Origin of the sequence: Paenibacillus sp. VMFN-D1, from assembly GCF_003386155.1 — a bacterium.
GTDB classification, from domain to species: Bacteria; Bacillota; Bacilli; order Paenibacillales; family Paenibacillaceae; genus Paenibacillus_AQ; species Paenibacillus_AQ favisporus.
In genome coordinates this window covers 1-48,571 of the sequence record NZ_QRDU01000012.1, presented here as the reverse complement: position 1 = coordinate 48,571, position 48,571 = coordinate 1, and the positions used below count along the sequence as shown (strand labels likewise).

Genomic DNA, 48,571 nt, shown 5'->3' with positions numbered 1-48,571 from the left:
AATCAGTATTTCCTGACGCTGGACGCTGACGGGGTATCGGTCTCATCGGACTTTTACCTGCGGCTGGCCGGCGACATCAACCGGTTGTTTAAAGGCCAGCTTCCACTGACGGCCGAGCATCCGACAAGCCATCGGTAACCGCTCACTCAGATTCAATACAGCACTTGTATGCCTGTGCAAAGCATCGCTTTCGAGCGATCATGCGCAGGCTTTTTTTACGTCTGGGGTGATTGTGGCGATTCCCGCATCCAACAATTTCGGGGCCAGCCGTACTCTAAACGCAGACACGTTAAAAATGGACTGCAAACATTAATTCCGCCTCATTTTGGCCCTGTGATGAATGCACTACCATTAGAGAAGAAACGGCAGTTAGATAGCGTGAGGTGAGAACGGTGGGAAGCATCACATTTAATCATGTATTCAAACGGTACAAGGGCGAATCCCGCCCCGCCGTGAACGACTTCCATTTGTCCATTGAAGAAGGGGAGTTTCTTGTTCTGGTCGGCCCATCCGGCTGCGGCAAATCGACGACGCTGCGCATGCTTGCGGGGCTTGAGGAGATCAGCAGCGGCGAGCTGTATTTGGACGGCAGATTCATCAATTATGTCTCCCCCAAGGATCGCGACATCGCGATGGTTTTTCAGAATTATGCCCTGTATCCCAATCTGTCCGTTTATGAAAATATTGCCCTTGGCCTAAAGCTCCGCAAGACGGCGAAGCATGAGATCGATGTGCGCGTGAAGCGGGTGGCGTCCATCCTGGAAATTGCCCATCTGCTGGACCGCAAGCCGAGTCAGCTGTCCGGCGGCCAGAAGCAGCGGGTCGCGCTCGGCAGGGCGATCGCCCGCGAGCCTCAGGTGTTTCTGATGGACGAACCGCTGTCCAATCTCGATGCCAAGCTGCGCGCGCAGACCCGGGCCGAGCTGATCAAGCTGCAGAGCGACCTGAAGCGGACGACAGTGTATGTCACCCACGACCAGGTCGAAGCGATGACGATGGGCACCCGCATCGTGGTGATGAAGGACGGGGTCATTCAGCAGGTAGCCGCCCCGCGCACATTGTACGACGAACCGGCCAATGTGTTTGTCGCCGGATTCATCGGTTCGCCTCAGATGAACTTTTTGAACGGTACCATCGAGAAAAACGACGGAGACTACTATTTTTCCAACAAACGGATGAGGCTGCTCTTGCCTGAAGCCACTGGCAGAAATTTTGAGCGGGCCCCGAAAACCGTCCGCAGCGTCATCTTGGGCGTGAGGCCGGAACACGTCATCCTGAAGCGCGGCAGCACGGAGGAAGCCGGCTTCGTTACCGGGCTTGTGCAAATGACGGAAGCCACCGGCGCGGATTCCTATGTTTACGTGCAAATCGGTTCTTATCAAATGATCGCCCGTACCGATCCTGAACAGACGTACGCCGCCGGGGACGTGGTCTCTGTAGGCTTGCAGATGCACAAAATCCACTTTTTTGATGAGAGTACGGAGGAATTGGTGGGGAGAGGTGAGGTATGAAAAAACGCACCTTGCCCCGTTTCGCGCGCATTTCCCTGAGACTGCTGATCGTTGCCGCACTTCTGTTCGGACTCGTCCGCTGGCTGTCGGCCGATGAGCCTGCGGTTTACTCTACCAGCGTCACCGCCGCTGACCTGCTTGATTTGGCAAGTAGCGGAGGCGAGCTCCCTTACGCCCAGCTCATGAAGGGGCCGGAAGGCGAATATGCCGCTACGGAAGAGAGGTCCATTCGGCTCGATCCGGTCAATTACAAGGCGGCATCCACCGATGCGGACCTGGCCAAGGAGGCCGAGAGCGGTCGAAGCATGCTGAGCTGGAGCAACGAATCCGGCTGGGTAGAGTGGACCTTTACGGTCCCCGAGGCTGGCTGGTATGAGCTTCATTTGGACTATAAGGCGCTGCCGGGCAGCGGAAGCTCCGTGATCCGTGGAGCCATGATCGACGGAAAATACCCCTTCGCGGAATCGGAGCGCATCGAGCTGGAACGGATGTGGAAGGACGCGAAATATCCGTACGAAGTCAACGAAATCGGGATGCAGGTCCGTCCCCAGCAGACCGAGCTCCCCGAGTGGACGGACAAGGCGGCAAGCGATTATTCGGCTTCTTCCCGGCCGCTTCTGTACCGGCTTGAGCCCGGGCAGCACACGCTCCGGTTGACCGGAGAGAGGGGGGCGGTCGCGATCCGGGACATCTATTTCCGGACCCAGCAGCCGATCCCGGCCTATGCGGAATACGTCAAGCAGCAGCCAGCCATGAAGGACCAAGAGAGCTGGTTCAAGCAGACGGAAGCCGAGCAGTTCCAGCGCAAGTCGAGCCTGTCCATTCAGACGGACCGCTGGTCGGAGCCGTACATTTCACCGGATCCCAAGGGCCGCATCACCTATAACGTGCTCGGAGGGAACCGTTGGAAGCAGCCGGGCGAGTGGGTGGAGTGGAGCTTTGAGGTTCCGGCCGACGGCTGGTATGTCATCGATCTGAAAAACTTTCAAAACTACAGATCGGGATTCAAAGCGTATCGGACGATCGAAATCGACGGAAAAGTCCCGTTCGAAGAACTGCTTCATTACGGACTGGCGTATCACAAGGAATTTGAAATCTCGGCGATATCGGATGCGGAAGGCAGGCCCTATCAGTTTTACCTGAACAAAGGGACTCACACGATGCGAATGACGGCCGATTCAAGCACGATGCAGCCGATTCTGATCGCACTGAAGGATACCCTGGCGCAAATATCGGATTTTGACCGCCATATCCGGCTCATCACCGGCAATTACAGCAAAAGCGCCTCGGATGCCAACCTGGATGCCAGCCGCACCTGGGACATGAATAAATACGATCCCAATGCAGGCAAAACGCTTCAATCCTTGATCGACCGCCTGAAGCTGATCCGGGATTACATCAACCGCGTCAATGAAGGCAGCTCCGACCTGTCGCAAGCGATTGCTTCAGCGGTGAGCATGCTGGAAGAGATGGCGGCCGACGTCAACAACGTTCCGAACAAGGTGAACGATTTCTCCACGATCCAGGCCAACATCGGCACATGGATGTCCACACTGACCCAGCAGCCGCTGATGCTCGATTATTTCGTGGTACGGACGCCGGACGCTAAAACTGGCCTTAAAGAGCCTACGGCGCTCTCCCGGATTCCGTATTCCATCGCCGACTTCGCCCGTTCCTTTACGATGGATTACGACCTGGATGGGGAGAAGAAGGACGGGGCGCTAGAGATCTGGGTCGGCCGCGGCCGCGATTACGTTGATGAGCTGCGGGAGCTGGTGAGCCAGGATTTTACGCCGAAAACGGGGATTCAGGTCAACATCAATCTCATGCCGAATCCCAACATGCTGATTCTGGGTAATGCCGCCGGCGACGTGCCCGACGTGGCGCTCGGGCTGGCTGAGGCCACGCCGGCCGATTATGCGATGCGGGACGCTGTTCAGGACCTGTCCTCATATCCGGGCTTCGCCGATGTCATGAAACGGTTCATCCCGGGCGCGATGAGGGCCCTGACCTATAACGGAGGCACTTACGGCCTGCCGGAGGTGCAGAACTTCCAGCTGCTGTTTTACCGCTCGGATATTTTCGAGAGCCTGGGCTTGAAGGCGCCGGACACTTGGGACGACGTGTTTGACATCCTGCCGACGCTGCAGGAGAACGGCATGACGATGAATGTTCCGAAGGCGGATTTCGCCACCCTCTTTCTCGAAAACGGCGCATCGCCGTATACGCCCGACGGGCTGAAGTCCAGCCTGTTCAGCGATTCGGGGCAAAAAGCATTCAAGCAGTGGACGCAGCTGTACACCAAATTCAACCTGCCGATCGACATACCGGCTTTCTTCCAGCATTTCCGCGACGGGGATATCCCGATCGGCATATCCGACTTCAACACGTACGTGCAGCTGCAGGTCGCTGCGCCTGAGATCACGGGGCACTGGAAAGTCGCGCCCCTGCCGGGGATCAAGCAACCGGACGGTCAAGTGGCCCGCTGGTCGCCGCAAGGACTGTCCACGGCCATGATCATGAAGAAGAGCGACAAAAAGGATGCCGCCTGGCAGTTTCTGAAATGGTGGACTTCCGCGGATGTCCAGTCGAGGTATGCCGGGGACATGGAGTCGTACTACGGTATCGAGTACCGCTGGAATACGGCCAATGTCGAGGCGATGAAATCGCTGAGCTGGCCGTCTGAAGACCTGAAGGCGATTCGGGAACAGGCCCGCTGGGCGGCGAATCTGCCCAATGTTCCAGGATACTACTTCCTGGCCCGTGAAATGGACTTCGCCTGGAACAAGACGGTATTTGACGGCGTGCCGGCGAGCGAAGCGCTGGAAGAGGCCAGCCTGTCGCTGCAGCGGGAGATGGACCGCAGGCAGCGGAACTTCGGCATTGCGGGAGGAAACTTGCGTGTGCCGCAGATTACCGAACCTTTTAACTGGGAGGAGGCTAAGCCGTGAAACCAGAAGTTACGCCTGCTTTGCCCGCCGCGAAGCCGCCATCCCCGGCAGCGGTCAAGCTGAAACGGTTTGTGCTGGATTTGAAGAGGGATGCCTTCTGCTACGCGTTCCTGGCTCCTTTTCTCATCTGCTTTCTCGTCTTTATCGTCATTCCGGTCGTGATGGCTGCGACGCTCAGCTTCACGTCCTACGACGGATTCAGCAAGCTGCATTTTATCGGGTTTGACAACTTTATCGCGCTGTTTACGCAGGACATTATTTTTCTGACCAAGGCGCTTCCGAACACGTTCGTGTTCGCGCTGATCGTCGGGCCGGGCGGGTATCTGCTGTCTTTCCTGTTTGCCTGGCTCATTCATCAGCTGCCGATGAAGGTACGCGATTATTACACGCTGGTGTTCTATGCGCCGTCGATGGCGGGCGGCGTGGCGCTGACGGTCGTCTGGATTGCCGCTTTCAGCGGCGACCGCGTCGGCTATTTGAACAACTTCCTGCTGAATATGGGCTGGATCGCTTCCCCGGTAACTTGGCTGCAGGATCCGAAGTACCTGCTGAACATTATGATTCTGGTATCCCTCTGGATGAGCTTCAGCGTAGGATTCCTGGCGATGCTGGCGGGTCTGCAGACGGTCAACCGGGAGCTGTATGAAGCTGGGCGGATCGACGGGATATCGAACCGGCTGCAGGAAGTGTTCTACATTACCGTGCCGTCCATGAAACCGCAAATGCTGTTCAGCGCCGTCATGACGATCGTTTCGACCCTGAAGGCCGGCAGCATTTCAACCCAGCTGACCGGGATGGCGATTACGCCGCAGTATGCGGGGCACCTCATCATCAACCATGTCGACGATTACGCGTTCATCCGGTTCGAACTGGGCTATGCTTCAGCGGTTTCAGTCATTTTGCTGCTCCTCAGTTACTTCGTGATGAGGTTTGCCTACCGGATGTTTAACTCGAAGGAGGAACTGTAAGCCCATGATGCCCAAATTGCGCCGGCTCCGCACGGCGTCGCCCTTTCAGGTCATGTTGATCACGCTTTTCACCGCCTTGGCCTTGTTCATGTCGCTGCCGATCATCTTCATCTTCAATCATGCGTTTAAGCCGCAAAACGAGCTGTTCCTGTTTCCGCCGCGGTTTTTCGTCCGGCATCCGACCCTGCACAATTTCGAAACGCTCTTTCTGCATGCGTCCAATGCGACGGTGCCGTTCACGCGTTATTTGTTCAACAGCCTGGTCGTCGTTTCGCTGACCCTTGTCAGCGTTGTGGTGGTCAGTACGATGGCGGCTTATGTTCTGGCCAAATACCAATTCCATTTCAAACAGCTCATCATGTCGCTGATTACCCTGTCCTTGATGTTCGCGCCCGAAACGGTATCCATTCCGAGATATCTCGTCATCAACGGCATCGGGCTGAACAATACGTATCTCGGGCATATCCTGCCGTCGCTGGCATCGCCCGTCGCGGTGTTTATGCTCGTCGGCTTCATCTCGCAAATTCCGAGCGATCTGATGGAGGCAGCCCGGATCGACGGCGCGGGGCATGTCGGCATCTTCGTGCGCATGATTCTGCCCTTGTCCGTCCCGGCGATCGCGACCATCTCGATTTTGACGTTCCAGGGCGTATGGGGAGACGTGGAGACTTCAACCCTGTTCATGCAAAAGGAGACGATGCGGACGCTCGCTTTCTACGTCAACAGCCTGCTGAGCGGTTTGCAGAACAACGTGGCGGGGCAGAACATGGCGGCGGCGGCCGGGCTGCTTATTTTCATTCCGAATCTGATCATTTTCCTGCTCTTTCAGCGCAGAGTGCTTGAGACGATGGTCCATTCCGGTATCAAGTAATGTCATCAGCAAAGGAAGTCGGAACGATGAAAAAATGGTTTCCATTACTGCTAATCTTTATGGCCGTCTTGACGTCCCTGCCGGGTACCGCCATGGCCAAACCTCCATATATGACATCCTACTATGACTCGAACCAGTCGTCCTGGTTCCGCATCCAGCCGATATACCGTCCGGCCGGGGCCATCTCCGCCGATTTCGGTGAACCGGCTGATCTCGATATCGCCGCCGACGACCGGGTCTATATCGCCGACAAGAAGAAAGACCGCATTGCGGTGCTGAATCCGGACGGCACGCTGCTCCGGACGATCGGCGACGCCGAGGGCCAAGGTCAGCTCTCGGGACCGGAAGGTGTATACGTTACTCCGGATAACGAGGTGTACGTGGCGGACTCCGGAAATCAGCGGATTGCCGTGTTTGACGGGAGCGGACGGTTTCAGAGGGAGTACAAGAAGCCGGAGACCCCGCTGCTCGGCTCGGAGCATTTTGTCCCTGTCAAGCTTGTCGTAGACCGGCGCGGCGTGATGTACATCCAGCTGAACTCCTCGTACCAGGGACTGGTCCGGCTGAATCCGAAAGGCGAATTCATGGGCTATTTCGGTGCGAACAAGGCGGATCAGTCGATGCTGAACTGGCTGAAGAAGCTGGTGCTGAACAAGGAGCAGCTGTCCAAGGAAAAGGGCGCGCTTCCCAAGCCGATTACGAATGTGGCGATCGATCCGGACGGATTTGTGTACACGGCCACCGCCGGCGGGGAAGGGAAGGGAGCGATCCGCAAGCTGAATGCAGGCGGGGTGGATGCTTTTAAAAACAAGACGCTGGTGAACGGACACGGCATCGTCGACGTTGCCGTTGATCCGGAAGGCTTTCTGTACAATATCGACCTCGACTCCATGAGCATCAATCTTTATGACCGCAGCGGCGAGGCCATGTTCGAGTTCGGCGACATCGATAAGGAGACGCAGCAGTACGGCTTGCTCGGTTATCCGACCGGGATCGGCATCGACTCGGATCATGCGATCTGGATATCCGACAGCGGTACCAATACGGTCCACAAATACGTCCGTACCGCTTTCGGCAGCAGCGCGCTTCAGGCGCTCGCACTGTATGCCGACGGGAAATACGAAGAGAGCAAGCCGTACTGGGAGGCGGTCTATGCCCGCAACGATATGTACAACGGGACCTTTCAAGGCTTGGGCAAAGTGTTTTTGCACGAGGACCGCAATGACGAAGCCTTGAGCTACATGAAAGCCGCTTTTGATACCGACGGCTATTCGAAGGCCTTTTGGCAGATCCGGATGGAATGGCTTCAGCGCCATTTTGTCGCCCTGGTGGGCGGACTGGCCGCAGTGATGCTTGCCGTGTACTTCGGCTATCGCCTCATCCGCTGGTCCTTGCGCAGGCGTCCGCTGCCGGCATCCTGGAAGGAACCGCTGGCGTACATCCGTAATTTGGGCTATGTCCTGATTCATCCTTACGAGGGGTTCTACAAAATCAAGGAGGCGAGGATTCCCGCCTGGATCACGATTTCCCTGCTCCTCCTGGTCATTGGCGTCAAGCTGTGCAGAGTTTATTTCACCGGGTTTTTGTTCCATCCCGTCGACCTCTCGGAAATCAATCTGATGAAGGAACTCGGCCTGTTTGCCCTGCCATGGGTCACCTGGATTATCGCCAACTACCTGGTCTGCAGCATCAAGGACGGGGAGGGCCGGTTCCGGGAAGTCATTCAGGGCAGCGTCTATGCGCTGTCGCCTTATGTGTTCTTTTCGGTCCCGACGATCCTGCTGTCCAACATCGCATCGCTGGATGAGGCGGTCATCATTCATGTATTGAACACGATCATGACCGTATGGCTGCTCGTCATGTTCATCGTGATGACGCAGGTGATCCACAACTTCGATTTCCTGGAGACGCTGAAAAACTCGGCTATCTCGGTGTTTGCAATTCTGACGATCTGGATGTTCGGCTTCATCATTTTCGGATTGTCCTATAACCTGTATGACTTTTTCTATGAGCTTTACAAAGAGGTGAACATCTATCATTAACGCTGCCAAACGACGATTCCGCCAAGCAAAATGGCCTGCCGCCATCATACTGGCTCTTCTGATCGTGCTTCTGCTGCTGGTGTTCAAGCCTTGGGAGCAAACGACAGCCGAACGGTTCTCCCAAACGGGCATCGCCGCGAACCTTCCGACTCCGGACGCCCTGTATGAGGGCGATCCCTGGAAACCGGCCGCAGGGGCTGACGGTTATGCGCTGGCGCTGGAGAACGAGCATTATGCGCTGTACGTCCGCCCGGATAACACCCAGATCGCCGTGCTGGATAAGGCATCCGGCTACCGCTGGACCAGCAATCCGACCAAGGAGGAGCTGGCCGGTGAAACGGTAAAAGGACAGCTGCTGGCCAACCTGCAATCCCCTTTTCTTCTGACCCATGTCCGGACGCAGGGAGCCGATCAGACGGTCAGGGAGACGCTGAGCAACCAGACGGCCGGCATGCAAATCGCCATGATCCGCAAGCCTGAGGGGCTGCAAATCGAATACTCGTTTCCCGCCAAACAGCTGGGGTTTGTCATGCAGTATGAGCTGACGGACAGCGGCCTCAAGGTCAAGGTACCTGCGGCCGGCATTCGGGAGGAAGGAGCGTCTGCGCTGTTCTCGCTCGACGTGCTGCCTTATTTTGGAGCCGCACCCGCCAAAGAGAATGGTTATGTGTTCGTTCCCGACGGCCCTGGAGGACTCATTCGCTTCGATCAGGAGCATGCGAGCCTTACCCGAGGCTACTCGCATCAGGTTTACGGCAGCGAGGTGACCAATGAGGAGAATGGGACGCGCACCGGAGAACGGAGGGAAGACATCGCTTACCCTGTGTTCGGATTGAAGAAGGGCGACCATGCCTTTCTGGCCGTCATGACCAAGGGGGAAGATTCCGCCAACGTATCCGCCATGGCGCCCGGACTCAAGTCGTCATTCTACCAGGTATTTTCCAGTCAAATCTATCGCGAAGAATATCTCTACCGGATGAGCCGGCTGGCCGCGCCGAGCAAGGCCGTTCAGAAGGAACGGCTGAACCGGGACCGAGAGGTCGAATACCGGTTCCTGAACGGCGCGGACGCCGATTATGTCGGTATGGCGGGAGCTTACCGGAGCTATCTGCAGGAGACCGGCCGTCTTACCGAGGCGCTGAAACCGGTGGAGCATGTGCCGCTGTACCTGAAAATCATGGGCGGCAATTACGAAAAGGCCTTTGGCCGAATCCGGTATGTGGCCGCCACGACTTTCGAGCAGGCGGGCGATATCGTCAGTACCTTGCAGAGCAAAGGCGTCGCTTCGTTACGCACCATTTTCTACGGCTGGCAGAATGAAGGCGACTACAACATGGAGAAGCGGTTTCCGATCGATCCGGCGCTTGGCGGCGAAGCGGCCGCGAAGACGTTCATTTCCGGGATGAAGGAGCGGGGCGTCCCTGTCAGCTTCAGCGAGGACTTCCTCTGGGTCGACAGCCATTCCTCTTTTTCCGGCAAAACGGACGCCATCCGGGGGATCGACGGGACCGCCTATGTCGACGATGGCTGGTATATCGCCAAGCCCGCCTATACGGCGGTAACGGCGGCAGATACGGTAAACAGGCTGAAGAAGCTTGGCGTGGACGGCATCCATTTCAGCGGAATCGGCGAGATGCTGCTGAACGATTACGAGCCTTCCGGCATCCAAACCCGGGAATATGCAAAAACCGTCTACGACGGGCTGCTGAAATATACCCGGGAGGCACTGGGAAGCGCGTCGGTCAACCAGGGGGATGCTTATGCGCTCGGCCAAACGGATTACATTGACGGGCTGCCGTCCGAATCGAGCTACGATTTTATGATCGACGAGACGGTTCCCTTTTACCCGATCGTGTTGCATGGCTTCGTTCCTTATACGTTCGGGGACGGCAACCTTCGCGACGATGAGGATGCCGAATTTTTGCGGGCGATCGAATACGGGGCGCTGCCCTCGTTCTTTGTGACCCATGACGATTCCCGCAAGCTGAAGGACACTCCCTCGAACTTTTTGTACAGCAGCCGTTTCGATAAATGGGAACGACGGATCGAGGAGGAATACGCGAAGTTTGATTCACTGAGCCAGCTGTATTCCATGAAGATCATTGGCCATGAAAAGCTGTCCGGCCAGAAATATGCCACCACTTATGAGGACGGCACGAGGGTTATCGTAGATTACGAAGTCAAGGACTTTACCGTGGAGAAAGGAGCGGGGAAATGAGCAGCGTTCCGGATTTGAAACGAAAAGCGGCCCAATATCATCTGAAGCGATACGGCGTCGGACTGCTGTTTATGCTCCCCTGGATCATCGGGTTCTGCGTGTTTGTGGCGATTCCGATCGGCTGGTCCATGTTCATGTCCCTGCACAAGGTCGCGGTGGTGCCGGGGGGATTCAAATATACGTGGCTTGGTCTGCAAAATTATCGCGATGCCTTTCTCAAGGACAATGTGTTTCCGATCGAGCTGATCACCTACTTTCAGGAAATGATCCTGATGGTGCCGATTATCGTCATCTTTGCCCTGCTGATTTCCCTGCTGCTGAACCAGCAGTTCCCCGGCCGGTTCGTGTACAGGGCGCTGTTCTTCCTCCCGGTCATCTTTGCGACGGGGCAGGTGCTGTCCGAGCTGTTTACGCAGGGCGCGGGCGATATACCGTTTCTGGACCAGTACAATTTGGAGCCCGTCGTCCGGCAGTATGTCGGGGGAGAATTGGCCAAGACGGTCATGGAAGTGCTTGGGCGCGTTGTTCTTATCCTCTGGTACTCGGGCGTGCAGATTCTGATCTTCATCGCGGGCTTCCAAACGATTTCCCCGTCGATTTACGAAGCGGTACGCATCGACGGCGCTTCCCCATGGGAGAGCTTCTGGAAGATTACGCTTCCGGCCAGCGTTCCGTTTATCAGCCTGAATGTGCTCTATACCATCATCGACCTGTTCACTTTCCCGCTGAATCCGGTCCTGAAGCACATTAAGGACAACATGTTCAAAGTCGACACCGGATATGGTTACGCCAGTGCGCTCGCTTGGATTTATTTCGGCTTTATTTTCGTCCTGCTCGCGCTCGTGACGGGACTATTCAGCCGCAGCATGCGGCTCAAGGGAGGAAGACCATGAATACGGAACCATGGGTTCAAAGGGCCAGAAATTACGCCGCGGGCTTCTTGTGGAGCCGTAAGGCGCAGAAGTACAAGATGGTCATGCTGGGCAGGAATCTGTCGGATGGTCTCCTGGCGAAAATGGTCATTTATGTGCTGCTGTCCATCGTGGCCTATCTGTACTTGCAGCCGCTGCTCTATATGATCAGCACGATGCTGAAGACAGTCAGCGATTTGCTGGATCCCAGCGTCAAATGGATTCCCCGGGTCGTCACCTGGGAGAATCTGTCCAAAGCCTACAAAGGGCTGCAGTATCCGGAAGCCCTCCGGAACACCGCTCTCATCGCCCTGAGCTGCTCGATTGTTCAGGTGCTGATATGCTCGATGACCGGCTATGCGCTCGCCCGGCTGGCCGTTCCGTTTAAAGGGCTGATCACGGCGCTGGTGCTGCTGACGTTTCTGATTCCGCCGCAGGTGATCATTATTCCGCTGTATGTGATTTTCAGCAAGCTGGGCCTGCTCAACACGCTGTTTGTCTTCCTCGTGCCGGCGATTTTCGGGCAGGGGCTGAAGGGAGCGTTGTTTATCCTTATTTTCCGCCAGTTCTTCAGGGCGCAGCCGCCCAGCCTGGAGGAGGCCGCCAAACTGGACGGCGCTTCCGCGGCCCGGCTGTATTTCCGGATCATGCTGCCGCTTGCCCAATCGGCCTGTCTGGTCGTCTTTCTGTTCTCGTTCATCTGGTATTGGAACATGTACTACGAGCCTTCGATGTTCCTGGCCAAGGGTTTTACGCCGCTCTCCATCCGGCTGGACCAGCTGGAGGATGTGCTGAACCCGTCGCTGCTCGGCAGCAAAGACCTGGTCAGCAATCCGGTGACCGAAGGCACCAAAATGGGCGCCGCCTTCTTGATCATCCTTCCGCCGCTCGTAATCTTTATGTTTCTGCAGCGCTGGTTCATTACCGGCATCGAACGGACGGGGATCGTGGAATAAGCCTTGGCATGCCGATCTGCCGGAAGCATTGAAAGGGGGAATGCCGAACTAGCAGGTATAGCTTGGGAACAAAGGGGTATCGTCAGCATCCGATGAAATCAAATTGGGGAGGAATAAGGATTGAAAAGAAAACGTATCGCGTCATCCATTTTATCGATGGTCATGCTCATGACCTTCACTCTTGCCGGGTGCAGCAATAATGACAGCGCTTCACCGTCCGGAACAGGCAATGAACCTGCACCCACGCCTGCGCCAAACCAGCCGGCAGCAGAGGAAAAGCACGACCCGGTTACGCTCAAATTCATTTCCTGGAAAAACGGAACCTATGACGAGCTGTACGGCTTGTTTCATCAGAAATACCCCTGGATCACCATTGAGCAGGTACCGGTGACCAATTCGCAGCCGATCATGGAAATCATCGCATCGCTGGAAGCAGCGGGCACGCCTGCCGACGTGACTGAAATCGACAGCGATCTGATCACCTTCGAGCAGAACAATCTCATCGAAGATTTGACGCCTTACATCGAGAAAAGCGATATTTTCAAGAACGCCAAATTCCCCGACGGCTTCTTCGAAACGATGATGTTCAACAACAAGAAGCTTGCCGTGCCGATGGTTGACGTCCCGATGTGGGTGCTGGTGAACAAGGATCTGCTGGCCAAACACGGCGTGGATATGCCGGCAAACGACTGGAGTTACGACGACTTCCGTAACATCGCCAAGCAGGTGACCGATCCGAGCGCCGGCGAATATGGCATTACGACACAGCCTGAAATTCAAATGCGCCTGCTGTCCTCCAAAGCGATTGCCGACGGCCATGCGGCGAATCATCAATACATGAACGAGGACCTGACCCAGAGCATGCTCAGCACGCCGGACGTCATGAACGACGTGAAATGGTTCCAGGAGCTGGTCACGAAGGACGGGTCGATGCAAAGCAACGCAGCCGCGGAAGAAGGCGGCAATGTGACAAAGGATTTCATCAACGGAAAAACGGCTTTTGCTATCGGTGGCGACTGGGTCCTGCCGACCTTGAAGGAAAAAGCGACATTCGACTGGGACGTTCTTCCGTTCCCGAAAGGCAAGGTCAGCCAGCCGGGATATTCGATTTACGGACCGCTGGCGCTTCTGTCCGGTTCGAAGCATAAGGAGGAAGCTTTCCTGTGGCTCAGCTTCCAATTCACGCCGGAAGCCCAGAAGTGGAAAATTGACCAGGGAGCCAATGCTTCCGTCATCGATCCCGAGCTGACGAGCTACTACGATCAGGCTCCGATCTGGCAGGGCAAAAATATCGAAGCCGTCAAGATCGCCCAAAAGAACGCGAAAATCCAATCCGGCCTGACCGTGCCGGGGTGGAACGACTACAACTATAACAACATCTTGAATGACATTATTTTCGGCGACCGGGATATCAACGACATTATTCCGGAAACGGAGACATGGAACAAGAAGACGCAGGAAGTGAGAGCCACCTTAAAGCAATAAGAGAGTGGGAAGCTGCCGGGCAGACATCAGTCCGGCAGCTTCCTTTTTGAAAATATAAGAGAGAGCCTTCGCTCCACTTTGTGGGGCTGTTTGCCGTGGGCGGACATATCGGCCAATATATGACGGGATTGTTTAATATCGTCCCATTGTCCATTGGCAGCACTTCGTTTATATTAATCTTTGTAGATCTGAGGGAGAGCCACGCAATATATTTGGACTCTTTTGTGAAAACGTTTACAAAATAGATGCGGAAAGGAAGAGCAGCCATGTCCTTTTGCCGAACTCTGGGATGGTTCGTCGCCTGTCTGCTGTGCATCACACTGGCATCCGGACTGGCGGGCTGCGCAGCCGGCGGCGATGTCCGCATGGACGGTCCCTCTCTTTTCGGCGATGCGGCCGCCACGTCCGGCGAGCCGGAAGCGACGCTGAAGTTTTATTTCGGCGGCGAGAAAAAGGCGGCGACGGATGAAGTTTGGGCGGCCGTGAGCGATTACGTCAAAACCAAAGGATTAAACGTCAAATTTTCCGTCAATTTCATTCCCTGGCCGGAATATTCGGGGAAGCTGCTGGTCATGGCGGCGGCAGGAGACCGGTGGGACCTGAATTTCGATTCGGAAGGCTCGTTCAAGCAAATGGCGTCCCGGGGTTCCTATATGAGATTAAACGATCTTCTTCCCGTGTACGCACCCCACTTATATGACCGCTACCGGCAGCAGCATAACCTGCCCTCTGCCACGATTGGCGGGGATATCGTCGGCTTGCCCTGGTCGATCAAGATGAATCAGCGGCCCTATGCCGGATGGCGGGTGGACCTGGCGGAGAAGGCGGGGATTTACCGCGAACCTGAATCGGTAAGAACTGCTGAGGATGTCGATTCGCTTCTCCACGACCTGAAGAAAGCCTATCCCAATCAGAAGCTGAGCCGGATTCCGGCGCTCCCCCTGTATGTGGTCCGGGACGAATGGGTGGACTTGGGCTTTCACGGCCTCGGTTTTTATCTGAATGATCCTCATTACAAAGTGCAGGCGATCGAAGATCAGCCTTTTTACGCGGATGCTGCCTTCATGAGCAAGGCATGGTACGAGGGAGGGATTCTAAATCCCGATTCAAAGATCGATACCGAAGACGCTGCGGATCAATGGCGCAACGGAAAAATGCTGTTCACGCTTACTTCCCACGAGTGGGCCTATGCAGCCGATCCGGGTTTTGCCGATGCAAGCTACCGGCAGCAGATGTCGCTGTTGTACCCCGACAAAAAGACGGTCAACCGCAGCCCGATCGCAAATGTCGTGGCCATCAACCGGAATGCTGAGCATCCGGAGCTGGTGCTGCGGTTTCTTGATATGCTGGAGACGGACGAGAGGTTGTTTGATCTTGTCGTGTATGGGATTCAGGGGAAAACCTATGAGCTGGACGGAGGGAAGGTCAAGTACCCGGATAACCTGAACTTTTCCACCAGCAACTACATGGATTGGGGAGGACAGTGGGCGCTGTGGAAACCGCAATTTTTGCGCCCCACCGAAACGTACCCGGGGGACTTCTGGAAGGAGGAAGCCCGTTTTGCGGAGCTGCCCGTGAATGTGGATTCTCCCGTGGAGGGACTGCTGCTGAACGATCAGTCGATCAGTCCGCTGCTTGAAGAGCGCGACCAGATCTATGAGGACTACGGCAAATCGATCGAGTACGGCATGATGCCGGATGTCGCCAAGGCGCTGTCGGATTACCGTATGCTGCAACAAGATAATGGGCTGGATACGATTATCCGGGAAGTGCAGCGTCAGGTCGACCAATTCCTGGCGGCACAGCATCAACATTCATGACAAGGGGAGGATGCCTTTATGATCAGCGTATTAATCGTGGACGATGAATTTGAAATTCGCGAGGGGCTCCGCAAGCGGGTCCCCTGGAATGAATACGGCGTTAACGCCGTCATGGCCGCTTCGGATGGGGATGAGGCCCTGCAAATGGCCCGTCGCCACCAGCCGAATCTGATCGTGACGGACATCAAGATGAACCGGATGTCGGGACTTGAGTTTCTGGCGGAGCTGCATACTTTACCGGATTACCTGTGGAAAGCGGTGCTGATCAGCGGTTACGACGATTTCAGCCTGGTCAAACAGGCGATCCAGCTTGGAGCGATGGACTATATCCTGAAGCCGATCAAACTGGATGAGCTGGAGCGGATCGTCCGTAAAGCGGTGGATGCGATCGAACGGGAACGGCTGCAGCAGCAAACGCATGACCGCCTCACGTACCAGGTGCTGTTTGCAGAGCCGAAGCTTCAGGAGGAGCTGCTGCGTGAAATGGCGGAGAACGAATACGATCCGTACCGCGAGACCCGGATATCCCACCGCCTGCAGTCGTTGAGACTGGACTGGATGAGCCGGATGCCGCTGCTGCTGATGGCCATTGAAGGGGACGACCTGAGAGCACTGCCCGCCCGGCCGGGCATGCCGGATGAGAAGGAGCTTGTCCTGTTCGGCATCGGCAATGTCGTCAGCCATACGCTTGCCGAGCAATTGAACATGCCTTCGGCCCTGTTCAAGGACACGCACGAGCGGTGGGTGGCCGTCATCGGCTGCCCCGATCCCGGGATGCTTGATTCATGCCGCACCATCGCTGAGACCTGCCTGCTTCGCATCAACCAATTCGTGAAGGTCAAGGCCAGCATCGGGATCAGCCCCGCACCCAAAGAGCTGAACAAGCTGCATCAGCTTTATGTGGATTGCACCGAGTCCCTGGAGCAAAAGGTGGTCTGCGGGGGCAACCGGGTCTTCACAGGCAGCGTAGAGGACGGAGCCGCAGAGGTCGGCAGACTGACGATCCGGGAGCCGGGGGCGGTGCTTGACCTGGTGAAGTACGGAACGGACGCCGACATTTCGGAATCCATGGCTGACTTTGAGGATATGGTCAAATCGTGGGAGCTGCCCAATCTAAAAGATATCCAGCAGCAGTTGTTCAAATGGCTGATGGGAATTTACCGTACGGCCGCGTCGGCCGGGTGGCCCGACCGTTCCTGGGAGCAGGACCCGATCGGTCTGTGGGAGCAATTGGAGCAGTACGACACGCTGCAGTCGCTTCAGGATCAGGTGGAGAGCCGGCTGCTGTCCCTGGCCGGTGACTTCCGCAAAATGGCGACCTCCTCCAGCCAGATCGTCCAGGAGGCCGAGAAGATGATCCGTACCCGGTACGCCGAAAACCTGTCGCTGCAGTCGGTGGCCGCGGCCGTTCATGTGACGCCGATCTGGCTCAGCAAGCTATACAAAAAAGAAAAGGGCCGCACCTTCATCGAGGAGCTGACCAACGTTCGTATTGCCAGGGCCAAAGAGATGCTGGGCGATACGAAATATAAAATTTATCAGGTTTCCCATCAGGTGGGGTACAAGGATCCGGTCCATTTTACGAAACTGTTCAAAAAGCTGGTCGGCGTTACGCCCAAAGAATTCCGCCGTCTGCAGGGGATTCTGGATGATTAGGTCTTTTCTCCGGCTGGCCTCCTCGCTGCGGAACCGGATGATACTGATCTTTCTCGCGATTACGATCGTTCCGTTCATTTTGTTCTCGGCCTACGCGCATACCAAGTCGGTGGAAGGAATCCAGCAGGCCAATGCTACCTTCTCCATGAGCTATCTGGAGCAGTCCAAGATTAACCTGGAGGCGTACTTGGCCAAACTGAACGACCAGATGAACGAGCTGATCGGAGATAAGCAGCTGCAAGATTTGCTCGAGCAGCCGCCGGCCAGCAGCCAGGATGAAGTATCGGCCTCGGTGGACCTCCTGAACATCGTGTACCAGAAGAAAAAGCAGATGGATGCGCTGCAGCTGCGCGTCTATCCGCTGAATTCCGAGGCCTATCCCACATACTTGAGGGCGCTCGAAGTTACGACATCGACCCGCAATGAAGACTGGTTTCAGAACGCGGCGAACAGTACGCTCCCGATCTGGCATCTGTCGGTGGATGGAGGGCCGAACCGCGGTCCGCTGCTCTCCTATGTCAAAACGTTCACCAGCCTGCATAATCGAACGCCGAGGGGGCTGGTGGTGGCCGATCTGGCGGATAACCATTTCAGCCGCTTCTTCTCGCCGACCAAACGGCTGCAGGGGCAGAAATTCCTGATCGTCGACGAAACGGGGAAAATTGTATACGATTCAGCGGGAAGCGAGTGGACCGGAGAGCAGCTGCCGTCCCCCAAATTACTGGCGATGCGGAATGTCCGCAAGGAGGGCGTTGAGACGTTGTCCATTTATGACGAGAAAAATTTGATCGCCTTCGTCCGCATGGACAGCCTGCCCTGGACGATCGTCAGTCTGACGCCGATGCACGCTTTGACGGAGCCTATTACGGCGATGCAGAGACTGCTGATTTTTTTTCTTATCGCTTATATGCTCTGTGCCGTTGGGGTGGTCATCTATCTCACACGGAATTTTACCCAGCCCGTCTTCCAACTGGTCCGGCTGATGCGCAAGCTGGAGGAAGGGGATTTCAGCATGTTTATTCCGCATCAGAACCGTAAGGACGAGATCGGCTGGCTGTACCGCGGCTTTGGCAGCATCGTCCGGAAAATTGAAGATCTCATCCTGCAGTCCACGCGCGCCGAGCGAACGAAAAGGGAGCTGGAATTTCAGGTGCTCAGCCACCAGATCAACCCGCATTTTCTCTATAACACGCTGGAATCGATCCGCTGGAAAGCGGAAAACCACGGGCGCAACGACATCGGGGAGATGGTATCGGCGCTCGGGAATTTGCTGCGGCTCAGCTTGAACCAGGGCAAAGACATTACGACCGTCGGACGCGAGGTCGAGCAGGTGAAGGCCTACGTGCAGATCGAGCAGGCCCGCATCGGCATGCCGCTGCGCGTGCTGTATTTTTTTGACGAAGAGATGCTGGATATGACATTCATGCGCCTGCTGCTGCAGCCTTTGGTCGAGAATGCCATCCAGCACAGCATCCGCGGCAATTTCGAGAAGGGCAAGGTCATCCTCTCCGGCCGCGTGGAAGAGGGGGATCTGGTCATCGATATTAGCGATAACGGCAAGGGAATTCCGGAAGAGGTGCTGAAGGAGTTGAACGATACGGCCGGCAATCGAAAAATGGCGGGAAGATCCGGCGTCGGACTGCGCAATGTGAACGAACGGCTGAAAATATATTTTGGCCCTGATTACCAGCTTCGGATCGAAACCCAGAAAGGCAAGGGAACCAAAATTACGATCCGTCATCCGATTCTTCCGCCCGGCGGGGAAGAAATGACGACAACTAAACGGGATGCGGATCAGGAAGTCAGCTGAGCGATAAATCCGGTATTGCGGCATGGGGAGGCGCCGTGTACAATGTGGTTAGATATATATCAAATAACCAAGTATGATATATCATACAAATGAGGGGAGAACATACCATGACCACTCAGGGAATTCCAAAAGCCTTTATCAAACCGGCCGGCCATAATCCGGTCATCACCAGCATTTATACGGCGGACCCTTCTGCCCATGTGTGGGAGGACGGAAGAATATACATATACGCCTCCCATGATATCGATCCGCCGCGGGGATGCGATCTGATGGACGCTTACCACGTATTTTCCTCAGATGACCTGGTGAATTGGGTCGACGAAGGCGAGATTCTCCATTCACGGGACGTGGCCTGGGGGCGCCCGGAAGGCGGATTCATGTGGGCTCCTGACTGCGCTTACAAGAACGGCACGTATTATTTCTATTATCCGCATCCGAGCGGATCGGACTGGAACGATACGTGGAAAATCGGCGTGGCAACCAGCGATAAGCCGGCCAGCGGATTTGTCGACCAAGGCTATATCGAAGGGCTCGGCGGCTTCGCCATGATCGACCCGTGCGTCTTCGTCGATGACGACAGCAGGGCGTATATGTATTACGGCGGCGGCAGCAAATGCCAGGGCGGGGAACTGGGCGAGGACATGATGTCCATCAAAGGTTCGATGCAGGATATGACGGGGCTGGAGGATTTTCATGAAGCCGCCTGGGTGTTCAAGCGGGGCGGGCTGTACTACCTCACCTACGCCGACAATCTGGAGGACAACAACCGGATGAGATACGCGACAAGCCGGCATCCGCTTGGTCCGTGGACCTATCAGGGCATTTTCCTGGAACCGACCGGCTGCTCGACGACGCATGGCTCGGTGGTGGAGTACAAAGGACAGTGGTACCTGTTCTATCATAACCAGGACATTTCAGGACACGGGAACCTGCGCAGCGTGTGCATCGACAGCCTGCATTTTAACGAAGACGGGACCATTCAAACGGTGGTTCAGACCAAGAGCAGCGTCAAGTCTGTCGGTGAAGCGCCGGAAGCCGAAGTTTCGGCCTACTATGCGGCGTCAGTAAGCACTACGGGAGGAGGTGCTGAAGTTACGGGCGGATCTGGAGCAGAAGCAGTCGTCCGCGGACTGGACGCCGGGGGCGCTTACTGCGAATTCGGCGGCGTCGACGGCGGCAGCGGCGGACGGGCCGCACTGTACATCCATTACAGCACGGACGAAGCCCTGGCCAAGCTGAACTTAACGGTCAACGGCCATGATTACACGCTGATCAACGCCCCCGGAACAGGAAGCGGCGAGGAAGCGGAGGGCACCGCATCGTTCACGGTCCGGCTGCAGCCTGGAACGCAGAATACAATCCGGTTGACGGGCGGGCACGGCCGCATTGCTGTAGGCGGACTGTCGGTCAGCCGATTCGAAGAATAAGAGATTTGGGCTTAGCTTAACCAAGCGGCCCCTGTACACCGGCCAGCTGTTAAGCTTACCGGCGGCAGGGGCCGTTTATGGTTGTGCCAGGGATTAGGAAACCGCGTCTCCTGGACGCTGCCTTCCTTCCGTTAATCCGCCGTTGCAGGCCCGGTCGAGGCCCTGGGAACAAGGCTTACGGGGACGGTCGTGATAACGGGGCGACGGTCTCCGTTCAGAATGAGGTCGGCGATCGTTTCGCCGATGACGCTGAAATTCTGATCGATGGTGGTGATTTGCGCGCTGCCGGTCACCGCCCACTCGATATTGTCGAAGCCGGTAATGCTCATCTGCTCGGGTACCCGGATCGACAAACCGAGACAGCACATGTATACGTTAAAGGCGACCTCGTCGTTCTCGCACTCGATAGCGGTGACGCCCGACCGGTAAAACCCGTTAATGATATGCTTCAGCATATGGTAATCGGGCGTGACATTAAATTTGACGTACTCGGAGACCACTTCGAGCCCGTGATCGTTCATGCATTTCGTAAACCCGCTGAAGCGTGCGGACAAGCTGGACATGTCACGGGGCGAGAAGCGGGAGACGTAGGCGATCCGGCGGTGCCCGTAATCGACCAGATGCCGGGTCAGCTGGTAGCTGCCCCCGAAATTGTCGCAGACCACGCTGCTTAAATAAGGAATATCATGCGGCTTATCCAGGATGATGACCTGCTTGCCCTGCTCGGTAAACTTCCTGAGCACGTCCAAATGCAGCTCGTTGCCCGCCGGATACAGAATGAGGGTGTCCACGTCTTGAGCAAAGAGCCGGAGCAGCAGGCTTCTCATCTTATCCGGATCCGGCTCGCAAATATGGATTGCCAAATGAACATTGGCGCCGTCCAGCCGCGCGGTAGCCGCCTCAACGATCCGGAAGAAACCGCCCTGGTTGACGGCGAAAGGCAGGATGACCGGTATGGTCCTCCCCGGTGGCAGCCCGTCCGGAAGGGAAGAGACAGAGCTTTCCGGCTGAGCGGATAGAGGAATACGCCTCACGAAGCTCCCCACCCCGCGTTTGCGGTACAGGATGCCGGCCTGCTCCAAATCCTCGATAGCCCGTTTGGAGGTAATGCGGCTGACGCCGTACTGCTCGGACAGGCTTTTCTCCGTACAAATCGGCTTATCGTATTCGAACTGATGATTTTCAATTCTCGCGAGGATGTCGTCCTTAATCATTTGATATAACAATTTTGCTGGGTCTTTCGGCATTATTATTCTCCGATTCTCGTTAACGTTCCTTGAAATGTGCACACAAGTCGTGTATAGCTTTTATTTAGTATATCAAACCAAGCCAATATTTCAATCCACCCGGAACACCTGATACCGTTTCCTGTACTCCCCGGGAGTGAACGAGGTTTGGCGTTTAAACAGACGCGTAAAATAGTTGTTGTCCCGAAATCCGCATTGTTCGGCGACTTTGACCAGGGGCAGCTCCGAATGCGCCAGCAGCCGCTTGGCCCGCTCCATCTGCAGATGATGCCGGTATTGCAGCGGACTCATCCCCGAATATTGTTTCAGGCAGCGCGCCAAGTAGTCGAAATGGTAATGCAGGTCGCGCTCCATGCCTGCGGAGTCGAAGGGAACTTCAAGGTTGTCCGCCAAATAGGCTGCGACCTGCTCTCCAAGGAAAAACGAGCGGGCATGCGGACCGCCTTTTCTCATGCTTCCCTGCAGTTCGACCAGGAACCTGCCGAATAACATGTGCAGTTCGTAGACTCCGTAGGGCGTAAGCATGCCGTGCACTTTCAGCATGTCCTGCAGGATCGGCACCATCGTTCGCAAATCGATTTCGGCAAATTTGGGGATGTCCACCAGGCCCGGCTGGGCCTGGGTATCCTGATCCGACCGGTTCAGCAGCGGCAGATGCCAGTGGCTTTTCTCGGTCAGAACCGGCTGCTCATCCGCCGGGTATTCGAAATGGATCCAATACACTTCGGTTTCACGATCGGTCGGACGGCAGCCGCGGTGCGTTTTGCCAGGCTCCAGGACGAGCATCGTTCCTTCCCGGATATCATATGCAATCCCGTTCTCCTCCATATATAGCGTGCCCTTGGCGCAAACGATCAGGTCAAAGGCTTCGAATTGCCGCTCGGCATGCATCACGCCTGCCTGCCACACCGTATGGCCGACCGCGGCCAGCAGCGGAAACGGCGGCACCTTGAGTTCAAGTACGAGCATACCGCTAAAGCTCCTTTTCGATAAAAAACGAATGTAGAGATTGTACTATAAGAAGTCGTCATTGTCAGCTGTGTCAAGGAAGATGATCCTGTAGAGTGGTAGATATTATATGATTTAAGTGAAGTCAGGGAGGCAGTGAGTTATGGATCAACAGGCACTCATCCAAAGGCAGCAGTGGTTTGTGAATCAGCGGTTCGGGATGTTTATTCACTTCAACAGCGCAACGTTTCAGTTTGCCGATTCGGACATTATCGATTGGGAATACGATCACGAGAACGGGGATGAGCCCCGCCGGTTCCCTTTCGACCCGAAGGACTGGAATCCGGAGCAGCTGGACTGCTCGCAATGGGCGAAGGCCGCCAAATCGGCGGGGATGAGCTTTGCGGCATTGACCGCGAAGCATCATGAAGGCTTCAGCTTGTGGCCGACGAAGTACACAGAGCATTGCGTTCGCAACGCAGCGAGTCAGCGGGATGTCGTCAAGGAATACCTGGACGCGTTCCGGGCGGAAGGGATCGAGGCGGGGCTGTATTTTTCCATGCTGGACCTGCATCACCAAATCGGTCGGAGAAAATGCACGCCGGAGGATAAGCAGTTCATTAAAAACCAGCTTGAGGAGCTGCTGACGAACTACGGCGAGCTTCCGTTCCTCATTATCGACGGCTGGAACGCCCATTGGGGCGGCCCTTCGTACGAGAACCTTCCGTTCGAGGAAATCGACGCCTGGGTCAAGTCGCTGCAGCCTCAGTGCTTGCTGATGAACATCAGCTGCGAGACCAACCTGAATCATACGGACGTCGTGTTTTATGAAAATGCGGCAGGGCAGGAAGTGGAAGACGGCTTTGTGGGGCCGGGGGCCAGCTGCAACGTATTAACGAAAACCTGGTTCTGGAGAACGACGGATACGGCCAGAGAGCTGAAATCAGTGGATTGGGCACTGGACATGGTTCAGGACTGCAACCGCCAGAACGTGACCTTTCTGTTGAATGGGGCTCCCAACCGGCAGGGACTGCTGGACGCGAACGTGCTGGAGCGCTTCCGGGAGATCGGACAGCGGTACCGGAAACCCGGCGATCTGACCGTCATTCCCGAAGGGTGGCTGACCCGGGGGTAAGCTGCTGCAAGCCCTTGAGGCGATTTAATGGAGCAGCATGGGATGTCGTTTGGCGGACGGAGCGCAGCCCAGCACCTTTTTATACGCACGGAAAAAAGAAGAATAATCATGGAAGCCGACGGCGGCGGCCGCCGAACTCGCGGTATGGCCCTGAAGCATCAAATTTTGCGCCATCACGACCCGTTTATGGATGATATAATTGCCGATGGTTGTGCCTGTCGCTCTGCGGAACATTTTGTTCAAATGATGCTTGCTGATATAAAAGGCGGCGGACAGATCGTCGAGCGAGACCGATTCGGTGATATGGTCGTTGACGTAAGCGATGATTCGCTGGATCGACGGAGCGGAAGATGAGGTCTCCGATGTGCCTTTCAGCGCATAGCTGTGGATCAAGATCTGCGACAACAGCGCCTCAAGGCGCACCCGGAGCGCAAGATCGCGAATGGCGGCATCGGCATGCCGGGCTTCCATCAGCTGCTTGAAAAAAGTAAACATAACGCGGTTTCCGTCATCCTTGTAATAGATCCCTGCCGGACCATCATCGGGATGGAAGGGAGATAATAAGGCGGACTGGTTTTCGGGCGGAAGAAATCCGGGCACAAAATGGAGCGATATCCTTTCATAAGGGATGTCGCTTTCGATTTTTACGCCGTGGAACACGTGTGGGGCGATGAGCAGCAGGCTGTGCGGTTCCGGTACGTAGCGCTTGCCCTCGACCAGATAGCTGACTTCTCCGGCGATAAAATAGTACACCTCGTAAAAATTGTGGCAGTGCAGCGCATATTGGTCCGTTTTGCGCCGGTCGGCCGCATGGTGGAAATTCAATGAGTCGGTATGGATATTGGCGTACAGCATCCGTTCGCCCCCTCAAGCAATGTTGGGTTTAGTCTAACGAATGACCGCTATATTTGCAATGTTATGGCTTCGATTTACAATGGTGATTCCGGGTGCCGGGACTATAATTAAGGGGAGAATGCACTTTTGGAAATCTTGAAGGAGGGGCCATATTTCATGATTTTAGGCGCACAATTGTACACCGTCCGATCCTTTCTCCAGACGGAAAAAGATATTCGGCGAACATTGCAAAAAATTGCGGCTATGGGCTATACGTCGGTCCAGATTTCGGCCATCGGTTCCATCCGTCCCGAGACGCTTCGCGCCATTTGCGACGAGCTGTCGCTTCAAATCGCGCTGACGCATACGAGCCCGGACCGGATCCTGAACGAAACGGATCAAGTCATTGAGGAGCATCATATTCTGGGCTGCGATTACATCGGCATTGGATCGATGCCTGATAAATACCGCGGTCTCGACTGGTACGGGTATTTCGCGGAAGACTTCCGGGAAGCGACAGGTCGGATCGCCAAGGCAGGCAAGCTGTTCATGTACCACAACCATCATTTTGAGTTAGAAAAAATCGGCGGCAAGCGCCTCATTGAGCGGCTGGTGGAGGATTTCGCGCCGGAGGAGATGGGCATTACGCTCGATACATATTGGGTACAGGCGGCCGGCGCCGACGTATGCGAATGGATCGGCAAGTTGAAGGACCGCCTTCACTGCGTGCATTTGAAGGACATGGCCGTCCAGGGAACGCAGCAGCTGATGGCCCCCGTCATGGAAGGGAACATGAATTTTCCGGCGATTTTGAAAGCGCTTGAACAAGCGAATACAAAATATCTGCTGGTCGAGCAGGACGTGTGCCAGACGAGTCCGTTCGACTGCCTGCAGACGAGCTACAACAATTTGGCTTCCCTTGGCTACCGCTAAGGAGAATGGAGGGTCTTGATGTCTAAATTACGGATCGGCGTCATCGGGATGGGCAATATGGGGTCGGATCATGCCAAAAAATTAAACAAGGGTATCGTGCCGGAGGCGGAGCTGACCGCAGTGTCGGAAATGGACGACATGCGGCTGGAGAACGCCAAAACGTATTTGCAAGGCGACATTGGCTACTTTGCAACTCCTGACGAGTTGATGGACAGCGGCCTATGTGATGCCGTGATTATTGCGACGCCGCACTACGACCATCCAAGGCTCGCCATTATGGCTTTCACCAAAGGACTGCACGTTTTATGCGAAAAGCCGGCCGGCGTCTACACGAAGCAGGTGCGGGAAATGAACGAGAAGGCGCGGGAGAGCGGCCGTATCTTTGGCATGATGTTTAACCAGCGGACCAATCCGATGTACCGTAAAATGCATGAGCTCGTGCACAGCGGCGAGCTTGGCGCGATTAAGCGGGTGAACTGGATCATTACCGACTGGTACCGGTCGCAGGCCTATTATGATTCGGGAAGCTGGCGCGCCACCTGGGCCGGGGAAGGCGGAGGCGTGCTTATCAACCAATGCCCGCACAACATCGACCTCCTCCAATGGATTTGCGGCATGCCGGCCCAAGTCCGCGCCTTTTGCCATGAAGGCAAGTGGCATAACATTGAGGTGGAGGATGACGTCACGGCATATATGGAATTCCCGAACGGAGCCACGGGCGTATTCGTCACGACGACGGCCGACCTGCCGGGAACGAACCGTTTGGAAATTACGCTGGAAATGGGCAAGCTGGTGTGCGAAAATAATACGCTGACGCTGCACAAGTTGAGCCAGAACGAGCGTGAATACTGTTTTACAACGAAGGACGGCTTTGCCACGCCTCCCGTGGAAGTGTCCGTCATCGAGACGCAAGGTGACAACAGCCAGCATACCGGCGTCATCGCTTCGTTTGCCAAGGCCGTCCTGGACGGTGCGCCGCTGATCGCTGACGGTGAGGAGGGCATCAACAGTTTAATGCTGTCCAATGCGATGCATCTGTCGAGCTGGATCGGCGACACCGTAGCGCTTCCCATCGACGAGGATCTGTTTTTGGAGGAGCTGAATAAGCGGATAGAGGCGTCGAAACATAAGGTGACTGCTGGTATCTAACGATAGATAAGGTACGGCGAGTTGGAAACGGCGGAAGGATTGGACAATGTTTTGTGATCCGGACTGAATTCCAGCTGCCGTACCTCGCTAAGAGTTCAAGCAATATCCAAGCGATAAGCCGAATCCGCCATAGCTTCAGCATGTTTCGAATACAACCGCATCCAGCAACAAGCGAAAAGAGCCGACGCCAGCGTCAGCTCTTTTCGTGTGTAAACGGAGCAATATGAAATCGATCGAGGTACGCCTGAATCGCACCGGTATCCTGGTGAGGTTCCGCTAACGCGACGTATCCGTCCGGCCGGACCAAAACTGCCGAATCGGGATGCATGCCGGCTGCTTTCATGGATGGCGTCCACCCCATATCATGCAAGGGGATGCCTGTCGTTTCGCTGAGCCGGCGCAGACCTGGCGATGCTTGGCCGTACACATGCAGCTGCCAATCGACGGATTGCAGCGGTTCGAAGTTGTCCCCATGGGCAGTCTGAATCCAGGGCAGACGGTCGCCGCCGTGAACGGAGCCGGAAGCACCGCTGCTCAGCATGCTGTCCCGGTAACGGATTTGCGTTTGCGACAGCCGCTCAAAGGCCATTTTTCGTATAGGCGGGACGTCCAGAAGCAGGGGAACGATATGGGGAATGACCATGTCCTGAACCAGAGAGGTCATGATGCCGCCCCCTACGAGCGATTGGAACAGCCGGTCTGTGGTGGCCACGAGCGTCCGGGCAAAAGCAATCCGCTCCGTCTCGTAGGAATCGAGAACGCCGGCGTCCGCTTTGTCCAGAAGAACCGCGGCAAGCTTCCAGCCCAGATTCACGGCGTCCCCAATGCCGGTATTCATGCCTTGCCCTCCGACCGGGCTGTGCACATGGGCCGCATCCCCGGCGATAAAGACCCGTCCTTTGCGGAAGTGCTCGCATACCCGGTGATGGCTTTTATAAGTCGAATACCAGTTCACCTGGCTGATGTGCACTCCCGTATTTCTTTCCACATAAGGAATCAGAGGCTCCAAATTCGCGGGAATTCCCTGATTTAGGATCTTGGGCGGAATCAGTCCGATGAGCCGGACCTGTCCGCTCGTGCGGATCGGGAAGACCAGACAGAAGCCTTCTTCAAAAAAGTTCATTGTCACGTTTGTCACGGGCTCTTTACTCCCCACATCAGCCACGAAAAACATCTGCTCATACGTTCCTCCGGGAAACTCCAGTCCCATCTCCTTGCGGACCGTACTATGCGCCCCATCGCACCCGCACACATAGGCATACGCTTGTTTCTCTTCGCTCCCTTGCCGGGTCGTGACGGCATGCACCGCTTCATTCCCTTCCTGAAGGGAAACGAGCCCGGTATTCCACTCCACATGGATTCCTTTGGAGTCGAGATGCTCGATGAGAAGGGCTTCATGCTCGTCCTGAGGCAGGCTGAGTACATAGGGAAAGGGGCTGATTTCTTCTCCAAAATCACCAAAGTTGATGGTTCCCTTAAGCTTGCCGTTCTTCATAATTTGGCCGGTATGCATGGGGATGCCGCGCTGCACAAATGAATCCGCTATGCCGAACTGCTGGTAGAACTCCAGGGTTCTGGCATGAACGACCATGGCTCTGGAGGCTTCTCTCGGTCCGGACCGTTGATCGATGATTCGAAAAGGGATTCCCTGCTTCTCCAGGGCCAGAGCCAAAACGAGACCGGTCGGACCGGCGCCGACAATCAAAACCTGAGGTTGCATGATCGCTGCCTCCTTTTTTTGGAGCTTATGTGTACATTATAGTTTTTATCCTTCGAAACGCCATCAACAAAAGGGCTGATTGTGATCAGTAAGCGGCACAAACCGGTGGAGTGTTCAGGGAGCCGGGGAATATGGTTTGGAAGCTGGGGCTGTTAAATCAGATGATATCGAAAGAGAGAGGCATTTTTAATGTGAAATGAGAGGATCCGGTGTCCGGATAAGTGAGAGAATTAGCAATTAGCAAATGGTAGATTGTGGTATAATCGAAAGGACAAAGTAACCGGTGGGAGGACACGGCGAAGCAAGCCCGAAAGGGGGTGACGCCGTGTCCATTCTTGAAGTGGCCTTAAAGCTTTTGGACGGACTGCTGAAGCTGGTCGGTATCATTACTGGCCTGAAAACTTTGGTCAGTGCCTGGAAGCAAGCGCGGCATAACAAGAAAAACCACCGGGATTAGGTTGGGAGCCTAGCAATCCGGTGGTTCTTCGGTTCTTGAACTGAATTCTCGCCGTGGTCGCCCGCCGGCCTTTGTCAAAGTCACGATGTTACCAGCATCGTGGCTTTTTTAGTTTACGCTTGATCTATTTCAAGTATACCACAAAAAGCGGACCGCTACACGGTAAGCCTTAAGGTAACGGAGGGCATAGGTAATAGCAGACAAACAACAGCTGGGAGCAACCACCTGGCAATTCTATTGAATTTCATATTATCTGCTCCTTTCTCATTTTAAATTAACTAGCAAATTAGATGGTTGTTCTCCTCCTTAATATTGATGCTCTGAACTAGAATACGCCTTGTAGTAACAAGACGCTCTCAGTATAGTAGTAGTTACATATAAAATGGTAAATCCTGAAAATTAAACTTTTTCTAGCAACAGGGGTTTTAAATATGAACGAAAAAGTGAGTCGAAGCCTGCTGTCCTTCGTGACTATGGTTAATGATCCTAATTAGAAATGGGGTATAAAAATGACCTTTAAACGAGTGGTTGTGGCGATTAGTGTGACGGTGATCCTCTTGCTCGTTGCGTTCCTTACTTTGAAAAATTTCGGAAATCATCTGGGGAATGTTATGGAGCAAATGGATTAACAGCCAGAGCGAGACCAGCGTTGTGGTTTCATGAATCCTATGAGTAGATTTATTTAAATAGAGAGGATAATACAAAATGTTCAAAAAAATTGTCATTCCTGTTTTCCTAACCAGTCTCCTAACCATTTTTATGAGTATTCCCGCAAATGCTTCTCCTCCAAGGATCATTTATTCTTTGTACGTCCAATTAAATGGTGCTCCAATAGAATCAGATTCGACACCCCCATATATAAACAAGGCTACAAATACCGCATATGTTCCGCTAAGGGTTATTTCAGAAGGAATGGGACAATCGGTAAGCTGGGACAAGAATAAACAGCAAGTGACCATTCAATCGAATGACGGAACCGTCATGACCATGACAATCGGAAGTACGACTGCTTATGTAAATGGTGAGGCGAAAATTCTGCCAAGCGCTCCGGAGATGCCTTTTATGAGAGTCATGGTGCCCATCAGATTTGTCTCTGAAGTGTTAGGAGCAACCGTGAATGCATCCGCCAAGGATGGCGCGACGTATGTTGATATTTCCTTCAAGCCGTAAAATATCAACGACATGAATATTTCCTTTACATTTGCTAGGGGCATAAGCATCTTGAAGAATCGTCCTTTGAACCTCCCCCGGAATACGGCTTCATATAAAAAGAAAGGCGGCCATACACGGCCGCCTTCCTCATTTTAATTTTAATCCTGCAGCGCCTGCTCCGGCAGGAGCCGGTCAAAGGCGTAGATGCTGGCGAGCCGGTTAGGCGTAAAGGCGGACGCAAAGCCGAAGCACAGCTCGGCTTTCTGCGGGTGCCTGATGTCCGGAATCCGGATCGACATCCCCTCAGGCTCCCGGTACGTCAGTTCCGGCGCGGTAAGGATGAGCTGCCGGTCCACGACCTCCCCGGTGCTCAGCTTCACGACGGTGATGTACGTATTGCCGGTGCCTTCGACCGAGCCGGCCGAACCGTAGGCGCTGCCCTCCAGGAGATACAGGTAACCGCCGTAGGAGGCGAAGCCCTGAAACGTGCCGAGGGAAGGCTGGAGGACGTCCGCCACCGGCTCGTAGATGTGCTGCTTAACTTTCTCCAGCTCATATACGCCAAAATGGAAGGCTCCGTTCAGACGGTAACGCATCGTCAGCAGCCCGTTCGCCTGGTCGATATGGACCGTCGTCCGGTCGGCACCGGGGATCAGCCGGTACTTCTCAAGCTCCGGAGACTCCGGCGTCAGGATGGCGCCGTCCTGGAAGGCGAACCGGGTCAGCTGGGTTCCCCAGCCGCTGCCCGACTCCGTCACCGAGTCGGTCTCCGACCATAAGTAGGCCTGCGACCCGTCCGCCTCCACGCCGATCTGCACGCCGTGGCCAAATCCCTTCAGGAACATGTGCCCCAGCTCGTTTCCGTTCATATCCAGCTGGGTCAGGGCCAGATCGCCGCTGCTGGAGCGGGCGGCTCCGCTCACTGGTGCGGTTTCGCCGGGGAGCTGCTGTCCGCCGGCCATGAGCTGAACGGTATAAATACGCCCGTTCGCATTATCGATGGCAAAGGACTGAAGCACGGTTCCGTTGTGCAGCGGCTTCTCGCGGATCACTTCCTTCGCCTCCTGCGACAGGTCGAACATTTTGGACTTCAGCGGCGACGGCTGCGCATGAGCGCCGGAAGCGGAGAGAGGCAGGAGGGCGGCGATTAGGAAGCCTGCCGTTAATTTCATCAGTGTGCGGCGGGCCAATCCCTTTACGGCCCAACGGCTGTTAAATTTCGAATGATCCATGGACATCAATCCTCCAATCCAGGGTTGGGATGAAACCGGACATTCACGGTTGCGGCATGAAATTTGTGGGAGAGAGATCCATCTGCTCCCGAATCCGCATGGCCGGGAGCGGGTTGTTCACCGTCATCAGCAGGGAACCGCAGCCGAGCGCGTAGTAGACCTGCTGATCGTCGTCCGGGCAGTAGCACCACGGCAGGATGCCCAGATCCTCGTATTCCTTCACCCGGGCAGGCGTCAGCAGCTTCATGCTGAGTCCCACCGCCCACATTTTCGAAATCGTCCCCTCGGGTCCCGGCACATAGTTGTGCATCTGCTCACCGGGAAAGCCCTGCGTCTTAAGGCCATGCTTGTCGTGGATATGCGCCAGAACCGTGGCGTCAAAGCTGGTAAATACACACCGGTGAAGCTCCCCGTGGGATGCAAGCTGGACAATGGCGGCGTCCGCGGTTTCCAGAGCCCGTTCGTCCGGTTTGATCTCCACGTTCAGCAGAACGTCCGGATAAGAGGCGATCAGCTCGCAGAATTCCTCGAAGGTCGGAACCTTAAGTCCCTCGAACACTTTGCCGAACCAGCCGCCGGCATCCAGCCGCTTCAGCTCCTCCAGCGTATAATCGCTGACCGGGCCCGATCCGTCCGTCGTCCGGTCGACGGTGGCATCATGGATGACCACCACGACGTCGTCGCGGGTCATGCGCAGGTCCAGCTCCAGCATATCGACGCCGAGATCCAGCGCCTGTTGAAACGACAAGAGCGTATTTTCCGGATATGCGGACTTCCAGCCGCGGTGTCCGGATACCACGATGGACTGCAGCTGCTTCAAATGCTCTAGCATAAGACAGTGTACCTCCTTGTTATTGGCGGGAATGGGATCACGTTAATTTTTCAAGATCCGGTCCACTTCTTCCTTGTAGCTGTTCAGTGTGGCATCAACGTCTTTGTTATCGTACATGATCGCTTGGATCGCCTTGTTAAACTCCTGCTCGACCTGCGGCCACTGGACGCTCTTGTTGGTATCAACGGCGTATTGGAGCTGCTCAAAAGCCACCTTCCGGTTCGGCTCCTTTTCCCACAGCTGCTTGATGGCGTCCGATTCGACCATCTGCTTCGTGAAAGGAAGGTATCCCGTATCGATAACGAACTGCTGCGCGCCTTCCGGACTGGTCATCAGCCAGTGCATGAACTCCCAGGCCGCATCCTTATGCTTGGAGGCCGCCATCATGGCCACGTTGCCGCCCCCGGTCGGAGTAGCGTACTGCTTATCCTGCGGAAGGAATGCCGTCACATAATCGAACTTCGCACCTTGAGTCAGGCCGGAGATCGAACCGGTCGATTGGAAAAGAATCCCCACCTTGCCGCTCGTAAACATTTGATTCGTAATGTTGCCGGAGTCCTGGCTTGGCGGATAGTAGAGGGCGCCGGCATTTTGCAGCTCCTTCAGATACTTGAAGGTCTTGGACGCTTCGGTCGTATAACCGACGGACGTGCCCTCATCGTTGAAGAACTTGCCTCCGGCCTGCGTAATCATGGCGATTGGATACCAGGTATCGTACGGCATCGTCAGCCCGTAGCGTTTCACCTCGCCATTTTCCTTGACGACCAGCGCTTCGGCTGTTTTTTTCAATTCGTCCCAGGTTGTCGGGATGGACAAGCCTTTTTCGTCCAGCATCGACTTGTTGATGTGCATCACCGGCGTGGAGCGGTTAAACGGAAGGGAGACCAGCTTATCGTTAAAATAGGAATGCCCCATCAGCCCCTCCTCAAAATCGTCCTTGCTGAGGCCGGACTTTTCCATGTAGGGGGCCAGGTCTTCCAGAACTTCCGCGTCCGCGAACAGCTGCACGTTGGAACGCTCAAGCATCGTCACGTCCGTCGCGGTCTTGGCCGCAACGGCCTGCTGCAGCTTCGTTACCGTTTCCTGGTAGCTGCCCTGGAACGTTCCGACGACCTCGATTTTGTCCTGGGAGCTGTTGAACCGCTTGATCATGGCGTCCAGAAACTCCCCGTTCTTGCCGCCGATCGAGTGCCAGAACTGGATGGTCTCCTTGCCGGAGCCGGAATTACCGGAATTGCCGGATGCCTCTTCCGAAGCGGCCTTGCTGTCCGTGCCAGCCGTTTCGCCTTCGGACCCGCTTCCGCCTCCGCTGCATCCTGCCAATAAAGTCATGATCAGCGCCAGGGTCAGCGCGATGAATGGAAACTTGTTCTTCACAGAAACTCCTCCATTTTCAGGTGATTTAACTTCGTTTTTAGCGACAGCTTATTTAATACCGGAGTATACAAAAGCCTTGACGATCTGCTTGGAAGCAAACAAATACACGATCAGGATCGGCAGGACAAGCACAACGTTGCCCGCCATGATGATATGCCAGTTGGATACGCCCTCGGATTCCCTGAGCATGGCGATCCCGATCGTCAGCGGCCGGACGGCGGTCGAGTCGGTGACGACGAGCGGCCAGAAGTAGTCGTTCCAATGGCTCACAAAGCTGAACAAGGCGACGGTGGCCAAGGCGGGAACGGCCATGGGGATCATGATCTTCTGCATGATTTTGAACTCGCTGGCATTGTCCAGCCGGGCGGACTCAATGATCTCCTGCGGGATTTGCATAAAATACTGGCGGAGCAGGAAAATCCCGAAGGCATTGGCCATGAACGGAATAATCTGGGGCAAAAGGGTGTTGTTGATGCCCCAATCCGCCATCATCAGGTAGACGGGAATGAACGTTACCTGCCCGGGAATCATGAAGGCGAGCAGCACGATGCCGAACAGCAGGTTCCGGCCCCAGAAGCGGTATTTGGCAAATGCGTACGCCGCCGGGATCATCACGATCATTTGCAGCACGATGACGGAGACGGTGATGATGACCGAGTTTTTCGCATAGGTCACGAAGGGAGCCGACCTCATGGCCTCGGCAAAATTATGCCACTGCGGCGCGGCGGGAATCCACGTCGGCGGAAAGGCCAGCGTCTCCTCAAAGGTTTGCAGCGAAGTGGATATCATCCACAGGAACGGAAAAATAAACACGATCAGCACGGCGAGCTTGGCCACGAAGCCCAGAAGCCGTTTCAGAAGCCGGAGGGACGCATGGTCCCGGATCCGGTAACGCAGCTTTCCGCCGACTTGTTTCTTTTCCTGGATCAGCACGGGAAAAGCACCCCCTCAGGTTGTTGTCTGCCCATGGTGCGGCTCATTGGTAGTGAATCCGCTGGGCAAGGACTTTGAAGTAAACAAAGGTCAGCACCGCGATGATCGCCATCAGCACGACGCCGGTGGCCGAAGCGAAGCCGATGCTGGTCGTTCTGAACTCGTAGATGTAGTACACGAGCGTCGTCGTTGAGCCGTTGGGGCCGCCCCCGGTCATGATTTTGACCGTATCGAACACCTTGAAGGAGCCGATCGTCATGATGACGAGGATGAAAAACAACTGCGGCGAGATCAGCGGCAGCGTAATTTTCCAAAACACCTTGAACCTGCTGGCATTGTCCAGCGCAGCGGCTTCGTAGATGGTCGGGGGAATGCTCTGCAGCGCCGCCACCATAATGAGGGCGTAATAGCCGATGCTGTGCCACACCGAGACCAGGATCACGGAAATCATGGAAGTGCTGGAGCTCTGCAGCCAGGGCGATCCCGGAAGTCCGAAGGCCTTCAGCACATAATTGAGCAGGCCGTGTCCCGGCTCCATCAGCCACATCCAGACGAGCGCGATGGAGACGATCGAAATGATATGCGGCGTAAACAGGCCTGCCTGCAGAATGGCGTTGAACCGTGACCGCTTCCGCAGCCATACGGCCACGCCGAGCGAGAGCAGCATGGTGCAGAGCACGACGCCCACCGTGTAGACGGCGGTGTTGGCCAGGGCGTGATAGAAATCGTCCCGGGTGAAGATTTCCCGGTAGTTGTCAAGACCGATGAACTTGCTTTTGTCCTTATTGAGCAGGTTGTATTTATACAGGCTTAATTTAATGAGGTAAAAGACCGGGTAGACCACGAACAGGAACAAGGCGATCATCGCCGGCAAAATGAGCGCGTACGGCCTGGTCGTCTCCCATACTCTGCGCCGGTTCATTGGAAACGTCCCCTTAGCGCATGAAGGTAGGTGTTATGCCGTCGGTCATCGCGGTAAATCCGCTTGTCATCCGCTCCGAAGAGAAAAAGCTTGGATTCGTCCAAGGAGAGATAGATGTCCTGGTCTACGCTGAACAGGTCTTCGGTGCATTTGATCATAAAGGAATGGTCCCTTGTACGGACCTGGTAGATGGTCTCTGAGCCGAGCATTTCCCGGGTGGAGATGACGCCCTTGGCCGTAAAATGGGCATCCGCCGGCTCGGTGGACAGCAGCCCGTGCTCCGGACGAAAGCCAAAACGGACTCCGTCCTGCCCCATGTCGCCGACGTTCATCGGAGGGACCCCGATAAACTGCGCGGCAAACAGATTATCCGGTTCGCGGTAAATTTCAGCCGGAGAAGCCTCCTGCTGAATCTCCCCCTGGTTCATCAGCACGATGGTATCGGCCATGGACATCGCTTCGACCTGATCGTGCGTGACGTAGACGAAGGTGGAGCCGAGCTTCTTGTGCAGCTCGATGAGCTCGACGCGCATCTGCACCCGGAGCTTGGCGTCCAGGTTGGACAGGGGCTCGTCCATCAGGAACACCGATGGTTTCTTGACCATCGCCCGCGCGAGCGCCACCCGCTGCCGCTGGCCGCCCGAAAGGGTGGAGGGCTTGCGGTCAAGGTAAGGGCGGAGTCCGACCGTCTCGCTGATGCTTTCCACGAGCCGTGTCCGTTCCTCCTTGGGTACTTTGTTGTTTTTCAGGCCAAATTCGATATTCTCGCGTACGGACATCGTCGGATAAATGGCGTAGTTCTGAAACACCATCGCGACGCCCCTTTGGCCCGGGGCAATGGCGGATACGTCGCTGCCGCCGATCAGAACCGACCCCGAAGTCTGGCGGTCGAGCCCGGCGATCATGCGGAGCAGGGTGGTCTTGCCGCAGCCCGAAGGACCGACCAGGACGGTGAATTTGCCATCTTCGATCTTCAGGTTCAGACGGGGGATGATGGTGTTTTTGTCAAACGATTGGGATACATCGACCAACTCAATGGATGCCACACGGATTCCTCCTTCACCAGCGGTTGCTATGTGTTGTTTGGGTTCATCGTCCACGGCAAGCGCTTTCATATGATGAAGAACGGAGGGAGGAATGCCTGGGCATCCTCCAGCCGTTTTTACTTCAACCCGCTTGTGTGGTACACTATTGAACAAGATTTTCGCTCTCTCACCAGCGAAAATCGAGGTACATCTTTTTCCAGTCTCTGTGAGCCAGGGCAGATTCCATTGCGCCCGCAAAGTCTTCTGCCTTGCTCACCGGGATATAGTCATCCGGCACCAACTGCCGGAGCGTCTCCTGACATTCCTCCTGCTGCATCACTTCAAGCACTTTCCGAAAATCGCTGTGCGAGCTGCGGCTGCTGCCGTGGATCGTAATGCCTTTCTCCAGCACATCCCGCGTATTGATAGGAACAAGCTCCTCACTGACGCCCATGGCGATCAGATGGCCCCCAGGGAGAAGTAAGTCGATCCCTTGATTGATGGCGCTTTCACTAAATCTTCCGCCTGTGCATTCCAGCACGACATCAACCTTCCAGCCGCCTTGAAAATCGTATTCCTGCACCATTTCGGTCCGGGCAAACGTGAAATGCTCCAGCTTCTCCTGAATGGCGCCGAATACCGTCAGGCGCTCCGTGCTGACGCCAAAGGCGTAATGGAGCATGGCGGCGGTCAGGAAGCCGACCGGACCGTCTCCGAAAACGGCGACCTGTGCGCTGTCCAGCAGATCGGCCACGGGGCGGATCGCCCGGTAGGATACGCTGCACAGCTCCGCCAGCACGGCAATGTCATCCGGAATCGAATCCGGGATCGGAATGGCGCATGCCTCCGGAATAACGAGCCGGCTCTGCGCGATACCGTCGATCGTACTCCCAAGAAACTTGCCGTTGTAGCAGTAATTCTCCGGAATGTCTCCCCTGCAGGCCGGACAGCACTCGTCGTGCTTGATGCCGTTCAGCAGATAGCCCGGCAGGTTCGGCACGATGGCGACCCGCTGTCCCGCTTGAAGCTTGGAGGAACCGCCGACGACTTTCCCGATGCCTTCATGAAGCAGGGCCATCGGCAGCTTGCGGGCAAGGACTTCGGGTTTCCGAAGGCCTCCGAAATACCGCAGGTCGGCATGACAGATGCTGGCCAAAGTGGGTTCAATGACGACGAAACCTTCCGTGACGGTCCGATCCATCGTCATTTCTTCGACATGGTGGGGGTGGGTGAGCCGGAGCGACCGGGAGTCCACCGTTTGCGTAGTCGTACTCAAATCAGGGAACACCTCCATGTGAGCGTTATTTGTTTTTTTTTAATACTGGATTTCCTTATCATCGTTCGGGTCTGACGTCATCGTCAGCTCCCCTGAAAGGAGCTGCGTTCCGTCAGACGGTTAAAATTTGAATGCCGGCGTCCTGAAACTGCTTGATGTCGTAATCCGCAACTTCTTTGCCCGTGATCAGGGTATGGATCGAGCTATTGGGAGCGACATTATACAGCGAAATTTTGCCGATTTTCGTTTCGTCGGCGACGACGATGACTTCCTGGGCGGCCGCGATCATGCCCTGCTTGGCGACAACCAGCTGGGCTTCCGGAAGCGTAAGGCCGTATTTGGGATGGATCGCGGTGGTCGCGATAAAAGCTTTGGATACGTGTACCGAACGCAGCACGTAATCCGTAAACATGCCGTTCAGCATGAAGCTGGACGGATACAGTTCCCCGCCGGTGACCGTCACTTTGACGCCGGGAGCGTCCCGAAGCTCGGCCGCCACGTTCATGTCGTTGGTAATGACGGTGATGTTGGAGCGGTGGACCAGGTTGCGGGCGATGTGCAGCGTGGTCGTGCCGGAGTCCAAAATGATGTGATCCCCGTCTTCCACCAAGCTTGCCGCCTTCTGGCCGATGCGTTCCTTCTGATCGAGCTGGATGCCCGATCTTTCGTTAAACGAAGGCTCGTGGTGTGTGAGCTGTTCCACAATAACGCCGCCGTGCGTCCGTTTCAGAAGCCCTTCCTGCTCGACCTCGGCCAGGTCGCGCCGGATCGTCGCTTCATGAACGCCGAATTCCTTGGCTAACGTGCCGACAGAAGCCGACCGATGCTGTCTGACAAATTCGACGATTCTCATTTTTCGTTCAGCTGCCAGCAATATAACCATCCTTTCCGCCAAATCGCATATGCGTTTGCTTACATTTGTTCATTTTTGCTCATTAGTCAGGCTTGCCGTCAGTTCGATTACATCTTGAAATTGGAATACTTGTTGTTTGCGGAAAATTTTTGTGCGAATTCTGAGGAGATTCCCGACGATTCAATGCCAAGCACGTCGGGCAGGGAAGATATTTTGTCCATGGCGGCAACCACCTGCATCGGATTTGGGGAGCGGATATGGAATTTCAGTTCGACCATGGCATCCGCCAGACCTTCGGGCGTGCGGATTTCGATATTGTTGATCTTGATGCCAAGCACATCCAGCTCGCTGGCGACCGTCACGAGCATGCCCGGCTTGTCGGGCACCCGGATGAGGAAATCGAAGTTCCTCTTGCGGTGCATGATGAGCTTTTCCCATTTGTTCAGGGCAAACAGGCTGATAAAAGCAAGTCCGGTCGTCAGAAGGGCCGAGTAGAGAAATCCGGCGCCGATCGACAGTCCGATCGCGGCCACGACCCATACCGAAGCGGCGGTCGTCAGTCCGGATACCGTCTGTCCCGAACGGAGAATGGCTCCCGCGCCGAGAAAGCCGATCCCGCTGATCACCTGCGCAGCGAGCCGCGCCGGATCCAGGCGGACGTTCGTTTCGTCCACGAAGGCTTCAAAGCCGTACATGGACAGGATCATGATGGACGCCGAGCCGAGACAGACCAGGATATGGGTCCGAAAGCCGGCGGCGTGATTGTTCCATTCGCGTTCCATGCCGATCAATCCGCCCATGGCGACCGATAACAGCAGCCGGAGCGTCAAATCCATATTGCTGATATGCCACACACTGTCGATTCATCATTCCCCCTTAACTCAAGCGAAAATGAACATTCAATGCCCAAATCAAACATAAATGAGTATTATTTGCGCAATATATGCTCGTTTATGTTCACAATTTGTTCATTTGTCGCTATATTAACACGCGGATTTGCGGAAGACAATATATCTGGAGGAAATTTTTGAAATATTTTTTTAGAGATAGTATTTTTGTTTTTATGTCAACGATTTCCACCAATACTTTGCTCTATTCCATCCATAATAAGGAGAATGATCGGGTCCAAGTATGCCACGCAGCACGGAGCCGAAAACGCAGGGAGGAATCGTCCATGAGTCAAGAAATGAAGGATGAGAAGCGGGCCCTTTCGACAGACCTGTCGACCGTGGAGTCGCAGCGCAACGATCTGGCCTTCGAGGAGTTTCCGGACGGGCCCTACGGGTCGCCGGTCAACGCCGAGCAGCTGGGAAAAAGCACACCGTGGCGGGTGGACCAGCGCAGCTCGGGCCGATTCGACTACGAGAATCATGAGCTTCACGAAGGCCATGTCCGGGATTTCCCGGGCCAGGACGTTTTCGATGAGCGGATTCCGGATGACGTGAATAAGCCGAGGGTTCCGGAGGAATGAGCTTGAGGATGAAATGAAAAATCATAACAAAAGCGTTAAAAATGACCGGTGCATCATGTACCGGTTTTTTTTATGCGTCTTGCGGATTGCGGGCTGCGGATTGGTTCAAAGAAAACAACCGGATGGAGGGGGATTGCAAGTTTGATTTTGATGTTGACATACCTACCGAAGGTAGGTATATTAAAGTCATAGAAAAAACCTACCGACGGTATGCACGACGAAGCAGCGGCCTTATTAATGCAGCTCTACGATACCCGGTAGGATTTCATACCCTGACACGAAACGAATTATTTATTGGAGAGGACGGTTGAAACCGATGACCAAATCGAGAAACGCCATTATCGTAACGCTGATTGTCAACATCGTGCTTCCTTATGTCGTGTATACCTTGCTGCTGCCGCACACGAGCAGCCTGGTGGCCTTATCGGCCGCCGCCATCGTACCGCTGATCGATACCGTGTACAGCCTAATACATACCCGCAAAGTTGATATGTTCTCCGGCTTCATTTTCCTCGGGCTTGTTCTCGGCATTGCCGCTGTTCTGCTGGGCGGCGACGAACGGTTCATTTTGCTGAGGGAGTCTTATGTTACAGGGATCATGGGCTTGGTATTTCTCGGCTCCCTGCTTGCCGCACGCCCGCTGATTTTTTATTTTGCCGAACGGTTCGCCGGCCGTGATCCGGAAATGCACGACAAGTGGAATCGCCTGCCCGCCTATCGTCAAACCTTTCGCCGCATGACGGCGGTGTGGGGCGTCGCGCTTTTGCTCGAAGCTTGTGTTAAAGTAGGATTGGTGTACACGTTGTCGATCCCGGCCTTTCTGGCGATTTCCCCGTTTGCCACCTATGGCATCCTGGCGCTTACGATCTGGTGGAACGTCACCTACGTGAAACGGGTCAAGCGGGCAGCTGCTTTAAACCGTAAATAATTCAGCAATACATGAATCAGCACCGTTAATCATTCAGCTTATGAATCAAATAATAACCTAAGCGATATGGAGGAATAGATGATGGACGACAAGGCGATGAATCCCAGCCTGAAGCTGCTGCTGGACACGGCCGAAGAGATGATCCTGGAGAGGGGATGCCGGGCGACGACGCTCCAGGATATCGCCGACCGCAGCGGTCTGACCAAAGGAGCCATTTATCATTATGTCAAAAGCAAAGACGAGCTGTTCGCCCTGATCCTGCAGTCAGGGATGCAGAATACGAACCGCCTCTTCTACGAGTCGGTATCCCGGGCGGTCGGAGAGGATGCGGGCCTTCAAGGGCCGCTGTCCGCCCTTTCGGGAAGGATGCAGCATATGTCCAGCACGGAGACTGCTTCGAGCCTCATTTTTATTTACCTGTTGAGTCAAAAGGATAAGCCCGCCGTGGCCGACATCCTGAAGCGATATCAGGAGACGGCCATTCAAAATTCGGCTGAGTGGATCAAGGTTGGGCAGGAGCACGGCGTGATCCCGGCCCATGTGGACGCCGAGAAGGCAGCGCGGCTGCTGTCCATCTTCAAGAACGGCCTGCAGGTACAGCAGATCGTGTCCCCGGATGGGGCGGAAATGAGCGAAGAAGATATTTTTAGGTTTATGAAAAATGCGCTGAGCTAATCGAAGGACCCCTAAATGAGCCGATACGGACAGCCGGCTTTCCTTGGGGGTTCTTTTTGTTCTATTCCGTGAGCTGCAGCCGGGAAATGAGGTATGTTTTGACCGGGCGCCGAACATAATGGGATCATGCTCATTTTCTCACAGGAAAGGAAATCGTCATGAAGCCTGATGCACCCAAGACCCTCCGTGAAATATTGGAGCAAGCCGCCAAATCCAGTGACTTCCGGCAGTTTTCGCCCTTTGCGGAAGACGACCGGATCCGGATCAGCTACTATTCTTCTCTTGTGGATGCGGAGAAGATCAACCGTTATCTTATCGCTGAAATCCAGCAGCATGACGATGACATTCATCGGCTGACGGACATTCAGAACCGCATCCCGTTCGATGAAGCGCAAATCACCGAGGATACGTCGGAAGTCGAGTCCAAGCTGGTCAAAGGGTATGTGATCCTCCAGATCGCGTCGGAAGAGCCGGCTTTTTTGATCGTTAATATCAACCAAACCGAACGGGGACACCGCCAAAGCAACGAGACCGAAAATGAATTCAGCGTCGTGGGACCCAAAATCGGCTTTGTGGAAAATATTCATGTCAACGTCCATTTGTTGAGACAGCAAATCGCCGTCACGAGGCTGGTGATCGAGGAGGTTTCGGTCGGCAGTCTGTCCAATACGAAGGTCATGATCGCTTACCTTGACGGAGTGACGAATCCGCAGCATATCGAAACGATGAAACAGCGGCTCGGCAGGATCGACTTCGAGGTCGTATTCGACACATCGATTCTCGATCAGATTATATCGGATCATACCAACTCCCCGTTCCCGCTTTATCTGTCGACGGAAAGGGTAGACCGGGTGGCTTACGCCATTACTTCCGGACAGGTCGCGGTGTTTGCGGACGGATCACCCTATGTCTTTACGGGCCCTTCCACGTTTTTGGACTTTTTCGTATCGCCGGAGGACTATTATTTGCCCTGGATTATCGGGTCTTTCTTTCGTATCGTCCGCATTCTCAGCGTCATCTTCTCCATTTTTGTTACGCCAGTTTATGTCGCCGTATTAACGTATCATTTCGAGGTTATTCCGGAAAATATACTGGAGCCGTTGATCATGTCCCGAACCCATGTCCCGCTTCCTCCCGTGCTGGAGGCGCTCTTCCTGGAAGTGACGATCGAGCTGCTGCGGGAAGCCGGAGCCCGGCTCCCGACCAAAATCGGCCAGACGCTCGGCATCGTAGGCGGGATCGTCATCGGCCAGGCCACGGTGGAAGCCGCCCTGGCGAGCAGCATCCTGCTGATTATTGTGGCGCTGTCGGCGCTCGCCTCGTTTACGACTCCGATTTTTAAAATGGCCAATACGATCCGCCTCCTGCGTTTCCCGCTGATCCTGCTGGCCGGCCTATGGGGCGGGCTCGGGATTGTGGCCGGGCTCTTTTTGCTGCTTGGCCACCTGCTGCGGCTCAAATCCCTCGGCACCCCGTACTTGCTGCCGCTGTTCCCGCTGCGGACGGGAAATTTCGGAGACAGTTTCGTTCGGCGATCATACCGGTATATCACCAACCGGAACGTTTACCTGAGGCCCCTGGATTCCAAGCGGTACACCCCGAGTGAAGACAAGGAGGATATTGAGCATGAGTAGCCTCGCAAGAAGGCTGGGGGCTGTCGGTATCTTCTTGGTGCTCGCGGGATGCGGCAACGACCGAATGGTCGATAATATCCGTATCGTCACGGTGCTCGGATTTGACGACGGCCGCCCGGGTTATATCGGGACCGCTCTCTACAGCGATTTTACGCAGAGGGGGAAGGTCGGCACGCTGCAGGGGCGGGCGGAGCAGACCCAGCTCGTCCTGAATGAAATGAACGGCCAGTCGGCCCAGCCGGTCAAAATCGAGAAGCTGCGGCTGCTCCTGTTCAGCCGGGAGCTCGCGGAGAGCGGCCTTTCGTATTTCATCAATTCGATCTGCCGCAACCCGCTGATCAGCAATTATTTGACGGTGGCCGTATCGGAGGAGCCGGTCACTTCCCTGGCCAAGGTCATAGCCGAGCAGGGCAGCCGAGAGCTGCCGTACCATCTCATTGAGCAGAATATGAAATCAGGGAATATTCCGAGGTCCAACCTATCGACGATGTTGTTTGATTACCATGGCCTGGGGAGGGATGTTTCGCTTCCGGTCATCCGGTTAAACGCTGCGGGCAGATTGCAGGTATCGGGATTTGGCATTTTCAAGGAGGACCGGTTAAAACTCACCTTGAATCCGGAGGAAATGTTCTATTATAAGCTGCTTCAGGGATATTCCATGCGCGGGGAAATTCCGTTTACCCTGAAAAAGCACGGGCAGGAAGGGACGGCCCTATTTTCAGTGAGCTATGGAAGGGAATCCAAGCATGCGGTCATGAGGGCAGATGGCTTGCATATTCAAGTCCAGCTCGCGATCAGCGGAATGGTGAAGGAGTATCCGAGATGGATGGACTTAAGAAAGGACTCCAATGACCGTGAGGTAGACCGCCAGCTGGAAAAGCAGATACGGGAACGCCTGATGTCGCTGCTCGCCAAACTGAGGGACAGCGGCGTGGATCCGCTGGGCGTAGGGGATTTGGTCAGGGCATATTCCCGGGACTGGGACGAGAAGGGATTTTACGAAAGGATATATCCGAAAACGGCGTTCGATATCGCTATCAACCTTCAACTGACCAAATCGGGAATCGGAGAATGACAAGGACAGGTGGTCGAAGATGCCCAGACAGATCAAAGAAAGCTTAACCGTATCCCCTTATCTGCTGTGGTTTATGATTCACGGAACGCAGACAGGCATTGCCATGCTGAACTTTCAAAGCCGGAACATTAAGGGGGCGCAGCAGGATTCCTGGTTATCCTTACTGCTCGTCGGCCTCAGCCTGCACGCGGTCGTGTGGATCATTTATGCGATCATGAAGCACGCGGATGGAGGCGATATCCTCCACCTGCATCGGCAGTTGTTCGGCAAATGGCTGGGAGGAGCGATGAATCTCCTGTTCTACGGTTATATGCTGCTGTTTATCGTCTATCAAATCCGGTCTTACATGGAGGTCATCCATATTTGGGCGTTTCCCACGACGCCGTTCTGGTTCGTATGCCTGCTCATTTTGCTGACCGCCGTATATATCGTGACCGGGGGGCTGCGGGTGATCACGGGAATCTGCTTTTTCTGCGTCGTCATTCCCACCCTGCTCCTGGTATCGATTTATTTTCCGCTGCAGTATGCCCATTGGACGAATTTCCTGCCGCTGCTGAACCATTCGCCGCGAGAATATGCCCAGTCGGCGTTCCATTCGCTCAATTTATTTTACGGGGTGGAGTTTCTGCTTCTGCTGCACCCCTTTATCAAGCATCCGGAAAAGTCACGCAAATGGGCTCATATCGCCGTAGCCCATTCCACAGTCCTTTACTTAATCGTCGCTATAGTCACATTGGCGTTCTTTAACGTTCAGCAGCTGGAGCATACGATCTGGCCGACGCTGATCCTGTCGAAAGTGGCCCGGCTCCCGTTCATCGACCGGTTCGATTACGTGTACGTGTTCAATTGGTTTATCGTGATTCTGCCGCCGGTATGTATGGCCATGTGGGCAGGAACCCGAATTTTGAGACAGGTCACCCCACTGAGATCCAAGCCGCTGGTATGGTTCACATGCGGGATGTCATTTGTCATTATCGCCGTATTACAAGGACCCAAGACGATCGACAAGCTGGATTCTGTAGTAACCTGGGCCGGACTGACCCTGCTGTACGTTTATCTTCCGCTGCTGTGCCTCTGGGTGCATATCATCCAACGGTATCAAAATCGAAGGGCGGCAGTAGAAGGGGGGTGAAATCGTACCCATGCCTGGTTGGGATTAAAATGATAGAAATGGCATATTGATTTACTGTAACTAAATTGTGTACAATTCAGTTACAGAAGACAGCTTACAACCGAAAGGCTTGCCGAAGGCCTTCACTGACTGATAAAAAAGGATGGGATAAATGATGACAAATACAACGACATTAACATTGGAACAGGCATTGAACCAGCAGGTGGCAAACTTCAGCATCCTTTACGTGAAAATTCATAACTATCACTGGTATGTAAAAGGAGAACAGTTCTTTACGCTGCATGCGAAATTCGAGGAACTGTACAACGACGTTACGCAAAAAACAGACGAAATCGCCGAACGCCTTCTGGCGATCAAGGGCAGACCGTCTGCTACATTGAAAGAGTACCTGGAAATCGCCACGATTGCGGAAGCTACAGGAAAAGAGGACGCGCGCGGCATGGTGCAGTCGCTTATCCATGACTTCTCGGCGGTAAGCAAGGAACTGCATGACACCATCAACTTGGCGGAAAGCGCCGGTGACCACCCAACCGCCGATATGCTGATCGCGATGCAGGCGGACCTGGATAAGCATGTATGGATGCTTGAATCCTACCTTGGCTGATTTCAACGATTTCCAATGAACGAGGGGCTCGCGCCCCTTCGTCGGTTATGTCAGAAGAGAAGGGGTGTGATTAATAATGGAAGCTAAATTCGCCATGGAGCATGAGGTTGCCAAAATTCTGGATCACCACGAATACGCCGCCGTTGCGACGGTGGAGAATCAGAAGCCGCGGCTGCGCCGGATGCCGAAGTACAACAAAGGACTGAGCATCTATCTTGTCGCAAATCGGAAAAGCCAAACCTGGGACCTGGAAAGCAAGACGCCGGTGTCGCTGCTGGTAGGGCATGGGGAGAATGATTCCCGGGAAACGGTGGAGATCGACGGAAAATTATCCGTGAACACGGAGGAAGCTCTCCGCCAGCAGATTTGGCGGGAAGAGTTCAGCGCGGACTTTTCCGGCCCGGATGATCCGGATTATTTGATCCTTCAGGTTAAGGCCATTCGTGTGGAGTTAACCGACAAGGACGGACAGAAGCACGAGTGGTTCGACTATTGATTGAATCCCGCGGCAGCAGTGAGAGCCGCCTTATCAGATTGAAATCTGATGAGGCGGCTTTTTGGTGTGCGCAAATATCTTTCGAGGAAGCATTAAGGATGATTGATGTTGCCATGCGTCTTGTCCGAAGTGCATCCGGCGATAATGATTATCGGGCAACAGCATCCAAAAGGGGGAAGTGAAATGACCGAACGCCATTGTCAGCCGGTTGTGCCGGCAAAATTGATGTAAACGCATACATGTTATTTTTGACCTGCCGCAAAACCGCGCCGCATAAGGGCTCGTGCGGGAATTGTCATTTTTGATATATACACCTTAAAGGCTATCCAAATCATCAAAAATGACATATTCGGCTCCTGAATCACAAGTGAATGTAGCCACCGGAGCCAGATTTCAAGCCGATTTGATGGAGGAGCGAAAACGACATATTTACGCATGGCGGGGGCTCCGATATGTTTAGTGTAAGCGTTATCAATCGCAGCTGAAGCGAGATGCGGTGGAAACAGGCAGGCTTAACTAACGATCAAAAACCGTGGCCGAGAAACAGGGACATTTGGTGGAGGGTCGTCCGCCGATAGATGCGTTGAAGCATGGAAGCTTCACCGAAGAAGGATGTTTCATCTAAGGAGAAGGCTTCATGGAAGAAGGATGTTTCTTCATTGTACGAAACCATCGAAACCTGACCGGAAGCTCTCTCAGGATTCTGTTCGAAACGAGGACGCTATGCTGCTTGCCAGGTTTGTTTAATTGCTCTAATGAGAATGGGCTATCGCCTAGATGCTGGTCAGCCGAAATTTTTTTCCCTTAGTAAAAAGGAGAAACAACGCGAGACAGTTTGCAGGGCACATCGTCATAGGGCTCACAAGAGGAAGTTCAACCAAAACTCTTCCTTGTTCAGGTAATATACCGAACATTTTTGTGTAACTTAAGTTATCATTATCGCGTTATGTATTGCCTGATTCACCCGAATTCGATGCAAAAACAACATATTCCTCTGGCCAAAACCTGTCGATTTTCTTCTTGTTCGTACGGGTTTTGTCCTGAATTCCAGGTTCATGTGGAAAATGACATATTTACGAAGGTTTTACCGATCGAATACGTTTAGATCACAAACCTTGTTCACCCGCCTTTTTCGGGCTTAACATCCGTCATCACGGAGAGATAAAGGCAACAAACAACCTACCAGAGAAGGAGTGATACGATGCATGAGACAAAAGCTGCCATCGCAGGCCCGCCGGCTGTGATGCCGAGAAAGAAAACCCACAAAAGCTTGTGGAAGCGCATCATTCTGAACTGGGAGCTGTACCTGTTTATTGCGCCGGCCTTTTTCTACTTTCTTATTTTCTGTTACGGGCCGATGTACGGCATCCAGATCGCATTCAAAAACTTCATTCCGACAAAAGGAATTACGGGAAGCCCGTGGGTCGGCTTCGACCACTTCGTCCGCTTCTTTCATTCCTACTACTTCTGGGACCTGCTCTGGAACACGCTGAGCATCAGCTTGTACTCGCTGGCTGTCGGGTTTCCGATCCCGATCATTCTGGCGCTGGCCTTCAACGAAGTCCGAAACGGCTTCTTCAAGAAGTTGTCCCAGACGGTAACATACGCGCCTCACTTCATTTCCATGGTCGTCATGGCGGGGATGATTATCACGTTCCTCTCGCCGTCGACGGGGATTGTCACCCACATGATCGAGGGGCTGGGCCTGAAAGCGCCGGACTTCCTTACCGACCCGCGCTGGTTCAAGACGATGTACGTCTTCTCGGACGTGTGGCAGAGCGCCGGCTGGGGCACGATCATCTATCTCGCAGCGCTCTCGGGCGTTGATCCGGGGCTGCATGAGGCGGCGATTATCGATGGGGCCTCGCGCTTCCAGCGCTTGCGGCACATCAACATCCCGGTGCT

At 54.8% G+C, this 48,571-nt stretch carries 40 protein-coding genes; 27 read left to right on the top strand and 13 right to left on the bottom strand.

Annotation, left to right across the window (positions count from 1 at the left end):
* Positions 1-392 precede the first annotated feature (392 nt).
* From C7820_RS33020 to C7820_RS32960, 13 genes are all read left to right on the top strand, one after another.
* Positions 393-1,511 (top strand): ABC transporter ATP-binding protein, encoded by a 1,119-nt coding sequence (locus C7820_RS33020; RefSeq protein WP_116234556.1) that lies wholly within the window; start codon positions 393-395, stop codon positions 1,509-1,511.
* The gene (locus tag C7820_RS33015; RefSeq protein WP_116234555.1) at positions 1,508-4,462 is read left to right on the top strand and encodes an extracellular solute-binding protein; all 2,955 of its coding nucleotides are present in this window, start codon (positions 1,508-1,510) and stop codon (positions 4,460-4,462) included. The genes C7820_RS33020 and C7820_RS33015 overlap by 4 nt, the downstream gene beginning before the upstream one ends.
* Positions 4,459-5,430: a carbohydrate ABC transporter permease gene (locus C7820_RS33010; protein WP_258875810.1), complete on the top strand. Its 972-nt coding sequence runs from the start codon at positions 4,459-4,461 to the stop codon at positions 5,428-5,430. Before C7820_RS33015 ends, C7820_RS33010 begins: the two co-directional genes overlap by 4 nt.
* Before the next feature lie 4 nt (positions 5,431-5,434).
* Positions 5,435-6,301: a carbohydrate ABC transporter permease gene (locus C7820_RS33005; protein ID WP_116234554.1), complete on the top strand. Its 867-nt coding sequence runs from the start codon at positions 5,435-5,437 to the stop codon at positions 6,299-6,301.
* A 26-nt stretch (positions 6,302-6,327) separates the two neighbouring features.
* The gene (locus tag C7820_RS33000; protein ID WP_181909269.1) at positions 6,328-8,343 is read left to right on the top strand and encodes a YIP1 family protein; all 2,016 of its coding nucleotides are present in this window, start codon (positions 6,328-6,330) and stop codon (positions 8,341-8,343) included.
* Positions 8,344-8,407: 64 nt separating this feature from the next.
* Positions 8,408-10,561 (top strand): DUF5696 domain-containing protein, encoded by a 2,154-nt coding sequence (locus C7820_RS32995; RefSeq protein WP_116234552.1) that lies wholly within the window; start codon positions 8,408-8,410, stop codon positions 10,559-10,561.
* Entirely contained in the window at positions 10,558-11,454 is an 897-nt protein-coding gene (locus C7820_RS32990) for a carbohydrate ABC transporter permease (RefSeq protein WP_116234551.1), read from the top strand. Before C7820_RS32995 ends, C7820_RS32990 begins: the two co-directional genes overlap by 4 nt.
* The gene (locus C7820_RS32985; protein ID WP_116234550.1) at positions 11,451-12,428 is read left to right on the top strand and encodes a carbohydrate ABC transporter permease; all 978 of its coding nucleotides are present in this window, start codon (positions 11,451-11,453) and stop codon (positions 12,426-12,428) included. The genes C7820_RS32990 and C7820_RS32985 overlap by 4 nt, the downstream gene beginning before the upstream one ends.
* A 120-nt stretch (positions 12,429-12,548) precedes the next feature.
* Complete coding sequence (locus C7820_RS32980) at positions 12,549-13,913, top strand: ABC transporter substrate-binding protein (protein WP_116234549.1); 1,365 nt, start codon at positions 12,549-12,551, stop codon at positions 13,911-13,913.
* A 266-nt stretch (positions 13,914-14,179) separates the two neighbouring features.
* Positions 14,180-15,733 (top strand): extracellular solute-binding protein, encoded by a 1,554-nt coding sequence (locus C7820_RS32975; protein WP_181909268.1) that lies wholly within the window; start codon positions 14,180-14,182, stop codon positions 15,731-15,733.
* A gap of 18 nt (positions 15,734-15,751) precedes the next feature.
* Positions 15,752-17,389, top strand: a complete 1,638-nt coding sequence (locus C7820_RS32970; RefSeq protein ID WP_116234547.1) for a response regulator transcription factor — start codon at positions 15,752-15,754, stop codon at positions 17,387-17,389.
* Positions 17,382-19,199, top strand: coding sequence for a cache domain-containing sensor histidine kinase (locus C7820_RS32965; RefSeq protein WP_116234546.1), 1,818 nt, complete (start codon positions 17,382-17,384; stop codon positions 19,197-19,199). The genes C7820_RS32970 and C7820_RS32965 overlap by 8 nt, the downstream gene beginning before the upstream one ends.
* Before the next feature lie 107 nt (positions 19,200-19,306).
* Complete coding sequence (locus C7820_RS32960; RefSeq protein ID WP_220376689.1) at positions 19,307-20,626, top strand: family 43 glycosylhydrolase; 1,320 nt, start codon at positions 19,307-19,309, stop codon at positions 20,624-20,626.
* Between the two features lie 131 nt (positions 20,627-20,757).
* Here the strand turns inward: C7820_RS32960 and C7820_RS32955 are convergent, their stop codons facing one another.
* The gene (locus C7820_RS32955) at positions 20,758-21,873 is read right to left on the bottom strand and encodes a substrate-binding domain-containing protein (protein WP_116234544.1); all 1,116 of its coding nucleotides are present in this window, start codon (positions 21,871-21,873) and stop codon (positions 20,758-20,760) included.
* A gap of 90 nt (positions 21,874-21,963) precedes the next feature.
* Positions 21,964-22,842 (bottom strand): helix-turn-helix transcriptional regulator, encoded by an 879-nt coding sequence (locus C7820_RS32950; protein ID WP_116234543.1) that lies wholly within the window; start codon positions 22,840-22,842, stop codon positions 21,964-21,966.
* A gap of 142 nt (positions 22,843-22,984) precedes the next feature.
* On the opposite strand from C7820_RS32950, the gene C7820_RS32945 reads away from it, so the two are divergent.
* Positions 22,985-23,956: an alpha-L-fucosidase gene (locus tag C7820_RS32945; protein WP_116234542.1), complete on the top strand. Its 972-nt coding sequence runs from the start codon at positions 22,985-22,987 to the stop codon at positions 23,954-23,956.
* A 24-nt stretch (positions 23,957-23,980) separates the two neighbouring features.
* Here the strand turns inward: C7820_RS32945 and C7820_RS32940 are convergent, their stop codons facing one another.
* Entirely contained in the window at positions 23,981-24,811 is an 831-nt protein-coding gene (locus tag C7820_RS32940) for an AraC family transcriptional regulator (protein WP_116234541.1), read from the bottom strand.
* Between the two features lie 156 nt (positions 24,812-24,967).
* On the opposite strand from C7820_RS32940, the gene C7820_RS32935 reads away from it, so the two are divergent.
* Together C7820_RS32935 and C7820_RS32930 are read left to right on the top strand one after the other, a co-directional pair.
* The gene (locus C7820_RS32935; RefSeq protein WP_116234540.1) at positions 24,968-25,723 is read left to right on the top strand and encodes a sugar phosphate isomerase/epimerase family protein; all 756 of its coding nucleotides are present in this window, start codon (positions 24,968-24,970) and stop codon (positions 25,721-25,723) included.
* 18 nt (positions 25,724-25,741) lie between these two features.
* Positions 25,742-26,872 carry a Gfo/Idh/MocA family protein gene (locus C7820_RS32930; RefSeq protein WP_116234539.1) on the top strand — a complete coding sequence of 377 codons (1,131 nt, stop codon included), beginning with the start codon at positions 25,742-25,744 and terminating at the stop codon, positions 26,870-26,872.
* Between the two features lie 193 nt (positions 26,873-27,065).
* Here C7820_RS32930 and C7820_RS32925 read toward each other — a convergent pair whose 3' ends face one another.
* Positions 27,066-28,592, bottom strand: a complete 1,527-nt coding sequence (locus C7820_RS32925) for an FAD-dependent monooxygenase (protein ID WP_116234538.1) — start codon at positions 28,590-28,592, stop codon at positions 27,066-27,068.
* 325 nt (positions 28,593-28,917) lie between these two features.
* Between C7820_RS32925 and C7820_RS33990 the strand changes: the two genes are divergently transcribed.
* Positions 28,918-29,049, top strand: coding sequence for a hypothetical protein (locus tag C7820_RS33990; protein ID WP_256993005.1), 132 nt, complete (start codon positions 28,918-28,920; stop codon positions 29,047-29,049).
* Between the two features lie 705 nt (positions 29,050-29,754).
* Complete coding sequence (locus tag C7820_RS32920; RefSeq protein ID WP_116234537.1) at positions 29,755-30,219, top strand: copper amine oxidase N-terminal domain-containing protein; 465 nt, start codon at positions 29,755-29,757, stop codon at positions 30,217-30,219.
* 140 nt (positions 30,220-30,359) lie between these two features.
* Here the strand turns inward: C7820_RS32920 and C7820_RS32915 are convergent, their stop codons facing one another.
* The 9 genes from C7820_RS32915 to C7820_RS32875 all read right to left on the bottom strand — a co-directional run bounded on the left by C7820_RS32915 (position 30,360) and on the right by C7820_RS32875 (position 39,487).
* Complete coding sequence (locus tag C7820_RS32915) at positions 30,360-31,433, bottom strand: phage baseplate protein (RefSeq protein ID WP_116234536.1); 1,074 nt, start codon at positions 31,431-31,433, stop codon at positions 30,360-30,362.
* 43 nt (positions 31,434-31,476) lie between these two features.
* Positions 31,477-32,265, bottom strand: a complete 789-nt coding sequence (locus C7820_RS32910) for a glycerophosphodiester phosphodiesterase family protein (RefSeq protein WP_116234535.1) — start codon at positions 32,263-32,265, stop codon at positions 31,477-31,479.
* Positions 32,266-32,307: 42 nt separating this feature from the next.
* Positions 32,308-33,642 (bottom strand): ABC transporter substrate-binding protein, encoded by a 1,335-nt coding sequence (locus C7820_RS32905; RefSeq protein ID WP_258875809.1) that lies wholly within the window; start codon positions 33,640-33,642, stop codon positions 32,308-32,310.
* 48 nt (positions 33,643-33,690) lie between these two features.
* The gene (locus C7820_RS32900; protein ID WP_084204006.1) at positions 33,691-34,431 is read right to left on the bottom strand and encodes a carbohydrate ABC transporter permease; all 741 of its coding nucleotides are present in this window, start codon (positions 34,429-34,431) and stop codon (positions 33,691-33,693) included.
* A gap of 187 nt (positions 34,432-34,618) precedes the next feature.
* Positions 34,619-35,497 carry a carbohydrate ABC transporter permease gene (locus C7820_RS32895; RefSeq protein ID WP_089549057.1) on the bottom strand — a complete coding sequence of 293 codons (879 nt, stop codon included), beginning with the start codon at positions 35,495-35,497 and terminating at the stop codon, positions 34,619-34,621.
* The gene (locus tag C7820_RS32890) at positions 35,494-36,543 is read right to left on the bottom strand and encodes an ABC transporter ATP-binding protein (RefSeq protein WP_116234534.1); all 1,050 of its coding nucleotides are present in this window, start codon (positions 36,541-36,543) and stop codon (positions 35,494-35,496) included. The genes C7820_RS32895 and C7820_RS32890 overlap by 4 nt, the downstream gene beginning before the upstream one ends.
* 166 nt (positions 36,544-36,709) lie before the next feature.
* Positions 36,710-37,798 carry an alcohol dehydrogenase catalytic domain-containing protein gene (locus C7820_RS32885; protein ID WP_258875808.1) on the bottom strand — a complete coding sequence of 363 codons (1,089 nt, stop codon included), beginning with the start codon at positions 37,796-37,798 and terminating at the stop codon, positions 36,710-36,712.
* Positions 37,799-37,910: 112 nt separating this feature from the next.
* Positions 37,911-38,672 carry a DeoR/GlpR family DNA-binding transcription regulator gene (locus C7820_RS32880; RefSeq protein ID WP_116234532.1) on the bottom strand — a complete coding sequence of 254 codons (762 nt, stop codon included), beginning with the start codon at positions 38,670-38,672 and terminating at the stop codon, positions 37,911-37,913.
* An 86-nt stretch (positions 38,673-38,758) separates the two neighbouring features.
* Positions 38,759-39,487 (bottom strand): MgtC/SapB family protein, encoded by a 729-nt coding sequence (locus tag C7820_RS32875; RefSeq protein ID WP_116234559.1) that lies wholly within the window; start codon positions 39,485-39,487, stop codon positions 38,759-38,761.
* A 338-nt stretch (positions 39,488-39,825) separates the two neighbouring features.
* Here C7820_RS32875 and C7820_RS32870 point away from each other — a divergent pair, with 338 nt between their 5' ends.
* From C7820_RS32870 to C7820_RS32830, 9 genes are all read left to right on the top strand, one after another.
* Complete coding sequence (locus C7820_RS32870; protein ID WP_076172932.1) at positions 39,826-40,122, top strand: hypothetical protein; 297 nt, start codon at positions 39,826-39,828, stop codon at positions 40,120-40,122.
* 316 nt (positions 40,123-40,438) lie between these two features.
* The gene (locus C7820_RS32865) at positions 40,439-41,050 is read left to right on the top strand and encodes a VC0807 family protein (RefSeq protein ID WP_116234558.1); all 612 of its coding nucleotides are present in this window, start codon (positions 40,439-40,441) and stop codon (positions 41,048-41,050) included.
* Between the two features lie 78 nt (positions 41,051-41,128).
* Positions 41,129-41,725 (top strand): TetR/AcrR family transcriptional regulator, encoded by a 597-nt coding sequence (locus tag C7820_RS32860; RefSeq protein ID WP_251678124.1) that lies wholly within the window; start codon positions 41,129-41,131, stop codon positions 41,723-41,725.
* A 158-nt stretch (positions 41,726-41,883) separates the two neighbouring features.
* The gene (locus C7820_RS32855) at positions 41,884-43,359 is read left to right on the top strand and encodes a spore germination protein (RefSeq protein WP_116234530.1); all 1,476 of its coding nucleotides are present in this window, start codon (positions 41,884-41,886) and stop codon (positions 43,357-43,359) included.
* Positions 43,352-44,434: a Ger(x)C family spore germination protein gene (locus tag C7820_RS32850; protein WP_116234529.1), complete on the top strand. Its 1,083-nt coding sequence runs from the start codon at positions 43,352-43,354 to the stop codon at positions 44,432-44,434. The genes C7820_RS32855 and C7820_RS32850 overlap by 8 nt, the downstream gene beginning before the upstream one ends.
* Positions 44,435-44,453: 19 nt before the next feature.
* Positions 44,454-45,566, top strand: a complete 1,113-nt coding sequence (locus tag C7820_RS32845) for a GerAB/ArcD/ProY family transporter (protein ID WP_116234528.1) — start codon at positions 44,454-44,456, stop codon at positions 45,564-45,566.
* A 154-nt stretch (positions 45,567-45,720) separates the two neighbouring features.
* The gene (locus C7820_RS32840; protein ID WP_116234557.1) at positions 45,721-46,170 is read left to right on the top strand and encodes a Dps family protein; all 450 of its coding nucleotides are present in this window, start codon (positions 45,721-45,723) and stop codon (positions 46,168-46,170) included.
* A 76-nt stretch (positions 46,171-46,246) separates the two neighbouring features.
* Entirely contained in the window at positions 46,247-46,666 is a 420-nt protein-coding gene (locus tag C7820_RS32835) for a pyridoxamine 5'-phosphate oxidase family protein (RefSeq protein WP_116234527.1), read from the top strand.
* A 1,243-nt stretch (positions 46,667-47,909) separates the two neighbouring features.
* Positions 47,910-48,571 (top strand): ABC transporter permease (locus C7820_RS32830; RefSeq protein ID WP_258875811.1); only part of this gene is annotated, 662 nt, incomplete at its 3' end.

Bases quoted from the DNA above. Each gene is read 5' to 3' on its own strand.
- C7820_RS33000 (WP_181909269.1), top strand. From the start codon at position 6,328: ATGAAAAAATGGTTTCCATTACTGCTAATCTTTATGGCCGTCTTGACG.
- C7820_RS32875 (WP_116234559.1), bottom strand. From the start codon at position 39,487: ATGGATTTGACGCTCCGGCTGCTGTTATCGGTCGCCATGGGCGGATTG.
- C7820_RS32990 (WP_116234551.1), top strand. From the start codon at position 10,558: ATGAGCAGCGTTCCGGATTTGAAACGAAAAGCGGCCCAATATCATCTG.
- C7820_RS33015 (WP_116234555.1), top strand. From the start codon at position 1,508: ATGAAAAAACGCACCTTGCCCCGTTTCGCGCGCATTTCCCTGAGACTG.
- C7820_RS32870 (WP_076172932.1), top strand. From the start codon at position 39,826: ATGAGTCAAGAAATGAAGGATGAGAAGCGGGCCCTTTCGACAGACCTG.
- C7820_RS32915 (WP_116234536.1), bottom strand. From the start codon at position 31,433: ATGGATCATTCGAAATTTAACAGCCGTTGGGCCGTAAAGGGATTGGCC.
- C7820_RS32930 (WP_116234539.1), top strand. From the start codon at position 25,742: ATGTCTAAATTACGGATCGGCGTCATCGGGATGGGCAATATGGGGTCG.
- C7820_RS32860 (WP_251678124.1), top strand. From the start codon at position 41,129: ATGATGGACGACAAGGCGATGAATCCCAGCCTGAAGCTGCTGCTGGAC.
- C7820_RS32975 (WP_181909268.1), top strand. From the start codon at position 14,180: ATGTCCTTTTGCCGAACTCTGGGATGGTTCGTCGCCTGTCTGCTGTGC.
- C7820_RS32940 (WP_116234541.1), bottom strand. From the start codon at position 24,811: ATGCTGTACGCCAATATCCATACCGACTCATTGAATTTCCACCATGCG.
- C7820_RS32960 (WP_220376689.1), top strand. From the start codon at position 19,307: ATGACCACTCAGGGAATTCCAAAAGCCTTTATCAAACCGGCCGGCCAT.
- C7820_RS32985 (WP_116234550.1), top strand. From the start codon at position 11,451: ATGAATACGGAACCATGGGTTCAAAGGGCCAGAAATTACGCCGCGGGC.
- C7820_RS32965 (WP_116234546.1), top strand. From the start codon at position 17,382: ATGATTAGGTCTTTTCTCCGGCTGGCCTCCTCGCTGCGGAACCGGATG.
- C7820_RS32920 (WP_116234537.1), top strand. From the start codon at position 29,755: ATGTTCAAAAAAATTGTCATTCCTGTTTTCCTAACCAGTCTCCTAACC.
- C7820_RS32970 (WP_116234547.1), top strand. From the start codon at position 15,752: ATGATCAGCGTATTAATCGTGGACGATGAATTTGAAATTCGCGAGGGG.
- C7820_RS32895 (WP_089549057.1), bottom strand. From the start codon at position 35,497: ATGAACCGGCGCAGAGTATGGGAGACGACCAGGCCGTACGCGCTCATT.
- C7820_RS32840 (WP_116234557.1), top strand. From the start codon at position 45,721: ATGACAAATACAACGACATTAACATTGGAACAGGCATTGAACCAGCAG.
- C7820_RS32845 (WP_116234528.1), top strand. From the start codon at position 44,454: ATGCCCAGACAGATCAAAGAAAGCTTAACCGTATCCCCTTATCTGCTG.
- C7820_RS32935 (WP_116234540.1), top strand. From the start codon at position 24,968: ATGATTTTAGGCGCACAATTGTACACCGTCCGATCCTTTCTCCAGACG.
- C7820_RS32955 (WP_116234544.1), bottom strand. From the start codon at position 21,873: ATGCCGAAAGACCCAGCAAAATTGTTATATCAAATGATTAAGGACGAC.
- C7820_RS32855 (WP_116234530.1), top strand. From the start codon at position 41,884: ATGAAGCCTGATGCACCCAAGACCCTCCGTGAAATATTGGAGCAAGCC.
- C7820_RS32865 (WP_116234558.1), top strand. From the start codon at position 40,439: ATGACCAAATCGAGAAACGCCATTATCGTAACGCTGATTGTCAACATC.
- C7820_RS32925 (WP_116234538.1), bottom strand. From the start codon at position 28,592: ATGCAACCTCAGGTTTTGATTGTCGGCGCCGGTCCGACCGGTCTCGTT.
- C7820_RS32910 (WP_116234535.1), bottom strand. From the start codon at position 32,265: ATGCTAGAGCATTTGAAGCAGCTGCAGTCCATCGTGGTATCCGGACAC.
- C7820_RS32950 (WP_116234543.1), bottom strand. From the start codon at position 22,842: ATGCTCGTACTTGAACTCAAGGTGCCGCCGTTTCCGCTGCTGGCCGCG.
- C7820_RS32835 (WP_116234527.1), top strand. From the start codon at position 46,247: ATGGAAGCTAAATTCGCCATGGAGCATGAGGTTGCCAAAATTCTGGAT.
- C7820_RS32850 (WP_116234529.1), top strand. From the start codon at position 43,352: ATGAGTAGCCTCGCAAGAAGGCTGGGGGCTGTCGGTATCTTCTTGGTG.
- C7820_RS32900 (WP_084204006.1), bottom strand. From the start codon at position 34,431: ATGATATCCACTTCGCTGCAAACCTTTGAGGAGACGCTGGCCTTTCCG.
- C7820_RS32945 (WP_116234542.1), top strand. From the start codon at position 22,985: ATGGATCAACAGGCACTCATCCAAAGGCAGCAGTGGTTTGTGAATCAG.
- C7820_RS33005 (WP_116234554.1), top strand. From the start codon at position 5,435: ATGATGCCCAAATTGCGCCGGCTCCGCACGGCGTCGCCCTTTCAGGTC.